Origin of the sequence: Lentzea sp. NBRC 105346, from assembly GCF_030269605.1 — a bacterium.
Lineage (GTDB): Bacteria > Actinomycetota > Actinomycetes > Mycobacteriales > Pseudonocardiaceae > Lentzea.
Map to the genome: position 1 here is coordinate 1112151 of NZ_BSTQ01000001.1, position 57671 is coordinate 1169821.

Here is a 57671-nt window from a genome sequence, read left to right on the forward strand (position 1 = left end):
TGGCGGACCGTGTTCGTCACGACGTGCTCCATGCGTGGTGCGGGGACCGCCCCTCGGCTGCGGAAGTACTCGGCGACCGTCTGGTCGCGCGTGAGCAGCGAGAGGGTGTCACCGTCCCAATGGTAGGCGCGCGCGTCGCCGACCCAGGCGACGTCGTAGCCGTCGTGTCGCGCGGCGGCCACGACCAGCACCGCGTCACCGGCCGCGGAGCCCAGCGCGGCGGACGCGGCCAGCACGCCGGCGACCGGGTCGCCCGCCAGTACGGCGGCGTCCGCGGCGAGGCGGGCGGCGTGGGCCGCGGCCGGGTTGTCGCCGATGCCGTCGGCGAGCGCGAACACGGGATCCCCCGACGCCACGGCGTCGGCGTTGCACTGGCGCAGTCCGAGGGACGACGCCGTGTCCACGGTCCGTTGCATCAGCATGGTGACCTCCTACACCTCCATGAGGCCACGCATAGCGAAGAATTCGCTGTCAAATCCCTGAGAACATCCCTTAAGGCGAGAACGAAATGAGACTCAGCGCAGAGCCACCGACCACCCGTACATCAGCGGAATGAGCGACTCCGGCGTCCCGCCCCGCGCCCCGAGCGCCGCGTGCGACACGATCACCCGCTGCGGGTGCTCCGAGGTGTCATAGCTCAGGTACGCGGGCGAGTCCGGCCACAGCCGCGACACGCGCTCGGCGTCGGTGACGTTCGGTGCGAACTCCCCCTCCTCGATCGCGGTCACGATCAGCCGCGCCCGCGAGTCCGTCAGCAGGAACTCGATGCGCGACTCCTCCTGGTACGGGTCGATCGGCAGGAACGCCGCCCCCGCCTTCAGCACGGCCAGCTGCGCGATGATCATGTCGATCGACCGGGGCAGCACGAGCGCGACCACGTCGTCGGGTCCGATGCCGCGCCGGATCAACGACCGGGCGAACCGGTTCGCTCGATCGTTCAGGTCCACATAGGACAGCTCGGCGAGACCGGCGATGACCGCGATCCCGGACGGGTTGCGCCGCACCTGCGCCTCGAACTGTTCCGCGACGAACCGGCCGGCGTGCGGGTACGGCAGCACGGTCCACTCCGGAGACGGCTGCCGCTGTGCGTAGGCCGAGGCGAGCTCCGCGGCGAACGACTGGAGGGACCAGCCGTCGACCGCGATCTCGTGCACGGCCAGCACCAGCGCGTGCTCGGCCGGGTTGACCGAGAACAGCGTCGCCCGCAGCGGGATCTCGCGGACGAGGTCGAACCCGGTGAGCGCGACGCGCTTCACCTCGTCGTGCAGCTCGTACTCGGACACCTCCACGACGGTGAGTTCGGGGAAGTGGTCGAGCACGACCCGCGCGGGGCCGTCCACGGTGTCCGGGTACACCGTGCGCAGGCTCTCGTGGCGCTCGGCCACCTCGCCGAGCGCGTCCTCGACCGCCTGCCAGTCGAGGGCGCCGTCGAGCCGCAGGGTCAGCGAGATCGTGCACGCCGAGTCGAGCGGATCTCGCTGGTTGGTGTGCCACAGGCATTCCTGGTCGAGGGACAACGGCTCGAAGGGCGGCTCGGGTGGTGGTCCCGCCGCCGGGATTTCCAGGTGCTCCAGCATCAAGAAGCGCATCACGCCCCCACAACGTCGGACCGGAGAGTTGTGATCAGCAAACCGTCGCGCGCGGGGTGTCGACCATCGGGAGAACGTGCGGCGTGACACATCCCGGAGAGCAAATGGCCTGCTCTGACACAACAAGCCGTCCCAGATGGTGCGTCCCAACTGGCGTCAGGCCTGCTGGCGCAGGTACCAGCGCACGATCTGCCCACGTGAGTCGAGGGCGAGCTTGGCGCGGATCCGTCCCAAATGGTGTGCCACGGTCCGGACGGACGCGGGCAGCCTGCGCGCGATCTGCGCACTGGTGTTGCCCTCCGCCAGCAACTCCACGACCCGGTACTCCTGTTCGGTCAGCACCCCGGCCGGCTCCTGCGCCGACTCACCGCGCAGGCACATCAGCAGCTCGGCGTCGGACATCGCGTCCGCCCGCCGCCGGGCCGACAACAGCGCGCGCGGTGACAACGCCGCCTCGGCCGACGCGCGGACATGGCGCATCAGCTCGTGCCACACGCGGGTGAGCCGCGGCTGGCTGTCCTCGCGCAGCGGTTGTGCGGCGGCGAACAGGGTCGCCGCGCGGCCCGCCTCGCCCTCGTGCCATGCCAGCACGGCGAAGCCCTCCAACAGGAACGGCCACAGGTAGCGCTGGTGGCGGCTCGCCAGCCGCAGGCTCTCCGGCAGCGCGGCGCTCAGGTCGCGGTGCGCGGCCTCGACGTCACCGGCGACGAAGCTGACCGCGGCGGAGGTGTGCAACGCCAGCGCCACCTCGTCCGGGGTGCCGTCCCTGCGGAAGACCGGCATGCCGGAGTCCACCAGCTCGCGCGCCCTGATGAAGCCGTCGGGCAGCAGGGACCACGCCAGGAAGTTCTGGCAGATCGCGGCGTCGAGTGGCCGGCCGAACGCGCTGGTCTCGGCGATGGCGCGTTCGTAGTAGTAGTCGAACAGGACGGCGTGATCGAGCTCGTAGAGCACGCCGGCGACGGTCCGCAGCGCCCGTGCGCGGATTCCCGGCGAGGAGTCCGCGCGGGCGACCGCCGCCATCGCCACCCGGAGCGCGGCGAGATGATCCCCGCGCTGGTTGAGCAACGCGGCGTGCAGCACGAGGGCGGCCGGGTGGTGCAACTCCGGCGAGACCTCGTCAAGCATGTTCTCCAGCAGCCGCAACGCCGCCTCGCGCCGGCCGCGCAGCCGCCACGCGCGGGCGAGCGCGACGGTCAGCACCACGCGGTCCGCGGCCCGCCCGCCGTGCCGTTCCAGGTGCGTGACCGCGACCTCCAGCGTGTCGCGGTGCGCGTCGAGCAGCTCGGTCAGCTCGGTGCCGGGCAGCACCTGTTCCGCGAGCGGCGTGGTGATGCCCACGGCCCAGTCGACGACTCGGCTCTTGGTCCACTCCACCTCGAACGCGGCGGTCAGCCGTTCCCACGCGTACCAGCGGACCGGGTGCAGCAGGCGGTACCACCGCGGATCCGGCAGCCGCTGGATCAGTGACTTCGCGGCGAGCGCGCGCACCAGCGCGGGCACGGCCTCCGGGCCGACCTCGCCGCCGCGGCACACGCTGGTCGCGAGGTCGATGTCGAACCTGCCGGGGCAGACCGCGAGGCGCCGCAACGCCTGCTGCTCGGCCGGTGACAGCAGCCGGTAGCTCCACTCGATCGTCGTGCGCAGGTTGAGGTGCCGCAACGGCACGCCGCGCATGTCCTGGGTGAGCAGCCGCAGCCGGTCGCCGAGCAGCTCGTGGATCTCGTGCACGGACAACGCGTGCGCCTGCCGGGCGGCCAGCTCGATGGCCAGCGGGATGCCGTCCAGCCGGTGGCAGATCCGCGCGACGACGCGCAGTTCGTCCTCGCCGGGCGTGAAACCCGGCGCCACCTCACGGGCCCGCACCACGAAGAGCCGCACGGCGTCCAGCGCCTGCAGCTGATCACGCGGCACGTCGGGGATGTCGGACGTGGGCACCTCGAGCGGGTCGAGCCGCACGGCCTGTTCCCCGTCCAGCCCCAGCGGTTCCCGGCTCGTCGCGACCACGCGCAACCGCGGGCAGTGCGCCAGCAAGCGGTCGACAAGCGCGGCGCACCCGGCCAGCAGGTGCTCGCAGTTGTCCACCACCAGTACCAGCGCGCCGGCCGCCCGCACCCGTTCCACCAGGGTATCCACAGTGGACTGTGTGGTTTCCTTCAACGACAACGCGCTCGCGAACACCTCGGCGAGCCGCCGGGCGTCGTGCACCGATGCCAGCTCGACCAGCCGTGCGGACCGGTCGCCGCGGAACAGCACCTCGCCCGCGAGCCGCGTCTTGCCGACTCCCGCGGGCCCGGTCACGGTGACCAGCCGGTGCGCCCGGACCAGCGCGCGCAGCTCCCCGGACTCCTCCTGCCGCCCGACGAACGCGTCGAGCGGCTCCCACACCGGACGGACCGGCTCCGGCGGGACCGCGGTGTCGCGAGCCCGTTTCCGGTAGGCGCGCTGGCGGCACGCCTGGGAACAGTAGGACGCCCGGCTGCTCGCGGTGTCGCCACCGCAGAAGCCGCATTTCGTCATCCGTGTTCCACCAGGTACCACTGCTGCAGGCTCGTCCGGTCGTAGATGCCGAGCTTCTCCTTGACGCGCTCGAGGTGGCTGCTCACCGTGCGCGCGGCCATGCCGAGGTTGCGGGCGATCTCCTGGTTGCCGTCACCGTCGGCGAGGCAGCGCACGACCTCCAGCTCGCGCGTGGTCAGCGTGCGGTCCCCGGTGTCCGCGACGAGGTAGGCGCGCAGCGCGTCCTCGCTCATCCGGCGGCCGCGGCGCTGCGCGGCCAGACAGTCCTTTCTGGACACCTGTGCCTGCGCCCTGGCCGCGCTGTCCTGGATCCGCTTGCCCCAGCCGGTCGCGTGCACGCGCTGCATCCGCGTGCGGAAGGCGTCGGCCGCGGCGAACAGGACGAGCGCCCGCCTCGGGTCGCCCTCGTGCTCGGCGATGTAACCGAGGCCCTCCACGACGTTCGGGAACGCCATCCGGTTGTCCCCCGCCACCCGCAGCGTCTCCAGCAGCCATTCCCGTGCCTCGGCGAACCGGCCGAGGCCCAGGTCGACCGCCGCGGCGGTGTGCAGCGGGTGCGCGAGATCCCGGTCGGGCAGGTGCTCGCGGTACACCGGAAGCGCCAGCTCCAGCAGCTCCGCCGCCCGCTCGTGGTCGCCCGCCGAGGACAGCAGCCACGCGCAGTTGTGCCGCAGCATCGCCACCGCCATGGGCGACAACGGCTTCGCGAGCCGGATGGCCCGGCGGTACACCGCCTCACCGGTGACGAACCGACCCTCGCCGATCAACGCGCACCCGACCTGGTTCAACGCGCGCAGCTGCACGACGAGGTGGCCGTGTTCCCCGGCGAGCCGCACGGCCCGCGCGGCCACCTCGACCGCCGCGGTCCGGCGGCCGGTGTTGCACAGCCCCCAGGAGAGCGGGATCAGCGCCACCGCGAGGTACGGCGAGTCCGGCACCTCGGCGAGGACCTGCTCCAGCATGTGCAGCGACGCGGTGACGCGGCCGAAGAGCTGCAGGCTGCGTGCCAGCGCGGCGCTGAGCAGCACCCGGTCGTCCGGCCGCTCACCGGTCGCGGACATCCACTGCGTCGCCGCGAACAGGTTGTCGCGTTCGGCGTCGAGTGTTCGGTTGAGGCCGCCCGGTGTGTGCACCTCGTTGAGCAACGGCGGTGTCAGGCCGACGAGCCAGTCGAGCGTGCGGTGCCACACGCCCAGTTCCTCACCGGCCGCGCGCAGCTTCTCGCGGGCGAACACCCGGATCGGCTCGGGCATCCGGAACCGGATCGAGTCGTCGGCAGACCCGGTGCGCTCGATCAGCGATTTCGCCGCGAGCCGAAGCAGAATGGGCAGCGTCTCGTCCGGCGACACCGAGCTGATGGCCGTGGCGGCGTTGAGGCTGAACCCGTTGACCAGCAACGACACCCGCCGCAGCACCGTGCGTTCCGCATCGGACAGCAGCTGGTAGCTCCACTCGATGGTGGCCGCCAGGTCGTGGTGCAGCAGATCGGACAGTCCGACCGCGACCTCGCGCACGCACGTCGCGCGCGCCCGGCGCGCCGCCAGCTCGACCGCGAGCGGCAGGCCCTCGACGTTCTCGCAGATCCGGGAGATGACGGCGCGTTCGTGCTCGGTCAGCTCGGTCAGGCCGGCGCGTTCGGTGAACAGCCGCACGGCCACGTCGGTGGGCAGCGGTCCGAGCCGGACGACGACCTCGCCGGGCACGGACAGCGGCTCGCGGCTGGTGACGACCACGTGCAGCTTGCGGCACCGCCGCAGCAGTTCACCCACGAGGACGCTGCACTCCTCGGCGAGATGTTCACAGTTGTCGAGCACCAGGACGAACCGCCGGCGCTCGATCTCGGCCACGATCGCGGAAAGCGCGGTTTCCCCGGCCTTTTCCGGAAGACCCAGTGTGGCGGCCACGAAGTCGGGCAGGACTTTTCCACTCCGGATCGGGTGCAGCTCGACGATGCGAATGTCCTGAGTGGATCGCGCCACCAACTCCCGAGCAATCCTCGTCTTCCCGACTCCACCCGGTCCCACCAGCGACGTCAGCCTGCTGTTCCGCATTGTGGACCGCAACAGGGAGATCTCGTGCTCACGACCGACGAACGTATTCGTCACCGCACGTCCGGAGTTCGCAAACAATGCCGACCCCCACCACACTTCGGATCATCAGATTACGCATCATTACACCGAACGTGGCGATATGGCAACCCTGAGTGACTTTCCGACATAAACTGAATAGCAGAATCATTTGTTTACTATTGAAGTCTTCTCAATTGGCGGGTCAGAAACGCAACACCCCTCCGATGTATGGTCATCGGCGATGTCAGCCGCCGAGTTCAACCTCCTGGGGCCGTTGGAGATCCGCGCGGACGGCAGGGAGGTCCCCATCGCGGGCTTCACCCGCCGCGCCGTTCTCGGGTTTCTGTTGCTCAACACCAATCGCGTCGTCTCGATTGGTGAGCTCACCTCGGCCCTGTGGACCAGCGAGCATCCGCCGACCGCGCGCGGGATCGTGTTGAACGTCGTGTCGGCGTTGCGCAAGGTGCTGCACACCGGACCGGCGGAGCTGCTCACGCAGAAACCCGGCTACGTACTGCGGCTCGACCCAGGACTGGTCGATCTCTACCGCTTCCGCACGCTCGCGGCGTCCCTGCGCTCGGATCCGGCCGACATCGCGGCGAACCTGCGCAGCGCGCTCGGCCTGTGGCGCGGTCCGGCGCTGGCCGACCTGGTGGCCGACGGGGTCGCGTGGCCCGCGCTGGCCGAGATCGAGAACTCGCGCAGCGTCGTCCTCGAGGACTGCCTCGACGCGGAGCTGGCGTGCGGCCGGCACCGCGAGGTGCTGCCCGAGCTGGAGACCCTCGTCCGGGAGCAGCCGCTGCGGGAACGGCTGCGCGGCCAGCTGATGCTCGCCCTCTACCGATCCGGGCGGCAGGCCGACGCGCTGGCCGCCTACCGGGCCGCACGCGAGCACTTCATCGACGAGCTGGGCATCGAACCGGGCCTGGAGCTGCGCGAACTCGAACGCGCGATCCTCGCGCACGACCCGGCGCTGCGGCCGCCGCGCATGTCCGAGCCGCTGCTGACGGTCGAGCGCAAGCGGGTCAGCGTGCTGGCCGTCCGGCTGACCGTGTCGTCTGACGAGGCGTTGGACGCAGCGCTCGACCGCGTACGCAAGGACGTGGCCCGGTTCGGTGGCGTGGTGACGAGCGTTCTCGGTTCGACGGTGTGTGCCGCGTTCGGAGTGCCGCGCAGCCGGGAGGACGACGCCCGGCGAGCCGTCGCCGCGGCCGAGGCGGTGGTTCGGCCACACCAGCACCGGGGCTGCTCCCCCACCGCGAAGCTCGTGGACACCGCCCGTGCCGCGGTGGTCACCGGTCCCGCGCTGGTCGGATCCGGCAACCGTGAGCTGACCGGGCGGTTGCTCGACGAGGCACTGCGGCTGGTCGCGTCGGCGCCGGACGGTGGGGTCGAGCTCTGCGACGTCACCCGTGCCGCGTGCGCGACCGACGACCTGCCGCTCGCCCCATTCGTGGGGCGGACCGCGGAGCTGGGGCGGCTGCGGGACGGGCGGGGACCGCGACTGGTGACCGTGATCGGCACGCCCGGCGTGGGCAAGAGCCGGTTGATCCGGGAGTTCAGCCGCGAAGCGCGGTGCCTGATCGGCCGCACCCCGACGTTCGGCCGCGACGCGCCCTTCCAGCCGCTGGCCGACATCGTCCGCGCGCACGCCGGGGTCCTCGACAGCGACTCCCCCGAGGTGGCCGCGGAGAAACTGCGTACCGTCACGGACGATCCCTGGCTGTACAACCATCTCAGCGCGTTGCTGGGCCTCGGCCAGGCCGGTCCGAACGTGCTCGCCGCGTTCCGCCGGTTCGCCGAGCAGGTGGCGCCTGCGGCGGTGATCATCGAGGACGTGCACTGGGCGGACGACGCGCTGCTCGACTTCGTCCGGTCGCTCGCGGAGTCCGTGCCGGTGATCGCGACGGCCAGGCCGGAGCTGCTGGACCGCAGGCCCGGCTGGGACGCGATCACGTTGGCACCACTGGGTCCCGGCGAGTCGGAGAGCCTGCTGCGGTCGTTGCTCGAACGCCATGGTGTCACCGTGCCCTCGCTGGGGCCGCTGCTGGACCTGACCGCGGGCAACCCGCTGTTCACCGTGGAGTACGTGCGGATGCTGCGCGACGGTTCGCCGGCTTCCACGACGTCACCGGACACCGTGCAGACGGTGATCGCCGCGCGCCTGGATACGTTGCCGCCGGTGGAAAAGGCCGTGCTGCGGGACGCGTCCGTGGTGGGCGGCGTGGTGTGGACGGGTGCCGTCGCGGCCATCTCCGAACGTCCGGTCAGCGAGGTCGCACATGCGTTGGAAGCGTTGCGGCGCAAGGAGTTTCTCCGCCGCTCGGAGTCCAGCACGGTCGCGGGCGAGACCGAGTACGCGTTCACGCACGTGCTGGTCCGCGATGTCGCGTACGGCCAGATTCCGTTGGGCCAGAAGCAGATGATGCACTACCACGCCGCGGTGTGGGTGCGGGCGTTGCCGGTGGAGCATGTCGAACTGCTCGGTCACCACTTCCGTGAGGCGGTGCTGATCGCCGAGGCGACCGGCAACCAGTGCGAGATCCTCGGCGCGAACGCCCGCGCGGCGCTGATGGAGGCAGGGCATCGCGCGACCTCGCTGGCGGCGCGCGAGACGGCCGTGCGGTGCTATCGGTTCGCGCTGGAGGTGTGCCCGGAGGACCACGAGGATCGGCCGAACCTGTTGCTGCGCCTGGGCACCGCGCTGGTCTGGGAGGGGTCCGGCGAGGACGTGCTGACCGAGGCGGCCGAGGCGCTGGTCGTCGCGGGCGACGTGGCCGGTGCCGCCGAGGCGGAGCTGGCGCTGTGGCGGTTGAGCCGCGGCCGCCACGACGAGCCCGCGGCCCGCGGCCACCTCGACCGGGTGCTGGCGCTGGTCACCGAGGCGCCGCCGTCCGATCGGCTGACCGGCGTACAGAGCGACCTCACGAAGACGCTCGCGCTGCTGGGCCGGTGCGAGGAGGTCTTCGCCGTCGCCGCGGCCGTGGAGCGCACCGGCACGCCGGCGCAGCGCGCGCAGGCGGTGGAGGCGCGCGGCATGGCGCGGGTGAAGCTCGGTGACGCCGGTGGTCTCGCCGACATCGAGTCCGCGATCGCCGCGATGCGCCGCAACGGCATGTGTCCCGCACTGGCGCTGTACAACTTCGGCACCGCGCTCGGTCTGGCCGGGGACCTGGGACGGCGGCACACCGTGCGGCTGGAGGCGCGGAGCACGGCCGAGCGGTTCGGTGACAGCTACACGCTGGGCTGGCTGGACCGGACCGCCTACATCGACCACTACTGGTCGGGCGACCTGGTCGCCGCCGAGGCCGCAGTGGACGCGGTGATCGCGGCCGAGCCGTCGATCTCCAACCACCTCGCGATGCGGGCGCGCATCCGGCTGTTCCAGGACGACCTGGCCGGCGCTCATGACGACGCGGTGAATGCGTTCTCATTGGGCGTGGCCATGCTGAACGCCGACGCGATGCAGGACCTGGTCGCGGTCCGCGCGCGGCTCGCGCTGGCGTACGGCGACATCGACCTGGCCCGCTCCCTGGCGCACCGGCTGCTCGGCATGCTCGACGGGCGGTGCGTGCGGGCCGTGGTCGGCGCCGACCTGCCGATCGTGCTGGCCGCGACCGGGTACGGCGTCGACGCGCTGGACCGGGTGGCGCCTTCCCGCTGGCTGGACGCCGCGCGGGCGTACCTGCGCGGGGACCGGGCCGGTGCGGCGAAGATCTACACGGAGATCGGCTCGCGGCCCGACGCGATGAGCGTTCAGTTATCGGACGCTCCTACCGTGCCGCCATGCCCTCCGCCGTCCCCCGCTACTACGAGGCGCGCTCCAGGCTGACGGAACTGGCGAACGGCATCCCGGACGGGGCGCCGTTCCCGTCGGAGCGCGAGCTCGCCGACCTGCTCGGCATGTCCCGCACGACGATCCGCAAGGCGCTGGACGACCTCGTCTTACAGGGCAAGCTGATCCGTGGCGCGGGCCGCCAGGGCACCGTCGTAGCGTCGCGGGCGCAGACGCGGCGGCTGAGCGTGACGGCGCTGGTCAACGACCTGGTGCCGCGGCGGACCGTGTCGTTCAAGCACGTCGGGGACACGCACGACCTGGTGCACGTCGAGTGGGTGCTGCACGCCGACGACGACCAGCCGATCGGGCTGAAGTCGTCCTACCTGCCGGCCGCCCGGTTCCGCGACTTCGTGGAGCGCTACGACCCGGCCACGCCGTTGCGCCGGTTCCTGCGTGATCACTACAGCATTCGGTTCGCCGAGACCCACCCGTGGTGCACGACCGTGCTGGCGACGCCGCGGGTCGCGCGGCTGCTCGACACCCGCCCGACCACGCCGATGATGTCGCTGGCCTGGGTCTCCCGGGACACGGCAGGCGTGCCGGTCGAACGCTCGTGGACGGCGTTGCGTGGTGATCGCACCCATTTGACCATGCACATTCCAGGTGGCGCGGAATGACCGTGGCCATGCGCTCCCTCAACTGGGCCGACTTCTTGTCCTCGATGGACCCGATGTGGCGCGGCCTGCCGGTCCAGGGGCCGTTGCTCGGCAACGGCAGGCGGACGGTCATCGCCTCGGCTTCATCAACTGGCGTCCGAATCGGTGATGTGTTCTTGGAGTCGCTCGGCGCTGTGACCGATGTGGACTGGCGCCTGTCCCTGTGGGACGCGGAGCTGCGCGGCACCGTCACCACCACGCGCGGCGGGTTCTTCCTGCGGGCGTTCATGCACTGGACGCGGTCCGACCTGGTGGTCTCCGTGATCCCGTTCGGCGGCGAGCTGCTGCGACGCGACGTCCCCGACCTGCGGCTGCTGGAACTCACGCACCGTGCGTGGTGGCACCGTTTCTACCGGCGCAGCTTCGTGTCTGCTTCTTCGAGCGACGTGTACTGGCGTGCCCTGTACGAGGCCGCCTCGACGCCGTTCGACTCGTCGTTGATCTTCGCGTCGAACCACCTGGAGCTCGACGTCGTGGACGTGTCGACGCCGTGCGGGCTGTACCGCGCGTGGCAGACGTTCGAGCACACGATGGACCTGGTCCTGTTGCGCCGCACGGTGTTCCCGGCACTGCGCCGCGCGGTCAACGACCATCTCGACTTCCTCGCCCTCGGCGAGGACGGCAGGCTGCACCTCACCTCCGACTCACTACAGCCGGCGTTCGTCCGGTGGGGGTGCGGCGCGCTGCTGTACGCGGCCAGGAGGCTGGGCCGCGACGACCCGCTGTTGTCGCTCTGGCAGACCGTGCTGTGGGATCTCGCCCCCTGTCCGGATCTCGCGGCCCTGCCGGCGGGCGACGAGGCACAGGGACTCCTGGACTCCCTGTGCCGCAGCGGGGACGGCGTGATCACCGCGTTTCCCGGCGGTGGTGACGGTGTGTTCGACAAGCTTTTGATGCCGGGGGCGTTCGCGGTCAGCGGCGTGCGGCGTTCCTCGGTCACGCACTGGGTGTCGGTCCGCAGTCTCGCCGGGACGCCGCTGCGGGTACGGCACGGCATCCCGGGGTTCGCGGTGTCCACACCGGAGGGCAAGCCACTGCCGTGGCGGGGCGACTCCATCGTGGAGGTCGATCTCGGGGTCGGCGAGACCGCGGTGATCCACCCGGCCGGACCAGTGCCGGAGCGGGTGATCGAGCCGCTCTAGCGCCCTTCGGCCTCGGCGAGCCGTGCGTGCAACCGCTCCCGGATCTGGTCCGGTGTGTACGCCGCGCGCTTGCGCTGAGCCCGCGCGACCATCACCCCACTGGCGGCAACACCGACGAACGCGGCCACGCCAAGCACCTTCCACCACCGCATGTGCCTAGGCTACGGGTCCATGGCGATCACACTGGACGAGGCCGTCGACCTGACCCGGACGGGCGACGTGTGGATCTTCCGAGGCCGCAGTGCGGCGGACCGCGCCATCCAGGCCATGACCAACAGTCCGGTCAACCACGTGGGCATGGCGGTGGTCCTCGACGACCTGCCCCCGTTGATGTGGCACGCCGAGCTGGGCCGGTCCCTCACGGACATGTGGACCGGCACACGTCAGCGCGGCGTGCAGCTGCACGACCTGCGTTCGGCCGTCGTCACGTGGTCACAGAAGTACGGCCAGCGGGCGTGGCTGCGCCAGCTCGACCACCCCGTCACGCGCGAGATGGAGGACGCCGTCCTGCGCACCATCGCCCGCCTCGACGGCACACCGTTCCCGACCACCGCGCGCCTCGCCTCCCGGTGGCTGCGCGGCCGCCTTCCCATCAAGCACCGCGAGGGCGCACCGCTGGAAACCGCGTTCTGCGCCGAGGTAGTAGCAGTCACCTACGAGGCCATGGGCCTGCTCCCGAAGCGCCGCCCCAACTGGTACGACCCAGGCCGCTTCTGGAGCGGCGACGACCTGGACCTCCTGAACAACGCCAAACTAGGCGGCGAGATCGCGGTCGACGTCCCAAACGAACGTAAAACTCAGGGGTCGTGAGCGTAAGACTCAGGGGGCCGGAGCGTAAGACTCGCGCGTGTCTTACGCTCCCGCCCCGCGTGTCTTACGTTCCGGACCCCTGAGTTTTACGTTCAGGCCACTGCGGTTCCGTAGGTTCGGTCTCGTTCTTCTTCGATCAGGCGGGCCACTGAGAGCAGTGCGCCTTCTGCGGATGGGACCGCGACGAGGGTTACCGGTAGCGGGAAGCCGTCCGGGTCCCAGCCCGCCAGCACGGACACTGCCGGGTAGCCGCTGACTCGCCACAGGGGTGAGAACGGCGTGGTGGCGCCGTTGCGCACGAGGACCGCGCCCGGCAGGGACGTCGACTCCGCCGGCCCGGTGTAGCCGGGCGTCACCAGCACGTCGATCCCGCCGAACATCGAGTCGAGCATCGTGCGCTCGGCCGACACCAGGGCACGGCACAGGCCGCGCAACGGTGACGGCACGAGCTTGCCGAGCAGCTCCAGTTCCCGCGGGCTCGCGGTGAGGTGCGGCGCGAGCAGCAACCGGGCGTGTTCGGCCAGCACCGGGTCGTGATCGACAACCTCGTTGGCGTGCAACGAGAGCAGCGCCGCGACGTCCTCGACGACGCGCCGCATCGACGGACGCGTACGCGCGGTCATTGATACGCCACGCAGCGAAATGCCGATCCGGAGTGGACGGTCGGGCCCGGAAACACCCCAACCCAGTCCGGAAAGGACATGCGCGACATCGGAGACATCGCGCGCCAGCACGCCGGATCTGCCGGACGTCTGGTAGCCAACAACCCCGACGGCGCCCGCCGGAACCTGGCCCGCGCCAGGGGCTTTCCGAGCGAGGACCGCAGGCACGACCCCTGATGCCACCGCGACCGCGGTGCCGCTGACCAGCGGATCCAGTGCCGTGGCGGGGAGATCGGGTGCCGGGTTGCGGTGCCGTTCCAGGGCCGAGGTCCGGCCCACGACGACGGCGCCGGCCGCTTGCAGGACGCTGATCGCGTTGCGCGGCAAAGAATCTTCGACGGCCATGGGCACGCCGAGCAACGGGCCGCGGTCGCCCGACCGCAGCCTCCGATCGGCGTCCTCAGCGCTACGACGAGCGCCGGAGGCGTCCACCTCCGAGAAGCCGTACCGGTGCGGGTCGAGCTTCTTCAGAACCGCCGCAAGGAGTTCTGCTGCGGTGGTCGCACCGTTTGTGAGCAACCGGGCTTGGGCGGCTGCTCCGGGATAGCACATCGGTGTTTCGTCCACGTGTCTCGTTCCTGCCGGGATGCTCCTGGTTGGTCCCTTCGGCCGCCACCCGAGTCACAGCGGGCATGCCGCCGAACGGCGGGCTGTACCTACCGCCGAGTAGGGCCTTTCTCCACGCGGACCGATCAAGATGACTTGCGTCACCCCGATGGGAGGGTTGCGCAGAGGTTACTGTCCGGTAGTTTGCTCGCCACTGTGACGTCCATCTCACGCCTAGAAGGAGGAAGGTTGCGACGTGTCGCGAGCCTGGTGCTGGTCGGCCTGGGCATCTTCACGCTGACGCTCGGAGCAGTGCTCCGGTTCTACGTCTACCCCGAGCTCGCCGTCGTGCCGCTCGACCAGAAGACGGAATCGGTTGCTCAGGGTGCCGCGCGGGTCTTCTACCCGAAGGACCTCGTGGTGAAGGATGCTCAGCTCACCGCCACGCGCAAGGTCGAGAGCAACCGCGCTCGCCCCGAGGTCGAACGCAACGGTTCCGTGATGGTGTGGGATCAAGGCCTGCTCGTCACCGATTCCAACAACACGATCGTGTCCGCGGTCAAGCATCAGGTCTGCCTCGACCGGCACACGAACATGGCTGTGCCGAAGTGCAGTGAGCAGTACGTGACGGACAACAAGGACGGCCCCACCGACGACGACCGCGCGGTCAAACAGGAGGGCCTGAACTACAAGTTCCCGTTCGGCACCGAACAGACGGACTACCCGTACTTCGACCTCACGGTGCGCAAGGCGACCACGGCGCGTTTCCAGGGCACGGAGACGCTCGGCGGTCTCGAGGTCTACAAGTTCGTGCAGGAGATCCCGCGCACGAAGCTGCGCGAACAGGAGGTGCCCGGCTCGCTGGTCAACAGCACCGAGGCCTCCGTGACGGCGAGCCGGTACTACCAGAACACCCGTACGTTCTGGGTCGAACCGCTCAGCGGGATCATCGTCAAGGGCTCGGAAAAACAGAAGCAATTGCTCGTCGGACCGGACGGCAAGGACGGCACCGTCCTGCTCGACGGAACGCTGACGTTTACCGACCAAACCGTCAACGAATCGGTTCAGCGCGCCACCGAGGCGCACGACAAACTGAAACTGATCAGTTCGACCGGACCGTTGGTTCTCGGCGGTCTAGGTTTGGTCATGTTGCTCGGCGGAATTCTTCTCGGCGTTACCGGAAAGCGGTCGGCTAGGCACGTCGCCTGAGCACGACCACGAAGTTCCACGAGGCGAACTCCCGGACCACCGGTACGTGGGCGATCCATTTCGCCCACCACGGGTGGTACCGGGGGAACGTCTCGACCACGTCGGCGTCGGCACATCGGTACGCCCATTTCCGCACCGACCCGACGCTCACCGCGAAGAGGCTCGTGCCGAACTTGTTCTTCGGCGGCTTGCCCATCTTCTTCTCGTAACGACGTCGCGCAAAGTGACCGCCAAGGAAGTGCCACGGCGCGGTCTCGTGGCCGCCCCACGGCGAGAACCACGGCGTGTAGGACATGAAGACGATGCCTCCGGGCCTGGTCACACGGACCATCTCGGACAGCATCAGCCACGGGTCGTCGACGTGCTCCAGCACGTTGGACGAGTAGCAGACGTTGACACTGCGTGACCGGACCGGCAGCGCAGTACCGCTCGCCCTGATCATTCCGGGGTCGGGTTCACCGCGTGCTGACAGTTCGCCGACGTCCGGGTCGAGCCCGAGATAGACGGCGCCCGCGGCACGGAACGCCTCCGCGAAGTAGCCCGGCCCGCCACCCACGTCGAGCACGGTCGCGCCTTTCAACGGCGCATATGCGCCAAGTTGACTGACTGAGTCGTCAGCCAGAATCCGATAAAAATAGTTTGGGTCCGTTTGCTCTTTCAAGAAAGCCCGGAAAAGGCGCACGGAACGACTGAAGGTTGGCCTGTGGTAACTTTCCCGGCCACCAACTGAATCGATCTCGACCATTGCCACTTCCCGCATTCCGTCTAATATGGCTACCTAGCAGTAACCTAGCATCCAGGAGACACTGATGTCGCGATGCCCGGATAACCGTCCGAGCGTTCTGCTGGTGAATTGGCGCGACACCAGACACCCCGAGGGCGGCGGCTCCGAACGGTACGTGGAGCGCATCGCGGAGGGGCTGGCTCAGCTCGGCTACCGGGTCGCCATTCAGTGTGCGGACCACGGGCGCGCGCCGCTGGGCAACTGGGTCGCGGGCGTCCGCTTCCGCAGACGCGGCAACAAGTTCACCGTCTACCTGCACGCGCTGCTGGCCATCCTGCGGTCGGACGCGGATGTGATCGTCGACGTGCAGAACGGCATGCCCTTCTTCAGCCGGCTCGTGGCGCGCTGCCCGGTCCTCGTCCTGGTGCACCACGTGCACCGCGAGCAGTGGCACAGCGCGCTCGGCCCGTTCTTCGGGCGGATCGGCTGGTGGATCGAGTCGTGGCTCGCGCCGCGGCTGTACCGCAAGTGCCGGTACATCACCGTGTCCAACGTGACGCGCAACGAACTGGCGGCGCTCGGGATCGAGCTGCGCCGCACGGTCGTCGTGCCGAACGGCCTGGACGCCCCGCCCGCGGTCGTCGCGCGCCCGGCCCAGGAGCCGGTGCTCGTCGCGGTCAGCAGGCTGGTGCCGCACAAGCGGCTGGAGCACGCGATCGACCTCGTCGCGCGACTGGCCCCGGTGTGGCCGAAGCTGCGGCTGGAGCTGGTCGGCGAGGGCCCGTGGAAGGAAGTGCTGCGGCAGCACGCGATCGACCGCGGCGTCGCTGACCGCGTGGTGATCCACGGGTGGGTCGACGAACACCGCAAGCACGAGATCCTGGCCGGCTCCTGGGTACACCTGTGCCCGTCGGTGAAGGAGGGCTGGGGCATCGTGATCATGGAGGCGGCGGCGCACGGCGTGCCGACCGTCGCATACCGGTCCGCGGGCGGCGTCGCCGAGGCGATCGTCGAAGGCGAGACCGGCTTGCTGGCAGGAGACTTCGACGACTTCACCAAGCACGTCGACGCCCTGCTGCGCGACCACCCGCGCCGCAAGGCCATGGGTGCGGCGGGCCGGGAGCGGGCGCAGAAGTTCAGCTGGGAAGAGAGCCTGGACGCGTTCGAAAGCGTCCTGCACAGTGTTTTTGCCGACCCCCTGTCGGGGGCCCGCCCCCTCCGACCATCAGGTCAGTCTGGGCGGCCCATCCTCGACAACAGCCGCGTCGCACAACAGGTCGAGTAGCTCACCGGCCGAGCCGGCACTGAAGTCGCGCCTGCGGGCGCGCACGGTCACCGTGGTGACCTCCCCTGCCGTCACCACGCCGAACGCGACACCCGAGCGCCCGCTGGCGCTCGGGTAGAAGCGCAGCGCGCGCACGCCGGCGTCGGCCACGCCGAGGTTCGACACGAGGAACGTCGAGCCGAGTCTGGATGACAGCAGCCGCATCCCGAGCTGTGCCAACGGGTTCGTCGCCTTCGGAAAACCCGCCTCCGGCGTCGCTGCGGCCAGCAGACCGCGCACGGTGTCCTCGTCCGCGCCGGACGGCAGACGGAGCCTCAGCAGCGCGCTGGCGGCCTCAGCCTTCAGATCCTCGCCACCACGCCACGACGCGCCGATCGCGGCCACCACGCGGTCGCTGCGGGCGTTCCAGCGCCGCACGGCGTGCAGTGCCGCCCAGGTGAGCCTGGTGCTGCCCAGCTTGGTGCGGTGCAGCTCCCTGCTGACGAGATGGTCGCCGGCCTCAGAGGCTCGCTGAGTCGGCTGAATGCGCGTCGGCGGCGCGAAAACGGCCTCGCGCAGGCGATCGGCCGTGTTGAGGAGAAAAGACCGCGTGGGAACCCGTTGCGCCACACCGGTCGCGGAGCTGCGCACACGTTCGTCCAACGCCGTACCGAGGAGCGCGAGCAGGCCGAGCCCGTCGACGGCACCGTGGTGCGCGGCGATCATCAGCCGCTTGTCGTCCACGGCGACCCGGATCAACGGTTCGCCCTCGCGGTAATGGGAATCGGCGAACTCTGCGCGCGTTTCGTCCCAGTTGGACGGTTCGCTGACGGCGAGCCCCAAGCGCCGGGACACGGCGCCGGGGTCGAGCGCGTCGGAGAGGTCCGCCTCCAGCAGGATGCTCCAGGAGGCCTCCGGGTCACCGGAGAACCTCACCGTCACCTCGAGCCGTAGTCGATGACCTCCGGCTCCGCCGCCTGCTGCTGGAGCTCGACGACCTTGTCGGGGTGCTGCGTGTTCACCACGATCGCCCCGACACCACCCGCGATGCCCGCGCCCGCGAGCACCACGAGCAGGGTTACCACCACGCCCACGACTACTCCTCACTTTGGGGTGGCAGGAATCTACCGACCAGTAACCATCTCCACAACAGGCTGGCGCAGATCAGTGACCCAGCTGCGATCCAGGCGAGCACAACGGGCGCAACGGGTGGTCCGTCCGGAGCATTCGGCGCTCCTCCGGGAACCCGGTACAGCGCGAGCTCCGGTCCGTCGTGGACCTTCTCCAACCGGGCCAGCAGGTTCGGATCGACGCGACCGGGCGTGCCGTACTCGACGAGCACCCAGCCGAATCCGTCGAGCGTGGCGAGGTCGCGCGCCCGCGGATCCTCACCGCTGATTCGTTTCCCGCCGACCTGCAGGGAGTCCTCGACAACCGTCGTGCCGGGCAGGAACCGCGGCGCGGGGTCGAGCTGCGTGCGCCGGTCGTTCCAGTCGAACCTGCGGAACGCCTGCGCCGGCAGCACGGCCACGTCGCCCGGCTGATCGACGAGGAGATCCCGCACCTCGGACCATTCGGCCGGATAGTCGACCGGTTCGAGGCGCCCGAACCCGCCCCACGCCAGGTCCGGCAGCAGCGCGATGAGCAGGACCGGAACGACCAGCTTGGCCTTCAGTCGCTCCGCCGCCATCGCGAGACCGAGCGCGAACGGCAGCGCCCACCACGCCACCCACTTCTGCGAGTCCCGCAGCAGACCCGCGCCCGGCACGTGGTCGATCAGATAGCCCAGCAGTGCCGTGCCGCCGGGCAGGTTCGCCGCCACCGCGATGACGAACCCGAAGGCGCCCAAGGCGATCAACGGTTTGGCGAACGGCACCCGGCGCAGCCCGATGAGCGCGATCGCGGTGAGCACGACCGTGATGACGGGCAGCACCGGGTTGGCGCGGCTGTCCGGCACCACCTCGGCGTTCCACACGCCGCCGAGCCCGAGCACGCTGAGCAGCGGCCCGCCCCAGTTCTCCCCCCGCGCGCTGAACGCCGCGACGCCGGCCGGGTCGCTGAGTCCGTTGTGGAGCAACGATGGCACCCACCAGGGCGCGTTGAGCACGATGCCGATCGCCAGCACATGCGGAATCTTCTTGCGGCCCGCAGTGGCCAGTGCCGTGCCGAGCGCCAGGATCCCGCCGGGCGCGGACAGCACCGCGGGGAGGCTGGCGAGCACCAACCCGGTCCAGTCGCCGGTCTTCTTGAGCTTGAGGCCCGCTTTCGCGACCCACGGCAGGGCCGCGTAGCCGAGCAGCAACGTCCAGTGGCCCAGGAAGAGGCGTTCGGCGACGTAGGCGTTCCACACGTACGCGACGGCCGCGACGATCTTCACGGTCGTACTCTCGGACGGCACGAGCTTCGCCGCGCCCAGGGCACCGCCGAACAGGATGGCCATCAACGCCAGTTTCTGGACGATCTGACCGGGCACGACCGTGGTCGTCATCGCCACCAGCGCGTCGACCGGAACCGCTCGGGGGATCGCGCTGCCCAGGCCGAACGCCTCGGCGTTGAGCGGCTGGCGGGGCGTGAACACCATGTCGTAGACGAGGACGTAGCCGGGCAGCAGCACGGGCGCGAGCACCGCGAGGGTGATCGCGGCGCACGTGGCGTAGAGCTTGAGTCCGTTCGGACGCACTTCCGCCCTCTCCGGTCGTCCTGCCGTTACAGTCGCCGAAACTACCGGCCAGTAATAGCGGAAGGACATGGCGTGGCCGCTCCGGCTTCGACCACCGCTCGCCTGGACGCTCTACTCATCACCGGTGCCCTCCTGGGTGCCAACGCGGCGAGCTACGTGCTGACCATCGCCGCCGCGCGCGCTCTGGCGCCCGCGGTGTTCGGCGAGCTCAGCGCGCTGCTGGCGCTCGTCGTGATCGGTGTGGTTCCCGCGATGAGTCTGCAGACCGTGGCGGCTCTTCGCGTGACGACACTCGGACCACGTCCCCTGTTCGGGCTGGGTTTGAGCGTCAGCGCGGGCATGACGGTCCTGACCTTGCTGCTGACCCCGCTTCTGACGAGCCTGCTGCACCTCAACGGCCCGTGGCCCGGCGTGTGGCTGGCGTTGTCGCTCGCCCCCATGACCGTGCTCGGCGTGTGTCACGGCCTGTTGCAGGGCAACCGCCGGTTCGGCGCACTGGCCCTGCTGGTCGCCCTGGAGGGCCTCGGCAAGGTCGGCGGCGGTCTGGTCGGGTTGTTTGTTTCCCCAACGTCGACGTCCGTGCTGGCGGGCACGGCGGTCGGCTCCCTGCTCGTCGTCTTCACGGGCTGGACGCTGTGCGGCCGGCCGTTGCCGCTGCGCCCTCTTGGTGGCGCGGAGGTGTTGCACACGGTCCAGGCGATGCTCGCGCTGGTGTTGCTCGTGAACCTCGATCTCGTGCTGGCCCGGCACCAGCTCGCCCCGAACGAGGCCGGCGAGTACGCGGTCGGCGCGGTCGTCACGAAGATCGCGTACTGGCTGCCCCAGGCCGTCGGCGTGCTCCTGTTGCCCCGCATGGCGGACGCCGACGAACGCCGCCGCACGCTCCCCCGCGCCCTCGCGGTGTGCGCCGGGCTCGACGCCCTCGTGGTCGCCGGGACCGCGCTTTTCGCACCGCTGGGCGTCTCGCTGATCGGTGGCGCGTCGTACCGGGCGCACGCCGTGCCGCTGTGGGAGTTCGCTTTGGTGGGCTCGTGTCTGGCTCTCGTACAGCTGTTGCTGTTCGCGCGTATCGCCAGTGGTGACCGGCGGTCGACCGGTGCGGTGTGGATCGCCGTGGCGGTCGAGGTCGCGCTGATCACCCTGTGGCTGCACGGTTCCACGGGTCAGGTGGTGACGGGGGCGTTGATCGCCACCGGGTCCCTGGTCGTCGCCGGCTTCGTGATCGAACGCCGGAACACGCTTGAACCGGTTGCGGCGCAGACCCGTTGAGACTCCTGTGCGCCGTACGAACGCGGCGCCGGGGGAACCAAGGGGAGAACAGAAATGCGCAAGTACATCGGGGTCTTCGCTGCCATCGCCGGCTGCACGCTCGCACTGACGAGCCCGGCCAGCGCTGCGACGAACTTCTTTCGTATCAACCAGTTCGACAGCAAGCTGCCGCTCACGGCCGAGTCGGCTTCCGAAGGCGCGCGCGTCGTGCTGTCGGGGATCAACCAGTTCAACTTCCGCCAGCAGTGGAGCATCAAGACAAATGCGGGCACAGCGGCGCTGACCTACGTGTTACGGCAGAAGATCTCGTCGAACGGCCAGCTGGTCGACGGCTGCCTCGACCTGCCCAGAGACGTGAACCGCGACCAGCAGCAGCCGGGTGAGGTGCTCGTCGTGCGCAAGTGCGACGGCTCGAACTCGCAGAAGTGGTTGGACGTCAACACGAACTCGTCCACCGGCACTGTCAACCTGGAAAACTCGCTGAGCCTCATGAAGCTCGACGTCGTGAACAACGTGGCGGTACAGAAGTTCGTGTCGTCACCCAGCCAGCGGGTCTTCAAGGTGTTCGTCACGTCGGCCTGAGCCGGGCGGCGCGCTCGTACACGATCTCCAGACCGTCCTCGTCGTCCCACTGCTCACCGACCTCGGCGAACCCGTACTGCGCGGCCAGCCGGTACGACGCGACGTTGTCGGGGCTGATGGTCACCCGGACGGTACGTACGTCGGGCTCTTCGCTCGCGCGGTGCAGCAACGCTTCCAGCGCCGCGCGGGCGTAGCCGCGCCGCCGGTGCGCGGGGTCGACGGCGTAACCGATCTCCACCATGCCTGCCGCGTCGGGCGGCCCGTGGTAACCGGCCCTTCCGACGGCGAGCCGCCGCTCGGCGTCCCAGATGACACCGGTGACCCACGCGGCGCTCGCAGGGTCCTCGTCGGCCTGCGCCGCGCGCATCCGCCACACCCCACGTGCCTCGGGCCGGGCGAGGTAGCTGGACAGCAGCACGGGACTCGCCGCGTTGGCCGCCTCCAGATCGCCGACGGCGAGCGCGTGGAAGACCGGGCCGGTCAGGTGAACGATGGTGATCACAGCAGCCACCATATGCAGCGCCGCAACCGGCTTTCCCGGGCATATTCGGATGCGACGTGGACATCCGGCTGCCACTCTCGGCACCATGTTCGACGACCTGGTAGCCGAAGCCGAGTCCGTGCCCACCGAAGGCTGGGACTTCTCGTGGTTCGACGGACGGGCCACTGAGGACCGTCCGTCCTGGGGCTACCAGAAGATCCTCGCCGACCGCATGGCGAAGGCCGAGTCCGCATTGGACCTCCAGACCGGCGGCGGCGAGGTGCTCGCGGGCATCCCGGTGAAACCCCGCACGCTCAAGGCGACGGAGTCGTGGCCGCCCAACCTGGAGATCGCCAAAGCCAACCTCCCGACCGCCGAGATCGTCCTGCTGGAGAACGACGCCGACCTGCCGTTCCCGGACGAGCAGTTCGACCTGGTGAGCAGCAGGCACCCGGTGCACGTCCGCTGGGACGAGGTCCATCGGGTCCTGAAAAGGAACGGCACCTACCTCAGCCAAGACGTCGGCGCGGGCTCCGTCCGCGAGCTCACGGACTTCATGATGGGACCGCAACCCGTGCATCCGGCCCGCAGCCCGATGACGGCGGTCAGGAACGCCGAGGCCAGCAACCTCGAAGTCGTCACCATCAAGCAGGAGGCGACCAGGATGGAGTTCCACGACATCGCGGCCGTCATCGTCTTCCTGCGCAAGGTGATCTGGATCGTCCCCGGCTTCACGGTCGAGGCCTATCGCGACAAGCTCAGGGAGCTGCACGACTTCATCGAACGGCACGGCCCGTTCGTCGCGTACAGCCAGCGGTTCCTCATCGAGGCGCGGAAGCGGTGAGCATCAACTCGATCTCGTCGGCGATTCGCCTGCCCGTGTGGCACAAGACCAGCACTTGGCGGTCCGACACGGTCTGTGGTTCCACCAGGTAACTGCACAACAGCCCGCATGCCTCGAGCCGGGCGAGCAACTTCAGGGCGTAGTCGCCGTCGGGGTAGAGGACCCGAGTCGCCTCAGCGACCAGGGTCCGCCGGATCTTGCTACGCGCCTTGACCGGCACCAGCCACGTCGTAACCAGCAACAGGACCGCGGCCATGACGAACGCCGAGGCGGCGATACCGTGCTTCAGCCAGCCCGACCGGTCGACCTGCGACGAGAACTCCAGCCGCGCGACGAAGATGCCGATCGCCAGATACACACCTCCGTAGACCGCGGCCCAACCGGCGACCGCCGCGGCGGGGTGTTCAGCCCGGCTCAGGATCCACGTGTCTTCCTTGGCGGACCACAACTTCAGGGTTCTCCCCTGCCACCGGGCGACGAACAACGCGGGCACGACCACGATCAGCAGCCACCACGGGTTGAACGAGATCGTCCGCAATCCGTCGTAGACGTCCGGGAGCATCCCGCCGGAAACCGCGGCCACGCCGAAGACCCCGACAACGACGATCCACACCGTCGTCAGCGGCCGGCGTCCGATCGCTTTGCCGAGACGTCCGGACGCGTCGAAAAGCAACGCCAACGGTGTCTTGCGAACCGCGGGGATGCTGCCGAGCACGACGAGTACGATCGCCATTACGAGGATGCCGGCCAGGCTGACCGTCGCGGTGGACGCCTTCTGCGCCGTTTCGGGGTCGTCGTAGTGGTGCCGCCAACGGTCGGCGGCATAGATCCCGAGGGGGATCATCGGGCTCAGGAGCACGAGCCCGTGCAACATCGTGCCGGACCGCAGCGCCTCGTAACCGAACATCCCCAGCAGCAGCGCCGCACCTGCCGTCGCGGCCGGAGCGATGGCCCACACCGGCAGCAGCGTGAACATTGCGAGCACGAGCATCGCAACGCCGAGCGTCCCGGCCAGCACGGCGAGACCGTTCGCGACCCGGCTGCCCTTCGTCAGGCCGATGACCATCCAGTACGGCAGCAACGCACCACCCCGGATCGCCCTGGTCACGGGCTTCACGACGGCCAACCCGGACCGGTCGCTGTCCAGGACCGTCACGGCCGTGGCGGCCGCAGTGGCCGCCGTGCGGATCATCTGGTCGCTGCCCGCCTCGGCCTTGAGCGGCTCCCGGCCGATGCCCGCCCGGTCGAACGCCTGGAGGGCGTCGAGTCCCTTTTGGACGTTGGTGGCAAGGTCGTTGTCGAACGTGCGTGGCGTCGGCAGGTCGTCCAGCAGTTTCGCGTACTGAGTCACGAACAGCTCACCACGCGACCGTGAATTCGCACCATCGTTGGCGTCCGCGAGGATCGCGGCCCTCAGCGCCGGGAGCTCCTCGACGATGATGCGGACGTGCAGGCCCCACGCGGCCAGCTCGGCCAACGCGAGTGCGGAGGGTTCCAGGTCCTGGGCCGAGCTCGCCGCGTAGATCCTCGTCACCTCCGCCGTGGCCTTGTCGATCAACACGCGCAGTTCGGGGTCGTTGGGCGTTCCGCCGAACATCGTGCGGACCAAGCCGTCCACCAGATCCGCGGCACTGCCCTGCGGGTTGAGCTCGTGCCGCCGCCACAACCGTTCCGGGTCGAACACGATCTTGCACAGCATCGTGGCGGCGTCCAGCCTGCCCCAGATCCAGTCGTTCACCCGCCACGATCGCTTGAGGAACCCCGAGAACCGAGCCAGTGAGGCACCGCCGGCCTTGTCGTCCGGGGTCACCGACAGCTTGGCGAACGCGTTCTTCGTCTGCAGGCTCACCTGGGCGAGCTCGACGGGCTGGTCGAGCCCCTTCGGTGCCTCGTCGCCGAGACACGTCGCGGCGATCTCCAGCGCCAGCAGCCGCGACACCCACCCGAGCTTGCCATCGAGTTTCTTCTCGGCGTCGGTCAGATCCTGAAGAAGCAGCTTGTGCCACGGCTGCAGGTCGGCCATCTTCAGCTTCGGCTCGTCCAGTCTGATCAGCACGGATCTGGCCCGCTCGACGACGTCGCCGATCCGGTTGATGTCGACATGCAGCTTGTTTCCCTCGTCAGCGTCCGGTCCCACCATTCGCTGGGCGAAGTACGTCAGCCGGTCGGTCCAGTACACCGAGTCGAGCCTCGTCGACGTGGATCCGGTGAAGCCCGCATCCACCTGCTCGCGCAGGTTCCGGATGTTGCAGCGAGACATGTGGAGGTCCCTGCGCGCCTCCTTGATCTCCAAGTAGTCAGCATCCGACGTCACCCAGACGAGCCGCTTGAGCAGATCCAGCGCGGCGGACGCCAACCGTTCGGCCATGGTGAACCCCCACGGCCAGCCCTGGTCGTAGACGCATGTCGGCGGCACATCAGCAGGTACGTACGGCAACACCTTGGGGGACTTGAGGTAGGCGCGTTGTGCCTTCTCTGCGGTGAGGCGGACGCGCTCGAACGACCATCCCTCCTTGTTCGCCCCCGGAGTGTCGATCTGCTGCGTTGTGACCTCACGCGCCACGTACCGGATCATCAAGTCCTCGTAGTGGCTGCGCAGCCCCTTCGCGAGGTCGTAGATCTCCTTGACGAAGTCCGGCCCCTGCAGGCGTTCGAGCAGGTCGTTGCGTCCGCCACGCCGCGAGGCCGCCGCCCGGTTGTGGTCCTCCACCTTGTCGACGTACGTCCGGCCGCTCTGGCTGTAGAGGGCGGTCAGCAGGCGTCCGCCCGCGCCGACGATGGTGGGTGGTTTCTCAGTCGTGTCAGCGCGCGGCTCGTCGTTGGACACGGGTGCATGCGGGAACACGAGCAGCATGACGCGCCGCACGAGACCGTTCGCGGGCATCCGGTCGATCGCCTCGAGCGCCTCCTTCGTGGGCGTGTTCACCAGCACGCCGCCGTCGACGGCGAACCGCGACCGGTCGGTGCCGGCGGCGAACCAACTGGCCGCTTCGCCCATGTCGTCGTCGTCGCGCACCTGGACGAAGGAGGGCTCGAACGCGAACGGGAACGACGCCGTCGACCGCGCGGCGAGCGCGAGCCGATCGATGGTCTTCTCCAGGTCGCCGGTGAAGTCGGTGTTCTCGCCGTCTGTCCTCTTGTAGAAGTCGTCGGTCCAGCGACCGTTCGGTGGCTTGGCCCACTTGGCCGGGTCTCGCCGGAAGTTGAACACGCCCTGGTGCACGGTCTGGACGAGCGGTTGACCGAGGTCGTCGAAGGTCACCTTCGGCACACCGTTGAGCAGGGTGGTCGTGATGCGCAGGTCGATGGGCCGCTCGGAAGCGGGGCGCGGGACGAAGTCCTTGGTCAGCGCGGTGAACGCGGTGCGCAGCTTCGGCAGGAAGAACTCGTCGCCCTGCAGCAACGACATCGGTTGGCCGCTGAACGGTGGCCGCAGCAACTGTTCGAACGCACCCTGCTCCACCCACAGGTCACGCAGGCTGCTCAGGTCGGCCTTTTCGTTGACCTGGGACAGCGCGAGTGCCGCGCCGTTGATCCCACCGGCCGACGTGCCGGTGATGACATCGACCCGCGCGACGCTGCCGACTTCGTTCAGGAAGTGCTCGTACAGCCCGGCCCGGTTCGTCAGGCGGTCGAGTTCCAGGGCCACGCCGCCCATCCAGACCGCCAGGCTCACGCCGCCGTTCAGCACGACCGCGAACCGGATCTCCTCTGGCGCGACTTCCATGCCCCTAGATCGCCGATCAGCGGACCAGGGTTACCGCATTCAGCCCAATGGCGCAACCGTCCGGATAGGCTCCGTCAATGCGTCCTGCTGGCGCTTTCGTGAGCCGAACGGACGGAACGCCGCCGCCACAACGGCCGACACGGCGAACAGCAACGCGGCCTGCACGACCGGCGAGTACGCCCACTCCTGGCCGTGCCCGAACAGCCGGCCCAAAACAGCGACACCGCCACCGACCGCCACACCGGAGAGAGCGATCACCTTGGGAGCCGGAGCCCACAGCTCGCGCGCCAACAGGCATGCGATCAGCGCAACGATCGGCAGCATCCCGCCGAGCACCCCGAGCAGCACGATCATCACCACGACGGGCCAGCGTCCGCGAGACGGTTCCACGAACGTCACGAGACGCCGAGACCGTCGCACCGCGAGGAACACCACCAGAAGCACCGACAGGACACCGATCAGCAGGCCGAACCGGTACTGCGTGTCCGGCGTGAACGACAGCTCGACCTCACCGCCCGCGCCCTCGGGCAGGATCCACGCCTGCTGCCACCCGTCGACCCGCGTGCGCTCCAGCACGGCACCATTCAACGTGGCACGCCAGCCCTCGTTCACGTTCTCCGGCACGACGAGCAACGCCGCAGCACCAGCACCGACCTGCACCGAACGCGAAGTGCTGTCCCACGACGACACGGAGACGGTGCGATGCGTCGCGGCCGGCGCCTTGGCGTCGAGATGCTTCAGCGACACGTCCTGCACGACGAACGAGTCGGACCGGCTGGTCACCAGCACGTGATCACCGGCGGGCAACTCCAATGCCGAAGCCAGGTCGTCGTCACACAACGTCAGCTTCAGCGGCCGGTGACCGACGACGTCACCGACGGTTCCGCTCACGGAACTGTTGATGCGCTTGCCGTCCACGTCGATCGGGGGGCCCTGGCCGCACGGCACGGTGAACTGCGTCGTCGGCGCGGTGCCGCGCAGCACGTCGTCCAGCGCGGGCACGTGCAGCTCGCCGATCTCCGCCGGGCCGCCGCCAGACCCGCTGGTCTCGCGGATGACCAGCTCCAGCTTGTCCGTCTTGACGGGGTTGAACTTGGCCACTCCAGACGGATCGACGCGCACGACCTCGCTGCCCGCGGCCGTCCGCACCTCCAACTCGGCCGGGCGTCGTGCGCCCTTGGGCCACTCGATGCGGAACTCGGACACCTCACGGGCGCCGCTCCACGACAGCGCCAACGACGGCCGCAGGTCCGTCACGTCCGGCACCCACGACGTGCCCGGATCACCGTCCACAGCGGACAGTGGACCGGCCGCGACGTCACCCGCCAGCGAGGTCGACGACAGTACCGAGAAACCGTTGGGTGCCAGCGGGTTGCGGCCACCTGCCGCGGGGACTGCCGTGGCGTTCACGACGAACTTACCGTCAGCTGATGTCCGGAAGAGGCGCGTCAGGCCGTTCGTCTCCTCGCCCAGCCGCGCCAGTCCGGCGTCGCAGCGGACGAAGTCACCGGCCTTGTAGCAGGCCGAACGCGCCTGGCTGCCCCTGGTGAACGAGAACGAGGCCTTCGGCGACGACACGTCGTGCGGCACCCGCAGCGCGCGCTGCGCGGACGTGCCCGGCACGGTCAGCTCCTTGATGCCGACGTTGCCGTCCTGCCGGTCCGCGGCCACGCCGAGGATCGTCACGCGCACTGTCGACGTCAGGCCGGACTTCACCTGGAACTTCTTCACCCCGGCGCCCGGCGGCACCTCGGTCTCGATCGACCCCGCGTCGGTCGTCAGCCGGATCCGGTTGACCGTCCACCCGACGCGCAGGTCGTCCAGCAGGTCGAGGCTGACCTCCGACACCTGCCGCGGCGTGTCCAGCTCGATCTCCAGCCACTGCCCGACCGGCCCGGTGAACGACGACGAGTGCCACGCCGATCCCGGATTCCCGTCCACGGCGGCAAAAGGCGAGTCCGCCGGGTCGATCGCGCCGGCCGCGTCCGCGTAGGCGGTGGACGTCGAGGCCCGCACCTCGCGGATGCCGCGGTACTCGGCGACGGTCTGGTGCGACACGTCCTGGAACGGCGACACGTCCAGCGCCACCCGGCCCTGCCGCGACGGTTCGTCCGCGGACATGGTCTGACTGAGGTTGTCCGCGACCCGCCCCACGTTGCGTTCCCGCCGCCGCAGACCGTCCGTGACGAGCAACTGATCGGGTTCGGAACGCGCGTCACCGGCCAGGACGGTCGGCTCGTCGGCCTTCAGAAGTCCTTGGGACAACAGGGGAAGCAGCGACTCCGGCCCGCCACTGACCGTCGGCACATCGGCGAGGTTCACCGCGGTCACGGTCGGCACCGGCGTCTTGACCTCGTAGACCTCCAGCGACTTTCCGGTCAGCTGCGCGTCGACCGAGCTCGTCAGCTTCTGGTCGCGCATCCGGACCTCGGGCCCGAACTCCGCCACCTTCTGCACACCGGGCGTCGCGAGAAGTCCCTGCCGCAGCACGGCGAGCGGCGGTGCCTCGGTCGCCGCGCGGTCGATGTCGTTGCGCAGCAACAGATAGCGATAACCGCCGCGCGCCAGGAAGTCTGCCAGCCCTGCGTTGCCGCGACCGTCGGCCAGCGCGTCCATCACGGCGTCCATGAACCGCGTGTTGCCCTCGGACCCCAGCGGCACCTGGTTGCGCACCGCCCACGGCGCCTCGGCCAGCGACTGCATCGGCTCGTCGACCGTGCGGCCCCACGTGTACTGGCCGAACCCGGTGGCGGGCAACATCAACGTGCGCGCGCGTTCGTCCTGTTTGGCCAGCCACGCGGTCGCCTCGCGCCAGTGGTCCGGAACGTCGCTCCACCCCAGCCCCGGCCGCAGCGTCAGCAGCCACGCGGGTGCCGCGATGACCGCGATGAGAATGAACGCGAACCCGATCCGAATCCGCCGCCGCCAGTACTCGGGCGCCGCGCGCAGCCCCGTCGGCCGCGACAGGTGCAGGCCGTGGATGAACCCGAGGATCAGGCACAGTCGAAGCACGGGCTCGAACTTGTGCACGTTGCGCAACGGCGCCAGCGGCCCGTCCAGCAGTCCGCGCACGGTCTCCGCGAGCGGGCTGTCCAGCGACCCGACGTACCCGACGGTCAGCAGTGTCAGCCCGACCAACGTCCCGAGCACCAGGAAACGACGCTCCGGCAACCCGAGCCGCGCCAGACCAACCACACCGATCAGCGCCACGAGAGCGGTTCCCGCCATGAGCACGGGGTTGTCGACCAGCACGAACCCGTTCGGCCACCACGGTTCACCGGACAGGACGTACGCGACCCACTGGTTCGTCCCGCGCAGTACCTGGAAGAGCGACATCGGCGCGGTCGTGTTCGCCGCGGACTCGATGTAGTCGAGGAACGGCAGGCTGTAGCGGCCGAGAAGAAGCAGAGGAAGGATCCACCACAGCGCGCAGAGGATCACGCACCCGCACCACCACACGAACAGCCGCACGTGCTGCCGGTTCCACTTGCGCGTCAGCAGCCAGATCCCAGGCAGGACGAGCGCCATCACGACCATCGCGCCGTTGACGCCGCCCATCCCCAGCACAGCCAACGCCGATAGCGCGGCCGCCCGGCGCGGCGACCCGATCTTGTCGGCCAGGACGAGCGGCAGCAGCACCCACGGCAACATCACCGCGGGCAGCATTTCCGCTGATAGCGGCCCGATTTCGGTGAGGACACGCGGCGCCAGCGCGTACGCGAGCGCCCCGACGTTGCGCGTCGGCTCGGTGCCGATTTTCAGGGCTCGCGCCAGCCGGAGCGTCCCGTAGTAGGCCAAACAGAGCAGCAGCGCACACCAGAGCCGTTGGGTAATCCACGGCGGCAGGTGCAGGATCTGGCCGATCGCGAAGAACGGCCCCATCGGGAAGAAGTAGCCGTACGCCTGGTTCTGCAGCTCGCCGGCGGTCGCTTCGGGGTTCCACAGATGCAGGGCACGCCCAAGGAACCCCAGCGGGTTGACCGCGAGGTCCAGCTTCGTGTCGAACGTCGTACGCCCAGGGCGCTGCACGAACGACAGCACGATGAGCGCGATCAGCACCCACGTCGTCGGGTTCCGGTGCCAGGTCTTGATGAGGCGGGAAGTTACCACTGGGTAGTGCTGGAGCGGAACCATCGCTATGGTGATGCTTCCGCGATCACTGGGGCGCAGAGACACGTGGAGCATCTGTGACAACACCCCGATTCACCGAGGCGTGGGAGTTAGGCGATCAGGTTCCAGGCTGGCTGACCAGCGACCAGGCGCGCATGCTCTGGGACGCGGCGCTGCGCCTCGGGCCGGGTGCCCGCGTCGTCGAGATCGGCAGCCACCAGGGCCGATCCACCACCGTGCTGGGTATCGCAGCGCGTTCCGTCGGCGCGACAGTCGTCGCCGTCGACCCCTTCGTCGAGGGCAAGCTCTTCGGCGGAACCCCCACGCGCCAACGGTTCGAGAAGAACGTCGCGGCCGCCGGGTTGAGTGACGTCGTCGAGCTCGAGGCCGAGTACAGCACCCGGTTGCGGCGCCGTTGGGACAAGCGCATCGACTTGCTGTACATCGACGGCAAGCACGACTACTGGACCTACACCGACGACATGCGCTGGTCGGCGTTTCTGGTGCCGAACGGCGAGATTCTGGTGCACGACGCGTTCTCGTCCATCGGGGTGACGCTTGGCGTCATTGCGAAGGTGTTGTGTGGCAACCGGTACGTCTACGTCGACCGGGCGGGCTCCTTGGCGCGCTTCCGTTTGGCGCAGCCTTCGTGGGCCGACCGGCGGCGCGTGTTGGCGGAGATGCCCTGGTTCCTGCGGAATGTCGGGATCAAGGTGTTGCTGCGGTTGCGGCTGCGGTCAGTCGCGCGGATGTTCGGGCACGACAGCCCCTACGACCCGTACTGACGCGAGGAAGCGTGACCACGCCGACGCGCTGACGGGAAGGTGGACGGCGGGCGCCTTGGTGTCCCGGATGCCGATGCCCCGCCCCACTTCCACGCAGCTGTCGCCGGTCGCGCTGTAGCTGCTCTTGCGCCAAGTGGCCATGCGGGGGCGCCTCCTCAGGTCACGATGCTGATGATCACCTCCCTCGATTCTTCCACGCTCAATGCGATCTGATCGAGCGCCTCCAACACCTTCTCGTACAGGTCGATCGATGCCTTGTCGTCGAGGAACAGCTCGGAGTTCAGACTTTCCAGGTAGACCACCGGCGTGAACTTCTCGAAGGTCATCATCCGGAAATCTCCGCTGGTCGCGGGGTGTGCGCCAATGACTGTCGGCACGATCCGTACGTTGATGTACGGGCGGACCAACATCTGCAGCAAGTCGTGCAGCTGCTCGGAAAGAACGTCGTACCCGCCTACCGGGAGATGCAGCGCCTGCTCGTGGATGTAGAAGGTGAAGTGGCACTGCCCCCGCAGAATTTCGCGCCGAGCGATCCGCGCAGCGATGAGTTCGTCGACGTTCGCCGATGGCACCGCCACCGACGAGCGCACTATCGCGTCGACATACCGCGGAACCTGTAGAAGTCCGGGGATGATGTTCATGTTCCAGGCTGCACTCGCGGTCGCGAGCTTCTCGTGCTTGATCAGCGTTTGCACCTGCTCGGGAACCACGGATTCGTAGAGCTGCAGCAGCCCTACCTCGCGACTCTCCTGGAAGAGCCCCAGCAGGCGATCGCGGGTGTCAGGCGCGGTGCGGCACAGGCCCAGCACCATCGCGACCTCGACCTCGGACACGCCGCCCTTGCCGTTGCACATGTCCGAAAGCTTGGCGTGGTCCCAGTCGAGCAGCTCGCACGCCTGGCGATAGCTGAATCCGGCGTTCTGAAGCTCGGTGCGGACACCGTCGCCGAACTCGCGCCCGCAGACAGTAGACATTCTCCGTGGCATGCACGAAAAGTAGGGGCAGCTTTCGGTTCCGCTCCACCGTTTCCGGCCAAATCAACCTAAAAGAATGAGCCGTGGAGCAGCTCCACCACCCTCTACTGAGGACGGCAGGCCGGCGGCTGGCACAGCATCGTGCTCAACGCCTGCGCGAAGATGTCGCTGATCCCAGCCGGATCCGCAGTGGTGAACGCGCGCCCGCCCGTCGCCTCAGCCATCTTGGTGAGTTCGTCGACGTCAACGTCCGGTCCCATGCCGATCGCGATGATCGGCAACGGCCGGCGCTTGTCCTGCAGCTTGGCCAACTCTTCGAGCAACTGCTTCTGGCTGATGGTCTTAGGGTCGTCGTTGCGGCCGTCGGTCATGACCGCGACGATGTTGATGCGGCCGAGCTCCCAGTTGGCGCGCGCCTCCTGGTACGCGGCGAGCACGCTGTCGTACATGCCGGTGCCACCATTGGCCGTGGCGCGAATGCTCTTCAACACGGCCGCGTCACCTCTTTCAAGGTGCTCCTTGATGGACGCGGTGGGCAGGAGTTCCTTGTAGTCCTTGTCGCCGTCTAGGAACGTCGAGAACTTCCACAAAGAGAGCTTCGTCCCGGGCTTGAACAACCCGAGCCCACGTTCGGCGGCGGCGACCGCCAGCTGCATACGGCTTTGGCCGGTGCGCGGCACGACCTGGTTCATCGAACCGGAGACGTCCATCAGCGCGATGATGCGCGCCGTGAGCGTCACGCCGGCCCAGATCTGCAGCGTCTTGTCGACGGTGTCCTGGTCGGGCAGGGCGTTCTCGGTAGGCTTGTGGAGTCCGAACTTCTGGAAGTTCTCGAATCCCCTTGCCTTGGCGAGGAACTTCTCGGCGCCCTTGCGCTGCTCCTCCCCCGCGTCCGGCAGCACGACGTACGGGAAGTCCAAGCCGGGCATGGGGGTTTCGGCGGCGACGGGCGTGAGTTTGGCGGCGCCGGGTTCCGCGTTGTGGCGTTCGACGTCCTGCTCGCTCGCGGGGAAGACGTCCACGGGCTTGTTGAACAGCTCCTCGGGCTGTTCGGCGTAACTTCCGGCGGGTCCGCGCAGCAGTGCGACCGTGGCGGCCGCCGGGTCCTTTTCCTTCTCCGTAAAGGAACGCACGGCGAGCAACGCCGTCAGTGAGGCGGGATCCTTTGCGGGGTCGGCGAGTCCGCTGACGGCCTTGGCGCCGGGACCGATGAGCTCGGCCCAGTTCTTGCCCTTGGCCGGATCCTTCACCGCCAGCACAACCGGCGAGCTGGCGATCGACGTACCCGCCTCGGGAACGCGCCAGGCGCCGGAGTCGCGGGCCTGGCGCAGCCACAACGTCGAGTCCGGCACCCACACCGTGGGGCGGTTCTTGTTCTTGTCGTCGGCGAGGCGCGTGAGCGTGTCGCGCGCGGGTTCCGCGCGTACCTCGACCTGGTAGCAGTCGGCCTTGGTGTCCTGCTGCGCGAGTTCGCCCAGCACCTGCGCGATTCCGGGCGCGGCCACGATCGACACCGACGCCGGGGACGTGCAGCGGGGTGCGCGGAGCCGATCAATGACGACGTCGAAGACGATCCAGCCGATGATCGACAGCACGAGCAGCACGCTGAGCCCGACGACGGGCGGGGTCAAGCGCCGCGGTCGCACCATGGCCGACACCTTAGGCGACTACCAGCGGCGCAACCAGAACTCGTCGGTTCCGGGATTCAATTGATCCAATCGCCCGCTCAGTACGTACACACCGCACGGGCTCTTCGCCATCGTGGTTGGGGCCTTGTCGGTCCACGGAACGCTCTTGGTGACCTTCGCGGTGGTCCAGTTGTCGGTGGACTTCAGCGAGATGACCCGGTTGGCGGCGGTGTTGTCGATCGCGAGCAACTGGCCGTTGTCGATCAGCAGACCGTCCGGTGCCCCGATCGGCGCATCGGTCGTGACCTGCGTCAACACGTTGTTCGACAGCTTGTAGAGGGCGCGGCCGGACGAGTGCGCGATGAGCAGGTCGCCGTTGGGCAGCCGGACGATGCCGTTCGCGCCGTTGCCCCGGCCCGCCGGCAGCAGCCGGTCGTCGCGGAAGAAGACCTCGGCCTTGTTCTTGACCTTGTAGATCGCGCCGCTGTAGGAGTCGGTGACGTACGCCGTGCCGTCCGGGGCGACCGCGACGTCGTTGCCGAAGTGCTCGCGGGACGGGTCGAGCGCGCCCAGGTCGTAGTAAGCGATCTTCTTGCCTGTCCAGGCGTTGTAGATGCCCAGGCCCGCGGTCTTCTTCAACGTCGCCGGCGACGACTTCTTGCTGATGCCGACGTCGCCGTTGATCACGTACAGCCTGCCCGCCCGGACCGCGAGGCCCATCGTGGTGATCAACGCCGGGTCGTCGACGAGGGTCTTGGCCTGGCCGTCACGTTCGACCGTCGACACCGTGCCGTGGACGACGGAGCCGACGACGAACCTGCCGTGCGCCCGGTCGTATGCCACCCCCTCGGGGTGCAGCTTCGAGCCGTTGCCCTTGATCACCGCCGGGCAGGCCTGTGCCGGCGTGGTGCCGACGAGGACGAGCGCGAGTGCCACGATCAAGCTCCGCATACCTCGATCTTCGCCGTGCACCACCACCGCGCCTAGCCGCCGATCGTCGCGTGCATTTCCCACACCAGGATCTCCGCGGGCCCGGTTGCCGTGACCTTCTGCCCGCCGGTCGCCGTGAACCGCACCGCGTCGCCCTGCCTGAGCTCGCCGGCACCTTCGAGCGTCACGTCGCCCTGCGCGACGAACAGGTGCAGGAACGGCGCCTCGGGGAGTTCGACGTGTTGCCCCGGCTGAAGGCGCGCCGCGTGGAGGGCGGCGTACTTGTTCTTGATGCGGATCGCGGCGTCGTGGTTCATCCCCGAGGCCACCGGCACGAGACCGCCCTTGAGCAGCTCGTCGTCGATCTCCAGCTGCTCGTAGCCGGGCGTGATGCCGGGCTCGTCGGGGACGACCCACATCTGGACGAAGTGCACGGGGTCGGTGTGCGAGTCACCCTGCAGCCGCCACGAGTCGTTCTTCTCCGAGTGCAGGATGCCGGTGCCCGCACTCATGCGTTGCGCGAGTCCGGGATAGATGACGCCGGAGTGGCCCGTGGAGTCCTGGTGCACCAAGGATCCCCGCAGCACCCAGGTCACGATCTCCATGTCCTGGTGCGGGTGTGTCTCGAAGCCCATGCCCGGCTTGACGATGTCGTCGTTGTTGACCAGGAGCACGCCGTGATGGGTGTTCCGGTCGTCCCAGTGGCCGCCGAACGAGAACGAGTGCTTCGAGTCGAGCCAGCTGATCCGGGTCTTGAACCGGTCGTCCGCCCGCCTGACGTCGACAGTCATGACAGCTCCCTCAAGTAGTTGAACTATCATCCATCAACCTAGTTGATGCGTCAACTATTCCGCTGCTCCACACCGGTCAGGAATCAAGAAGCACCGGTCACCGGCCCGCGCCTAGCGTTGCTGCCATGACGACGATCAACACCATCACCCTCGAGGTGGCCGACCCCGCGGCCGCCGAGCGCTTCTACACCGCCGCCTTCGGCCTGGGCGACCTGCTGCGGGTGCGTGCCTCGCAGGAACCGACCACCGGCTTCCGCGGCTTCACCCTGTCACTCGTGGTGTCCCAGCCTGCCGATGTCGACGCACTGGTCGGCGCAGCCCTCGACGCCGGCGCGACGGCGCTCAAGCCGGTCGCGAAGTCGATGTGGGGCTACGGCGGCAGCGTCCAGGCCCCGGACGGGACGATCTGGAAGATCGCGACCTCGGCGAAGAAGAACACCGGCCCGGCCACCAGGCAGGTCGACAGCGTCGTGCTCCTGCTCGGCGTCGCCAACGTGGCCGTGAGCAAGCAGTTCTACCTCGACCGGGGCCTCACCGTGGCGCGCAGCTTCGGCCGCATGTACGTCGAGTTCGCCGAAGGTCCGGTCAAGGTGGCGCTGTACCGGCGGCGGGCGCTCGCCAAGGACGCGGGTGTGTCGCCCGAGGGCACCGGGTCGCACCGGATCGCGGTCGGCGGCGCGGAGCCGTTCACCGACCCGGACGGGTTCGCCTGGGAGTCAGTGGTCGCCGCCGCTCGTTAGCACCAGGTCGAACTCGACGCTCGCCCACGGCCCGGTCAGCTCGCGGCCGTCCGGCGCGACTCCGGCCTGGTGTTCCTCGAACGTCGTGACCAGCCCCTCGCGCACACCGAACACGGCATCGGTCTCGAGATAGGGATCGCCGGCCGCGAACACATGGGTGATGAGCGGGCGGTACCCCGGCGCCTCGACCTTGAAGTGGATGTGCGCGGGCCGCATCGGCCCGCGTCCCGTCTTCGCCAGCAGCTCCCCCACCGGGCCGTCCATCGGGATCGGGTACGGCGACGGCCGCACGGACCAGAACCGGTACCCGCCGTCGGGTCCCGAACGCAGCCGACCGCGCCCGGCCACGCCGCCGTCCCGCTGCACGTCGTACAGTCCGTTGTCGTCGGCCTCCCACACGTCGATCCGCGCGTCCGGGATCGGTGTGCCGTCCTTCGAGCGGACCGTGCCGCTCACCCAGCACGGCACTCCGTGCGCATCACCCGTGATGTCGCCGCCGAGCGGCACCTCGGGCGCACCTTCGACGAAGAACGGGCCGAAGACCGTCGCGTTGTCCGAGCCGTTGAGGGCGACGGTGAGCATCGAAAGGCCCAGCACGTCCGACAACAGGATGAACTCCTGGCGCCGGTCGTCGGTGATGTGGCCGGTGCGGGTGAGGAAGTCGATCGCCTTCGCCCACTCCGCTTCGGTGAGTCGCACGTCCTCGGCGAACGCGTGCAGGTGCCGGACGAGCGACCGCATCACGTGGGAGAGCCGGTCGTCCCCGCCGAAGCTGTCAACGACCTGGTCGGTCAGTGTCATACCTCTGCACTCTGCCGCAAGATCCCCGTTGACACGGCTGACACAGTGGATCTTTGTGGGAGACTTGGAAACGCTGCGCCGGATGGCAGGCCTGGCCACCCCGATGTCGCTGCGCGTGGCGGTGACGCTGCGCCTGCCGGACCGTCTGCTCGACAGTGACGCGACCGCCGACGAACTCGCGGCGGAGCTGGACCTGAACCCTGGTGCGCTGGACCTGCTGCTGGCCCACCTCGCCACCCTCGGCATCGTCGAACGCACCGGCGTCGGCTACCGGACGACGGCGTTGGGCGCGAACCTCACGGCCGACGCCGACAACGGACTGGCCGGCCTGCTGGACGTGAACACCGCGGCCGGCCGCGCCGACCTGGCGTTCGTCGAGCTCGCCCACAGCGTCCGGACCGGAGAAGCGGCCTACCCGCAACGCTACGGGCAGGGCTTCTGGGAGGACCTGGCCGAGCATCCGCACCTGCGTGAGTCGTTCGACCGGCAGATGACGCACCGGTTCCGCGCGGAGATCCCGCGGTTCGTCGCGGGGTTCGACTGGTCGCGGTTCGAGTCCATTGTGGACGTGGGCGGTGGACAGGGTGACCTGCTCGCCGCGATTCTGGCCGCGCATCCGCACGTGAGAGGCCATCTGCTGGATCTCGAACCGCCCGCGGAGTTCGGTGAGCACGAACGCGCCCAGGTGACCGCGGGGAGCTTCTTCGACCCGCTCCCGGCCAATGCGGACGCCTACCTGCTGGTGGACATCCTGCACAACTGGGACGACGAGCACGCCCACCGGATCCTCGCCCGGTGCGCCGAGACGGGCGGGCGCGTGCTGGTGATCGAGTCGGTCCGGCCCTACACCGGGTTCAGCCTGGTCATGCTGATCATGTTCGGCGGCCGCGACCGCACGGTCGACGAGTACCGGGCGCTCGCCGAACAGCACGGACTCGTCCTCGACGGCGTGACCGAGCTGACCGAACAGCGCAGCCTGCTGGAGTTCCGGAAGGGTTAGCCGCGCATCGTCAGCACGACGCGGAGCACGTGCTCGACGGCCGACGGGAACGCCGCGCCGCGCAGTTCGCCGCGGACCGCGAGGGTGCGGGAGGCGAACTCGAGCATGCGGTCCTCGCCCATGCGCCGCACGACCAGGGCGGCGACCTCCTCCAGGTCGAGGTCCGGGTTGTCCAGCCTGGTCAGGGCGAACTCGACGACGAGCTCCTCGTCGGTCATGGCATCACCCGCGATCAGCCGAACAGGTCCTCCAGCGCCTTGATCGTAACCGCAGGCGAGGTCGCGAGGACCGTGGTCATTCCGAAAGCGGCGGCAGGGTCGAGGAACTTTGCCGAGTCGTCGACGTACACGCACTCGGCCGGTGGGATGCCCAGGCGGTCGGCGGTCAGCCGGTAGATCTCCGGATCCGGCTTGCGCATCCGCACCTGGTCCGACGCCACGATGACGTCGACCTTGAGGCGGAACCGGTCGAACAGGTTGTACGGCTCGGATCCGAGCGAGTTCGACAGCACGGCCACCTGGACGCCGCGCTGACGCACCCGCGCCACCGCGGCCATCACGTCCTGCTGCAGCTCCAGGCCGGCGGTGATCCGTTGCACCAGGTCGTCGGGGAAGATCCGCAACGCCAGGCCGATGGTCGCGGCGAACTCGGCCTGGGTCGCCTTGCCGCGTTCCAGGTCGGCCACCAGGGCCGCGTGCGCGGTCAGCGCCGTCCGCAACGCGTTCGGTTCGATGCCCTCTGTCAGGCAGAACGCCCGCATGGACTCGTCGAACGGGTTGGTGAGCACGCCTCCGAAGTCGATGATCAAGCCGCGGTTCATGGCCCGCACCATCGCACGATTAGTCCATGCGAGGTCAACTCGTGTATCGAATGGCCCGGCCCCGCAGGGCCGGGCCATCAGGTGATCAGCTCACCAGCTGGTCGAACATGCCGGGCTGGTACGAACCCGCCGGGGTGCGCAGGATGACGTTCATCCGGTTCGCCGCGTTGATCAGGCCGATCAGGCAGACCAGCGTCGCGATCTCGTCGTCGTCATAGTGCTTGCGCACCTGGGCCCACGTCTCGTCCGACACACCGCGGTGGTGGTCGGCGATCCGGGTGGCCTCCTCGGTGAGCGCCAGCGCGGCCCGCTCGGCCTCGGTGAACACGGTGGCCTCGCGCCAGGCGGCGACCAGGTGCAGCCGGACCGGGTCCTCCCCCGCGGCCGTCGCGTCCTTGGTGTGCATGTCGGTGCAGAAACCACAGCCGTTGATCTGGCTGGCCCGCAACGACACCAGCTCCTGCGTCGACTTCGGCAGCGGCGACTGGGTGAGCAGCGTGTTCATGTTCGCGAACCGCTTGGCGAACTTGCCACCGATCTCGCTCTCGAACATGTTGAATCGGGTTTCCATGATCGGGTCCTCCCTCGTGGTGTGGAACGAACACCAGATGCCGGCCACCCGATCCCTGTGACAGTGATCCACGTCACTGTCACAAAGGCGCGATGACCGGTGTCTTTTGGGGAGTCACCGTCGAGAGGGGAGGCACGAGTGAGTGCCACAGAGGCGTTCGTCGCCCACCGCAACCTGCTGTTCACGGTCGCCTACGAGATGCTCGGCTCGGCCGCCGACGCCGAGGACGTGCTGCAGGAGACCTGGCTGCGCTGGTCCGGCGTCGACCTCGGCACCGTGCACGACCAGCGCGCGTACCTCGTGCGCATCACCACCCGTCAAGCCCTCACCAGACTGCGCACGCTCGGCCGGCGCAAGGAGTCCTACGTCGGTTCGTGGCTGCCCGAACCGCTGCTGACCTCGCCCGATGTGGCCGAAGACGTCGAGCTGGCCGACAGCGTGTCGATGGCGATGATGCTCGTGCTGGAGACGCTCACGCCGACCGAGCGGGCGGTGTTCGTGCTGCGTGACGTGTTCGACTTCGACTACGACGAGATCGCCGAAGCCGTCGAGAAGACCCCGGCCGCGGTCCGGCAGATCGCCCACCGGGCGCGGGGCCACGTCGCCGCGCGCCGCCCGCGCGGGCCGGTGTCCGCGGCCGACGCGAAAGGCGCGCTCGACGCGTTCCAGCGCGCGGTCGAGACCGGTGACCTGCAGGGACTGCTGGACGTCCTCGCGCCGGACGTCGTCCTCGTCGGCGACGGCGGTGGGATCAAGCAGGCCGTGCTGCGCCCGGTCATGGGAGCCGACCGCGTGGCTCGCGTGCTGGCCTCCGGCCTCGGCCGGGTCGCCGACGTGATCACGGTGGAACCGGTGCACGTCAACGGGTTCCCGGCGTTGCTGCTGCGGCTCAACGGCGAGGTCGACAGCATCGTGGCGGTGCGCATCGACGACGGTCTCGTCACCGGGCTCTACGCCGTGCGCAACCCGGAGAAGCTGTCGCACATCGACCGGGAGACGACACTGGTCAATCGGTGAACACGGGAAGCGCCGCCGTTGTTCCGTTGTTGATCTGAGAATGAGCCTGCGCTTCTCACTGATGGGTCCGGTCCGCGCCTGGCGAGATGACCGCGAAGTTCCACTCGGCCCGCGTCAGCAACGCGCCGTGCTCGCGGCACTTCTGCTGAACAACGGCACCTGGCTGCCGAACGAGCAGCTCGTGTCGATGGTGTGGGACGACCCCACGCCGAGCGCGGTCACGGCGTTGCGCACGTACGTCTACAAGCTGCGGCGCACGTTCCCGGAACTGGACCTGCGGTCGGTCGACGGCGGCTACTCGCTTCATGCCGAACTCGTCCTCGGCGAGGACGAACCGTTGGAGGGACTGCGCGGCCGCTACTTCGACGCGCAGCGCGCACGGTTGCGGGAGCAGCAGGTCCGGGCACGGGAGGACCGGCTGCGCCGGTCGCTGGATGTGCACGAGCTGCGGCGGTTCGTCGCGGATCACCCGTTGCGCGAACGGCCGCGCGGCCTGCTGATGTACGCGCTGTTCCGTGACGGCAGGCAGGCCGAGGCGCTGGAGGAGTTCCACGTCGCGCGCAGGGTGCTGCGTGACGAGCTCGGCGTCGAGCCCGGTCCCGAGCTCAGGGAGATGCACCAGGCGATCCTGCTCGGAAACCCAAGGCTGCTGGGCAAACCCGAACAGCTGCCACCGGATCTCGCCGATTTCACCGGCCGGGCAAGGGAGATCGACGAGATCGTCGCGGCACTGCCCGGCGTGGTCGGACTCGCCGGCCTGCACGGCAGCGGCAAGACCGCGCTGGCCGTGCACGTCGCGCACCGGATCAAGGAGCGCTACCCGGACGGCCAGATCTTCGTGCGCGGCGACGACGTGGCCGGTCAGCTGCTGCGGGCGATCGGCGCCGACGGTGGTGACGCGGCCACGTGGCGGGAGAAGGCCAGGCACAAGCGGCTGCTGGTGATCATCGACGACGTTACTTCTGGGGTGCAGGACTTCGTCACGCCCGGCAGCGCGTACCTGCTGACGAGCGTGCCGCGGCTGAACGCGCTGCCCGGTGTGCACTGGGTCAAGGTCGGCGGGTTCACGCCGGACGAGTCGCTGCGGTTCCTGCGCACCGGTCTCGGTGCACGGGTCGACGCGGAGATCGCGAACGCCCAGGAACTCGCGGACGCGTTGTCGCACATGCCATCGGCGTTGCGGGTGCTGCGCGGCAAGATCGCCGCGCGTCCGATGTGGACGTTCGAGATGGTGCTGCAGCAGATGGCCAGGGAACGCGCACTCGGTGGCGCCATCCCGTCGGACTGCGCGGCCGTGCTGTCGCCGCTCGTCCGCGCGCGGGCGGCGCTCACACCGGTCGAGGAACTGGCGATCATCGGCATCGCGCAGCGCGACGCCGATCGGGTCACGGTGGCCGAGGCGGCGGAGGTCCTCGACGCCGAGCCGGGTGCGGCGGAGCTCGTGCTGGAGGCGCTCGCGGACGTGCACCTGATCGAACCGGTCGTGCTCGGCGTCTACGCCGTGCCGCGGTTCGTGCGGCTCTACTTCGGTGTGCGGGCGACGGCCCTGGCCTGCTGATTCATGCGGAATTGATGGCCGGATGACGTCGCGTCGGCACGGTCGTGGCATGGAACTCCAGGGACAGAAAGCACTCGTGACGGGGGCGACGTCCGGCATCGGCCGGGCGATCGCGGTGAAGCTCGCGTCGGCGGGCGCGACCGTTTATGTGACGGGCCGCCGGGCCGAGCTCGGCAAGGAGACCGTTCAGTTGATCGAGCAGGCGGGCGGCGTCGGCCACTACATCGTGGCGGACGTCGGCGACATCGAGGACGTGCGCAGGCTCGCCGAGGAGGTGGGCGAGGTCGACGTGCTCGTCAACAACGCGGGCATCTACCCGTTCTCGCCGACGGCCGAGCAGTCGCTCGAGACCTACGAGCAGGTCTTCGACGTCAACGTGCGCGCCACGTACTTCCTCACCGCCGCGCTCGCGCCGGCGATGGTCGCGAAGGGCGCCGGCACCATCGTCAACGTCTCGTCGATCGCCGCGGTGATCGGCACGCCGGTCGGCTCGGTCTACAACGCCACCAAGGCCGCGATGGACGCACTCACCCGCTCGTGGGCCATCGAGTTCGGCGCGAGCGGGGTACGGGTGAACTCCGTGGCGCCCGGCCCGATCCGCACCGACCAGGTCGTCGAGCAGGCCGGTGAGATGTTCGAGGTGATCTCGTCCGGCACGCCGCTGGGGCGTGCCGGTGAACCCGAGGAGATCGCCGACGTCGTGCTCTTCCTCGCTTCGGCGCGGTCGAGCTACGTGACGGGTGCCGTGGTCAACGCCGACGGCGGCTACGTGGCGACCTGAGCCGGGGTGCCGGACCCGCCGCGGCGGGTCCGGCACGATCCGATCAGTACATCGGGTAGAAGTCGGTGTAGTGGTTGGGCGAGAAATAGACCTGACCGGTCGTCCGGTCGACCACGATCCGCTTCGCGTCACGAGGCGCGCCACACGCGCGCGGGTAGACGTCGAACTCCTGGTAGGTGTGGCCGCTCGGCAGCTGCCCGTCGCGGTTGTAGTACGTGCCGCCCGCGAAGTTGCACTGGCCGTTCGGCCAGCTGTACCAGTTGCGCGCGCTCGGGTAGCCCTTCGACTCCCAGATCGAGTCGGCCGAGCGAGCCGCGGAACAGCCCGAGATGCCGCAGTAGCTGTAGACCCGCGCTTCGGCTGCGGGAGCGACGGCCAGCGACACGCTGAGCAGGGACGCCACGGCCGCGAGCGCGACCAGGAGTCGGCGGGTCCAGTGCGGTTGCAGGGTGTGCACTTGAAACCTCCTTGGCAGGGATGGAAGCTCCATGATCATGGCTTGGAATCCCTGACGAAACCCCGCAAAAGTCGGTGAACTTTCGGCAACCAGTTGTTGGTCGTGATTGGATCGTCCTCAACGACATCGTCCTCGACGACGAGGAGCGTGCGGCCATGCTGATCTACTCGATGAGCGTCTCTGTGGACGGTTTCATCAACGATCGCGAGGGCGGGTTCGCATGGGGCGTCCCCAGCGACGAGCTGTTCGCGTTCCACCTCGAGCGGGTCCGCGGGCTCAGCGCCTATTTCTGCGGCCGCGGGCTTTACGAGATCATGCTGCCGTGGGAGACGGATCCCTCGATGCGCGCCGACGAGCTCAGGACCCAGTTCGCCGACGTCTGGTCCGCTCTCCCGAAAATCGTCTTCAGCCGGACGCTCGACCGCGTCGAGGGCAACGCCCGGCTCGCCAAGGCGCCGCTGGCCGAGGAGATCGCCGCGACGCTCGCGCCCGGCGAGGACGCCGAGATCGGTGGCCCCGGCCTCGCCGGGACGGCGATCGAGCTCGGTCTCGTCGACGAGCTGCGCATCTTCCGCTGTCCGATCATCGTCGGTGGCGGCACGCCGTACCTACCGCCGGTCACCAAGGACGTCCCGCTGGACTTGGTCGAGACCAGGGCGTTCGACTCACGGGTGATCTACGAACGCTACCGGCGCGTTCACTGACACCCGAACAGAACTCTTACATTCCAAGGGCTTCTCGCTCAGTACGGTGATGTCGGGACTCCGCCGCCGCCCAGCATCAACGGAGGAGCCGTATGTCTCGAACCCGTCTGATGGCGGCCGCGCTGATCGTGGCCGCAGCCGTGGCGCCGGCATCCGCAGGTCCCCCTGCCGGCGCGGCACCGGCCAAACCGAACGTCGTCGTGATCATGGTCGACGACATGAACCTGTCGGCCCTGGAGTACCTGCCCAACGTGCGGTCGTTGCTCGCCGACCAGGGCACCAGCTTCGACAACAACGTGGTGTCCTACTCCCTGTGCTGCCCGTCGCGCAGCACGTTCCTCACCGGGCAGTACGCGCACAACCACGGTGTCCTGGGCAACGCGCCGCCGGACGGCGGGTTCGCGAAGCTGCGCGGCGAGCAGACCCTGCCGGTGTGGTTGCGGCAGGCCGGATACCAGACCGCGCACGTCGGCAAGTACCTCAACGGCTACGGCACCGCGAACCCCACGCAGGTCCCGCCCGGCTGGGGCGAGTGGTACGGCTCGGTGGATCCGAGCACGTACAGCATGTGGGGCTACACCGTGAACGAGAACGGCAGGCTGCACACCTACGGCTCGCCGGCCGTCGAGGACCCGGCGCTGTACCAGACGGATGTCTACGCGGGTAAGGCCATCGACTACATCAACCGCAAGGCCCCCGCAGCGCAGCCGTTCTTCCTGTCGTTCGCACCCCTCGCACCGCACGGCGAACGAGCCCTCGACGGGGTGGACCTCTCGAAGCGCAACCCGCGCCCGGCGCCCCGCCACCGCGGGGACCTCGACTCGGTGACCGTGCCGAAGCCGCCGAGCTACGACGAGGCCGACGTCTCCGACAAGCCGCCCGCCGTCCGCAACCGGCCGCGGATCACCCCCGCCGCCGAGCAGCAGATCGAGGCACGGCTCAAGGGGCGGCTCGAGTCCCTGCTCGCCGTCGACGACGCCGTCGCACGGATCGTGTCCACGCTGCGCACCGCGGGTGAACTGGAGAACACCGCCATCGTGTTCACCTCCGACAACGGCTGGATGCAGGGCGAACACCGCATCGTGGCCGGCAAGATCGTGCCCTACGAGGAGTCCCTCCGCGTGCCGTTGATCATCCGTGGCCCCGGTTTCCCCGCGGGCAAACGGGTCACGACGCTCGCCGCCAACGTCGACCTCGCGCCCACGATCCTGGACGTGACGGACACACCCGCCGGGCTGACCGTCGACGGACGTTCACTGCTGCCGATCGCCAACGATCCCGGATCGTTCGCCCGCGGCATCGTGATCGAGACCGGCCCCAAGGAGAGCGGCACCTGGTACGCGGGGCTGCGGACACCGCGGTGGACCTACGTCGAACACTCGGGTGGCGCACGCGAGCTCTACGACCTGCAGCTGGATCCCTACCAGCTGAACAGCGTGCACAACGACCCGCGCTACGCGGCCACGCGGCGGGCGCTGGCGGACCGGCTCGCCACCCTGCGCACCTGCTCCGGCGACGTGTGCCGCCAATGGACTCCGGTGCCTGGACCCCAGTGATCAGGTCCCGGCTCGCCGCCACCGCGCGGGGCTCATCCCGTGGACCTTGCCGAACGTCCGGGCGAAGTAGCCGGCGTCCGGGAAACCCACCTGCCTGCCGATCTCACTGATCGGCAGCTCGGTGGCGGCGAGCAGCCGCCGCGCCTGCACCATGCGCCGCTCGGTGATCCACTCCTGGACGGTGCGGCCGGTCCGCCTGCGCACGGTCGAGGTCAGGTGGCCCGGCGAGATGCTGACCGCGGCGGCCACGTCGCGCAACGACAACGGTTCCGGGTAACGCCGTTCGATGACGTCGAACACCTCGGCGAGCAGCGGTTCGCTGTTCTCGCGCAGGTCCCCCACCACGTCGGCGGCGAGCCTGGAGACCGCGACCAGCAGCAACACGAGGTGGGCCGGCACGGCGTCGCGATAGCCGTCGCGGCGCTGGGCCAGTTCGTCGTGCAGCGCCTGGATCCGGTTCGTCCACTCCGGACGGTCGGCCTCGGGCACCCGTAGCCGTAGCGCGCCGATGGCTCCGCCGCGGACGAACGGGAACAGCAGCGGATGCGTGCGCCAGGCCAGGTGGGCGCCGGGCACGTCGGGGCCGAGCGCGTCGGCGGTGAAGAACACGCCCCAGCCCTCGGCGTGGGGCAGGTCGGTGGCCTCGATGCGGCCCATCACGTCGCCCGGCGCGATCACGAACAGGTCGCCCGCCTCGACCGGCCACTCCCGCCGGCCGGTGCGCAGCACGCCGCCGCCGGACTCGAAGTAGGCCAGGCCGGGGAAGTCGTGCGTGTGCTCCTCGAACGAACCGTTGATCCCCATCTCGTGCTCGAGGCGCAGGGCCGCCACGGGCAGCTCGCCGGGAGCGGGCAGCATCGAGTAGGTCGGGGGGCGGCCCCCGCGGGGCGCCGTTCGTACCGCCTTCACCGTCAAATCATCCCATCGAAGCAGCGGATCGGCACAGATTCCCAGCTACAGAAGCGATCAGAATGGTGCCATGAGCGAAAGAATGTCCGAGCGCGACTACGTCCCGGCAATGGGCAAGCACCACCTGACACCGCTCTACGACCTGGTGCACCACCTGTCCGGGCTGCGCCGGGTCCACCTGGAGATGATCAAGCTCGCCGAGCTGCGCGGCGGGCATCGGGTGCTGGATGTGGGTTGCGGTACCGGGAACCTGCTGCGGTCGATCGAGAAGCGGCACCCGGACGTCGATCTCACCGGACTCGACCCCGATCCGAAGGCGCTCGCTGTGGCCGCACGCAAGGTTCGCCGCGCGACGCTGGACCGCGGGTTCGCTCAAGAGCTGCCTTACCCCGACGGATCGTTCGACCGCGTGTTCTCCAGCCTCATGCTGCACCACCTCGACAGCCCCGTTAAGGACACGCTGCTCGCCGAGGTACGCCGGGTGCTCAAGCCGGGCGGGCTGCTGGTCCTGGCCGACGCGGTCGCCGGACACCACCACAACCACGGGCCCGGCCGGATGCGGAAGATGTTGCACGACAACGTGGGCGACGCCGTGTCCCGGCGGATCGCCGCCGCCGGCTACACCGTCGAGCCGACGCGGACGATCAAGCTGCGGATCGGCCCCCAGATCGGCATCGAGCTCGCCAAACCGACGAGTTAGGGCTTCGGCTGCTCCTGGCCCGACGCGAGGCGCCGCAGCCGGTCGTCCAGGTCGCTCGACGTGGGCGCGCCGATGATCACGTCGACCTTGCCGGTCGCCGAAATGAACGCCCACGCGGGCTGGGCGGTCACGCCGAACCGCTTCCACACCGCGCCATCCACATCGGCGAGGTGCGAGAACCCGTCAACGCCCTTCTCGGAGACGAACTTCTTCATCGGGTCGAGCTTGTCGCGGGACGCGACGCCGACAAACTGGACGTCGGGGTGTGTCTTGGCAGCCGACGCCACGCCCGCGGCTTCCTCGTTGCAGCTCGGGCACCAGGGCGCCCAGAACCAGAGTGCGACCGGTTTGCCCGCCAGGTCCGCACCGTCGAAGGCATCGCCCGAAAGGGTCTTGGCGGTGAACTTCAGCTGGTCGGCGGCCGGAGCAGGAGAACCACACCCGACCAGCAGCAGCGCGGACAGCAGCACGAGAAGGCGCACACCAGGGAGTACGCGCAGGTCACGCGGCCGGTTCACGTAGGCTTGATCGGTGCTGAACCGGAGCGACCTCACCGCGGACTGCAGCCGGTGCGCCGGGCTGTGCTGCGTGGCGCCCGCGTTCGCCAAGTCGTCCGACTTCGCGATCAACAAACCCGCGGGCAAGCCGTGCCCGAACCTGCGGCAGGACTTCCGCTGCGGGATCCACACCCAGTTGCGGCAGAAGGGTTTCCCGGGCTGCACGGTGTTCGACTGCTTCGGCGCCGGCCAGCAGGTCGTCCAGATCACGTACGACGGGGCCGACTGGCACGACCAGCCGCGCATGCTCGACACGTTCCCGATCATGCGGAACCTGCACGAGCTGCTCTACTACCTCGCCGAGGCCCGCACGTTCGACCAGAACCCGAACCTGGGGAACACCCAGGCAGAGATCGAACACCTCACGAACCAGAGCCCGGACGTCCTCGACCGGGTCGACGTCGACCAGCTCCGGAAGGCGGTCAACGTCCTGCTGACCGAAGCGAGCAACCGCAGGCGAAAGGGCCTCGGGCAACGGGACCTTCGCGGCCGCGACCTGATCGGCAAGAGCCTGCGCGACAAGGACCTTCGCGGCGCGAACCTGCGTGGGGCGTTGCTCATCGGCGCGGACCTCAGCGGTGCGGACCTGCGGCTGGCCGACGTCATCGGGGCCGATTTCCGGGGCGCCAACCTCGCCGGCGCCGACCTGAGCGAGACGATCTTCCTGACGCAGGCGCAGCTCAACGCCGCGCGGGGTGACCGGTCGACCAAGCTGCCCGCGTCACTCGAACACCCCGCGCACTGGCGCTGAACCTCGGTTATCGCCCGAGATCAGTTGTGCATCGTCAGTAGCTGCCGCCGCACGCGCTCGTGCAGCAGGTCGATCACTTCGGTGACGGTGCCGGCCTCCGCGTACGCCTGAACCTCGTCCCACTTCAAGTCGAGCCGGGCGTGGGCCAAGATCACGTCGGTGGTGGTCGTGAGGCCGATCCAGGCGAAGTCCACCGGCGCCGGCGCGTACCGGTCCAGCTCTCCGATCCTGGCGGACACGTATTCCCTGGCCTGCTCCGGAATCTTGTCCGCGAGCGTGACCTGGATGTAGTCCATTTTCGTCGCCGCCTCCTCGATGGGGTCCCCAAGGAAGACCGTACGAACCAATAGCGTCCAATGGACCTGGCATAGGTCCCTATCTGCTAGGCCCGTTTGGCCAGGTACATCCGGCGGCATGCCTGGCGCTGGACCTTGCCACTCGCGGTGAGCGGAAGGGAACCCTGAGCGAGCAGAACGACTTCGTGCACGCGCACGCCGTGCCCGGAGTGCACCGCGTGCCGCACGGCCATCTCGACCTCCTCCCCCGGCGCGTTCGGCGACGCCTCGACGAGAGCGACCACGCGTTCCTCGCGGCCGTCGTCGACCGCGAACACGCAGCAGCCGAGCTGGCGGATCGCCGGGTGTGCGGCCTCGATCGTCGCCTCGAGGTCGTGCGGGTGGTGGTTGGCGCCCGCGACGATGATCACCTCCTTGGCGCGTCCGGTGACGAACAGCTCGCCGTCGTAGACGAACCCGAGGTCGCCAGTGCGTAGTTCCTTGAACCGGTCCGAACCCCAGTAGCCGAGGCCGACCGAAGGCCCGGTCACCACGATCTCGCCGACCTCGGCCTCCGCGCACCCGTCGATCACGACGTTCGGCGGCATCGGGCCGCTGCTCACCAGGCGCCGCCCGCCGGGCGGATCAACGGGCACGGCCCGGCCGCGCGCGAGCTCGTCGGCGTCCACGCGCAGGGTCACCGGACCCTCACCGATCTGCGCGCACGTGACCATCACGGTCGACTCGGCCAGCCCGTACCCCGGCACGAGCGACTCGCGCCGGAACCCGGCGGGCCCGAACACCTCGCAGAACCGGTCGAGCGTCGCTGCCCGCACCGGCTCGCCGCCGATCAGCGCCATCTCCCAGCCGCTCAGGTCGAGCGCGCCGAGCTGCATCTCCTGCACGCGGCGCACGCACAGATCCAGCGCGAAGTTCGGTGCGAAGCTGTCCACCCGGCCGATCTCCGAGATGATCCGCAGCCAGCTGATCGGGCTGCGGACGAACACCTTGGCGGGGAACAGGTGTGCTGGGCAGCCCGCATAGAGGGGTTCGAGCACGCCGCCGATCAGTCCCATGTTGTAGTGCGACGGCAGCCACGACACGACCGGCGGTCGTTCAAGACCGTCCTCATCGGACGGACGGCGCAGGTTGTCGTGGATCAGTTCGAGGTTCGCCAGCACGTTGCCGTGGGTCAGCACGACGCCTTTGGGATCACCGGTCGAGCCCGACGAGTACTGCAGGTACGCGACCGAGCCCGCGTCGATGTCCGGGTGGCGCCACCTGCTCGCGTGTCCCGGATCGACCTCGTCGACGGACATCCGGACCAGCGTGGCGAGCAGCGGCGTTTCCTCGATCACGGGCAACGACTTGGCGATCGTCAGTCCGGTCGACAGGAACAGCTCCGGCTGGGCGTTCTCGATGATCGACTCGAGGCGCCCCACCTTGAGACTCGTGCGGGTGCCGTCGAGTGGCGCGACGGGCACCGCGATCACGCCGGCGTAGAGGCAGCCCAGGAGCGCGATGTGGAAGTCCAGTCCCGGCTCGAAGCACAGCACCGCCCGCGCGCCCGGTGACGTGACGTCCTGCAGGACCGCTGCCAGCGCCCGCGCCCGAGTGTCCACTTCGGACGCGGTCAGCGTGTCCCACTCGGTCCGTCCGTCGGCGAGGAATGTGAACGCCCTGCGGTCGGGATCGGCGGCGGCGCGCGACTCGCACAGGTCCACGAGGGTCCTGAGCTTGCGGCGGGTCTTGGTGAACATCAGCTTCCTCCTGCTTGCTCGTGAAGGCGACCTTCATCAACCTCAGCCTCGCGAGGGCCACCCCCACCAACGTGAACCTCAGGGTTCGGTGCTGGCGAACGTGACGTTTGGGGACATAGATGTCCGCGAACGTCACGTTCGCCAGCACCGGATCTGAGGGTGGCCTTCACGAATCAGCTGCCTCCTAGTTCACGAACCGCCGCGCGGCACAGCTTGCCGCTGGTCGTGTAGGGCAACGCGCCCGGCATGAGCACCACGACGGCGGACACCTCGTAGCCGTGCTCCGCCTGCACGGCGGCCCGCACGGCTTCCCTGATCTCGTCATGCGGCGTGGAGCGATACCGCCGGTCGAGCTCCGCGAACACGCGCCGGTCGACGGCACAGGCCGCGCGCACGGCCGGATGCGCGGCCTCCGCGGTCGCCTCGACGTCGTACGGGTAGAGCTGCCGGTCGTCGATCACCAGCAGGTCCGGCACGCGGCAGGTGATGAAAAGCTGTCCCTGGTAACGGAAACCGAGGTTGCCGGTGCGCAGGAACCGCTGGTCGCCGCGCCCGAGCACCGTCGCACCGAAGGTGTCGCGGGTGGCCTCGGGGTCGCCCCAGTAGCCCTCGCCGATGCTCGGCCCGGACACGAGGATCTCCCCCACCTCGTCCACGTCGCACGGCACGTCGGTGCCCGGCCGGACGATCACGATGGTCAGCGAAGGATCGGGATCACCACAGCCCACCAGGCGTTGCACGCGTTCGCACGCCAGCGCTTCGCGCACCCGGCCGTGTTCGAGTGCGTCGGCGTCGAAGTCGACGACGATCGGCTCCTCCTCCACCGGGCCACCGCTGACGAGCACGGTCGACTCGGCCATCCCGTAGCTCGGGAAGAACGCGGCCTTGCGGAAGCCGCAGGGGGCGAACCGTTGCGCGAACTCCTCGATCGTGCGGGCGCGCAACGGTTCGTCGCTGATCGCGGCGATGCGCCAGCGGCTCAGGTCGAACGTGCCCAGCTGCTCGTCGGTCACGCGGCGCAGGCACAGGTCGTACCCGAGGCTCGGCGCGGCGGCGACCTCGGCGCGGTAGCGGTCGATCGCACGCAGCCAGTTCGCCGGTGTGCGATAGAACGCCTGCGCGGACATCAGGACCGACTCGTGGCCCAGGAACAACGGTTGCAGAATCCCGCCGATCAGGCCCATGTCGTGGAACGGCGGCAGCCAGCACACCGTGGTGCCGCGCTCGAACCGTTCGTCCGGGCGGGAGCCGTTGCGGACGATCAGCGACAGGTTGCGCAGCACGTTGTGGTGCGTCAGCACGACGCCGCGCGGCCGGCCGGTCGTACCGGACGTGTACTGCAGGTAGGCCACGCCGGTGGGACTGTCCTCACGCCACTCGGTTGACCGATCAGTCAGCACATCGGTTGCCAGCTCAGGGATCCCCATCGAGAACCCCGTGTCCTCTGTGGACAGCAGTAGGTCGGGGTCGCAGTCCTCGGCGATCGACAACAGCCGGACGTGCCGCGCGTCCCCGCTGGCCCGGCGCACCGGCGGCGCGGGCACCGCCACCACGTCGGCATAGAGGCAGCCTAGGAACGCCGACACGAAGTCCAGTCCGGGTGGATGGCACAGGAGCGCTCTCGCGCCCGGCCGCACCATCGAGCGCAGCCACACGGCGATGCTGCGCGCCCGGCGGTCCAGTTCGGAGTACGTCAAAACTTCCTGCTCCACGACACCGCTGTCGAGGAAGACGAACGCCCGCTCGTCCGGCATGATCTCGGCCTGCCTCCGGCAGAGGTCCACCAGGCTTGCCACGTCCACTCCCAGCATGAGCTCCCCTTTCGCGGATGCGGTTTCCGACCGTACGGAGTCCTCGTCGTTGGGGAATCGGCCGCGCGACTGATACCGGCGTCAGCCGCGCGACGAATGTTCTTCGTTGCACACCAATGCTTTCCTCGGTGTATGCCTGTGGACTTCTCGCTGCTGCACCCCGCACTGCCGCCGCTGCCCGGCGTCGACGACTCCGACGTCGTCGTCACCGGACTCGGTATGTCGACTCCCCAAGGCGGTGACGTCGATTCCACGTGGACCGCGCTGCTGGCCGGCACATCCGGCGTGCGCGTCCTCGACGAACCGTGGGCCGACCAGCTCCCGGTCCGCATCGGCGCACCACTCAAGGAGGAACCCGAACTCGACCGCGTGTCGCGTCGCCGCATGGACCGCTGCCAGCAGCTCGCGGTCGTCGTCGCGCGCCAGGCGTGGGCGGACGCCGGGAAACCCGACGTCGACCCGACGCGGCTCGCGGTCGTCTTCGGCACCGGCCTGGGCGGCGGCGCCACCCTTGTCGACCAGTACGAGCGGTGCCGCGAGCTGGGCCCGGACCGCGTTTCGCCGTTCACCGTAACGATGTTGATGCCCAACGGCCCGGCGGCCGTGGTGAGCATGGACCTCGGCGCCCGCGGTGGCGCCCACGCCCCGACCAGCGCCTGCGCGTCGGGCGCCGAGGCCATCGCGCTGGGCTCGGCCCTGATCCGCCGCAACGTCGCCGACGTCGTCGTCGCCGGCGGCACCGAGGCCTGCCTGGGCCGACTGTCCATCGCCGCGTTCGCCCGCATGGGTGCCTTGTCCCGCAAGCATTCGTCGCCTGATTCGGCCTCGCGTCCATTCGACGCGAACCGCGACGGCTTCGTCATGGCCGAGGGCGCCGGCGCTGTCGTCCTGGAACGCGGCTCGTACGCCAGGTCGCGTGGCGTTCGCGGCTACGCGCGCCTGGCGGGAACCGGCATGAGCTCCGACGCCCACGACATGACGGCACCGTCACCGGTCGGCCAGATCCAGGCGATCCACCAGGCCGTGCGCTCCGCCGGCCTCAGCGGCTACGACGTGTCACACATCAACGCCCACGCCCCCGGCACCCCGGTCGGCGACCGCGTCGAGGCGTCCGCGATCCTCGACGCGATCGGCCCGCATCCCCTTGTCACGGCGACGAAATCGGTGACCGGCCACCTCATCGGCGGGGCGGGCGCGGTCGAGGCGATCTTCACCGTGCTGGCGCTGCACCACGGCGTCGTCCCGGCCACGCGGAACCTGGACGAACTGGACCCCGAGGTGAAGCTCGACATCGTGACCGGCACACCCCGCAAGGCCCGGATAGTGTCCGCACTGTCCAACTCGTTCGGCTTCGGCGGCCACAACGTGGTTCTCGCCTTCACCCGTGCTACCTGAGCGAGTAGTCGGCTCCCAGGCAAATGAGCTGGCGCCGCAACGGGTCTTCCGGCATGGCGCGGGCCAATGCCTCGGTGGCGGTGAGTCCGTCGGCCAGACCGCGGTGATAGGCGGGCATCGTGTGGTAGGCGGCCTCGTCGCTGAGGCTGCCGACGGAGGCGATCACACTGCTCACCCCGTGGCTCAGCAGCACCCCGGCGAAGCCGAGTACGTCGTCATCCTGTGTCCTGGCGTTCGGCGTGATCCCTCCAGCGGCGAGGACGACCTGCCGCGGAGGACGCCGCAGCCTGCCGAGGTCGTGGGCGTACAGCGGCGCGTCGGTGAGCACGAGCGAGGAGTACATCGCATTGTCCCGAGCACTCTGGCCGTGCGCGGAGACATGCACCAGGTCGCACCCATCCATGGCGTTCAGTACCGCGTCGACCGTGGCCGCCGCACCCGTCAGGACCGTTGCACTTCGGTGGATCGCGGCGGCCTCACGGACTTCCCGGTCGGCCCACCACAGGTCCGGCCCGCCGACAAGCAGCACCCGGCGGGAGCGCGAACGCCGTCGCTTCGCCGCGGCGACCCACGCGGTGGCGGAAGGCGCCATGGTCACCGAACGCCCGCGGAGAGCGGCGAACGCGTTCCACGGCATGGCGAACAGCGCACCCACCGGCACGATCACCAGGCCATAGTCTCCGATCAGGTGCCCCACCGGTTCGATCAGCTGCCGCTCGAGGCCTGTCATCCGCCGGGCCGCCGACACTCCGATCGCCTCCAATACCGACGGCGCCTCAAGTTCTCCCCCTCCGGCGGTCAGATCGAGATGGAGTTGCCGGATGCTTTCGAACACAGGCTGTGCCGGGCCGATCGGGACCAGCGTGCTGCGCTCACCCGCTACAACCACCGCGAACAGGTTGCCGCCGGAAATTCCGTATTCGATGAGGGCTCTGCCTCGCAGCGCCTTGGCGATGGCGCCGGGCGACGCCACCGCTGCGGGCTTCGAAGTGCTGATGCGCGGCCCCAACTGCTGAACGTGCCGCAGCACCGCGTCGCGCTCGGCCTCCAGGGCGGGATCGACCGCGCCGCGAACCCGCTGCAGCAACACCATGTGTGTCAGGCGAGTCAAGTCGTTCAGTACACCGGGGTGCGCCGGATCGTCGTACCGCGGCGGAGGATTCCGGTACAGCTGCGCACGGGTGCGCTCCAGCCAGCGCAGGACGTGTTCCGCGCCTTGCCCGACCTCGAACACCACCCGGACGATGAGCCTGCCGAGCTCACCGCCGTACAACGCCGCCCCACGGTCGACGTCGACCCCACCGGACCGGTCACGGGCATCCGAGAGTTCCGCCAGACCGGTCTCGGCCTCCGCGAGTGCCGCCGAGAGCGCCCCTCGGGCCGCCCAGAGTTCCGCCCTGACCAGTCGACGGAACACCTTCAGCTCCAAGGGCGTGCCGGGCCTCGGCAGCCGCGCCTGGCCGAACAACTCCATCGCGACGTCGATCGCGCCGCCTGCCGTGTTGAGTCGGGCCGCCCACAACAAGGCGTGGTCCGCTTCGTTGGGCATCGCAAGCTCCAGGAGATCGACCGCGATCTCACGGGCGATGTCCGCGTATCTGTCGATCCCGGCTCCCACCGCCATGGCGACGGGAGCCTCCCCACGCACTTGCGTCAGCCACGCGATGGCAGACCACCGCTTGTCACCTGCCTCGATGAACCGCTGCCGCGCGGAGATGTAGAGCCGTCGCACCGTGCCGGCGTCGGACTGCAGTACCCCGCAGCGCGCTCGGGCGAGCTCGGCGTGGGCGATCATCTGCTCCGACGCGGACGAATGGCGCAGCGAACGCAGGACGTCGTCCAGGTACTCGGCGGCCTCGGTGATCAGCCCTGCGGCCACCAGCGTGTCGGCCTGATCGAGCAAGATGCTCGCCACGTGATCGGGATCGTCCGCGTTGCGTTCGGCCGCCCGGTCGAAATGCGCGACAGCAGCCGGAAGATCACCACTCTGCTGCGCGACGATCCCAAGCAGGCGTTCCGCAACAGACAGCACTGGCAGCGGCACCACATCCGCGCCCACGACCACACCGACGAGCGCGCTCAGGCTCGAAGTCTCCGCGCGCAGCCAGCGGGATGCGGATTCGTCATCGCCGAAGGGAGGAGCACATGCCGGGATGATGATCTCCGCGGGCCAGTCGCCCCGCCTGCCCGGCGCGACCGTGTCGACCGCGCGGCACGCGGTGTGCACGTAGTAGTGGACGAGACGGCCCAACGCCTCGTCGTACTCGGCGGGATCTTCCTCGCCGAACAAGTCGGTCGCGTAGGACCGGAGCAGGTCGTGCCAGCGGACGCGGCCGTTCCCAGCGTCCTCGAGCAGGTGCGCGCGACGAAGTTCGGCGACGGCCTTCCGTGCGCCGGCGAGATCGACGCCGGCGGCCGCGGCGACGACGTACTCGTCGAAGTCGCGGCCGGGTACGACCGAGAGGAAGCGGAACACCCGCGCCGTGTCCGGGGACAGCTGCCGGTAGGACCAGGAGAACACCACTCGGACGGCCGTCCGATCGTCGCCGCCCAGATCCAGAAGGTCGAGCCGGTTCTGCACGTCGGCGAGCTCGATCGCGAGGTCGGTGAGCGAGCAGCCGGGGCGGGAATTGGCGATTTCCGCCGTGATGCGGATTGCGAGCGGCAACCGGGCACTCCACTCGCACAACGACCGCACGGCGTCCGGCTCGTCCAGAGCCCGCCGGACCACCAACGAACGGAACAGCTCGAAGGCTTCATCGGGTGGCAGCAGGTCGAGGTCGACGCGCTTGGCTCCGTGCCGCACGACTAGGCCGACCAGGTTGTCGCGGCTGGTGATCAGCACGAAGTTCGACCCGGCGCCCGGCAGCAGGGGCCGGACCTGGTCGACGCTGCGCGCGTTGTCCAGCACGATCAGCATCCGCCGGTCCGCGAGCAGTGTGCGGAACCGAGCCGACCGCTCCGCCAGGGTCGGCGGCACGGGTTCGGACGACAGGCTGCGCAGCAGGCCGCCGAGCGCTTCCTCCGCCGGAATGGGCTGGTTGGGGTCGTAGCCCTGCAGGTCGACGTACAGGTCACCGTCGGGGAAGCGGTCGCGAACCCGGTGTGCCCAGCGGATCGCCAGGGCGGTCTTGCCGACCCCCGCGGTCCCCGAGACCGCGGAGATCACCACCGTCCCGCCCTGGCCGAGCAGGGCGTCGAGCCGGTCGAGCTCGGCCTCCCGGCCGGAGAAGTCCACGACGTCCAGCGGAAGCTCGCGCGGCGTGCGGACGCGCGACTGCGAGACGGTGATGTTGACGTTGTCGATGTGGCCCGACTGAATCACCGGGCCGGCGACATCACCGGTCTCGTTGCTGACGTCGTCGGGCACGGCGACCACCGTAGCCCGATCACCCCGTCCGGCTCACCAAACCCATCCGTTGGGCGTACAAGGCCGCATGCATGCGGTTCGGCTGACGCAGCTTCGCGAGGATGTGCGACACGTGGGACTTCACGGTGGCGCGGGTGAGGTAGAGCTCGCGGGCGATGTCGTCGTTGCTGCGCCCGCGCGCCACGCACGCCAGCACCTGCAGCTCGCGCGAGCTGAGCCGCCCGAGCGAGAGCTGGTCGGCGGGCGGGACGAGCTCGAAGCGGTCGACCAGATGGGCGGTCATCTCCGAGCAGATGAACGCGTGGCCG

The 57671-nt window shown here is 69.2% G+C and carries 50 protein-coding genes (2 of these 50 cut by a window edge); 20 read left to right on the plus strand and 30 right to left on the minus strand.

Annotated elements, in window-relative coordinates; translation table 11 throughout:
* From QSK35_RS03980 to QSK35_RS03995, 4 genes are all read right to left on the minus strand, one after another.
* Positions 1-422, minus strand: partial view of a serine/threonine protein phosphatase gene (locus tag QSK35_RS03980; protein ID WP_285742304.1) — the 5' portion only. The gene continues 205 nt to the left of window position 1, outside the view; the window shows 422 of its 627 coding nt (coding positions 1-422); the start codon lies at positions 420-422; the stop codon falls past the left edge of the window.
* Positions 423-515: 93 nt separating this feature from the next.
* Positions 516-1589: an AMP-binding protein gene (locus QSK35_RS03985; protein ID WP_285742306.1), complete on the minus strand. Its 1074-nt coding sequence runs from the start codon at positions 1587-1589 to the stop codon at positions 516-518.
* Positions 1590-1745: 156 nt separating this feature from the next.
* A complete protein-coding gene (locus QSK35_RS03990) occupies positions 1746-4109 on the minus strand; it encodes an ATP-binding protein (RefSeq protein ID WP_285742308.1) in 2364 nt (787 codons plus the stop codon).
* A complete protein-coding gene (locus QSK35_RS03995) occupies positions 4106-6214 on the minus strand; it encodes an ATP-binding protein (protein ID WP_285742311.1) in 2109 nt (702 codons plus the stop codon). Before QSK35_RS03995 ends, QSK35_RS03990 begins: the two co-directional genes overlap by 4 nt.
* A gap of 205 nt (positions 6215-6419) precedes the next feature.
* Here QSK35_RS03995 and QSK35_RS04000 point away from each other — a divergent pair, with 205 nt between their 5' ends.
* The 3 genes from QSK35_RS04000 to QSK35_RS04010 are packed head-to-tail and all read left to right on the plus strand — an operon-like array spanning position 6420 to position 11814.
* Positions 6420-10010 (plus strand): ATP-binding protein, encoded by a 3591-nt coding sequence (locus tag QSK35_RS04000; RefSeq protein ID WP_285742313.1) that lies wholly within the window; start codon positions 6420-6422, stop codon positions 10008-10010.
* Entirely contained in the window at positions 9965-10633 is a 669-nt protein-coding gene (locus tag QSK35_RS04005) for a GntR family transcriptional regulator (protein WP_285742315.1), read from the plus strand. Before QSK35_RS04000 ends, QSK35_RS04005 begins: the two co-directional genes overlap by 46 nt.
* The gene (locus tag QSK35_RS04010; protein WP_285742317.1) at positions 10630-11814 is read left to right on the plus strand and encodes a hypothetical protein; all 1185 of its coding nucleotides are present in this window, start codon (positions 10630-10632) and stop codon (positions 11812-11814) included. The genes QSK35_RS04005 and QSK35_RS04010 overlap by 4 nt, the downstream gene beginning before the upstream one ends.
* On the opposite strand, the gene QSK35_RS04015 is transcribed toward QSK35_RS04010, so the two are convergent.
* The gene (locus QSK35_RS04015; protein ID WP_285742319.1) at positions 11811-11966 is read right to left on the minus strand and encodes a hypothetical protein; all 156 of its coding nucleotides are present in this window, start codon (positions 11964-11966) and stop codon (positions 11811-11813) included. The two genes, QSK35_RS04010 and QSK35_RS04015, sit on opposite strands and share 4 nt — an antisense overlap.
* 19 nt (positions 11967-11985) lie before the next feature.
* Between QSK35_RS04015 and QSK35_RS04020 the strand changes: the two genes are divergently transcribed.
* Positions 11986-12624 (plus strand): hypothetical protein, encoded by a 639-nt coding sequence (locus QSK35_RS04020; protein WP_285742323.1) that lies wholly within the window; start codon positions 11986-11988, stop codon positions 12622-12624.
* Positions 12625-12716: 92 nt separating this feature from the next.
* Here the strand turns inward: QSK35_RS04020 and QSK35_RS04025 are convergent, their stop codons facing one another.
* Positions 12717-13853 (minus strand): amidase, encoded by a 1137-nt coding sequence (locus QSK35_RS04025; RefSeq protein WP_285742325.1) that lies wholly within the window; start codon positions 13851-13853, stop codon positions 12717-12719.
* Between the two features lie 228 nt (positions 13854-14081).
* Between QSK35_RS04025 and pgfA the strand changes: the two genes are divergently transcribed.
* Entirely contained in the window at positions 14082-15041 is a 960-nt protein-coding gene (gene pgfA, locus QSK35_RS04030; protein ID WP_285742327.1) for a cell envelope lipid trafficking protein PgfA, read from the plus strand.
* Here the strand turns inward: pgfA and QSK35_RS04035 are convergent.
* A complete protein-coding gene (locus QSK35_RS04035; RefSeq protein ID WP_285742513.1) occupies positions 15025-15723 on the minus strand; it encodes a class I SAM-dependent methyltransferase in 699 nt (232 codons plus the stop codon). The two genes, pgfA and QSK35_RS04035, sit on opposite strands and share 17 nt — an antisense overlap.
* Before the next feature lie 166 nt (positions 15724-15889).
* Here QSK35_RS04035 and QSK35_RS04040 point away from each other — a divergent pair, with 166 nt between their 5' ends.
* Positions 15890-17050, plus strand: coding sequence for a glycosyltransferase family 4 protein (locus tag QSK35_RS04040; RefSeq protein WP_285742329.1), 1161 nt, complete (start codon positions 15890-15892; stop codon positions 17048-17050).
* On the opposite strand, the gene QSK35_RS04045 is transcribed toward QSK35_RS04040, so the two are convergent.
* From QSK35_RS04045 to QSK35_RS04055, 3 genes are read right to left on the minus strand one after another with little or no spacing between them, the layout of a single operon-like run.
* Positions 16991-17965 carry a hypothetical protein gene (locus tag QSK35_RS04045; protein ID WP_285742331.1) on the minus strand — a complete coding sequence of 325 codons (975 nt, stop codon included), beginning with the start codon at positions 17963-17965 and terminating at the stop codon, positions 16991-16993. The two genes, QSK35_RS04040 and QSK35_RS04045, sit on opposite strands and share 60 nt — an antisense overlap.
* 2 nt (positions 17966-17967) lie before the next feature.
* Complete coding sequence (locus QSK35_RS04050) at positions 17968-18123, minus strand: hypothetical protein (RefSeq protein ID WP_285742333.1); 156 nt, start codon at positions 18121-18123, stop codon at positions 17968-17970.
* A gap of 2 nt (positions 18124-18125) precedes the next feature.
* The gene (locus QSK35_RS04055; RefSeq protein WP_285742334.1) at positions 18126-19709 is read right to left on the minus strand and encodes an MmpA family trehalose lipid delivery protein; all 1584 of its coding nucleotides are present in this window, start codon (positions 19707-19709) and stop codon (positions 18126-18128) included.
* A 72-nt stretch (positions 19710-19781) separates the two neighbouring features.
* Between QSK35_RS04055 and QSK35_RS04060 the strand changes: the two genes are divergently transcribed.
* Together QSK35_RS04060 and QSK35_RS04065 are read left to right on the plus strand one after the other, a co-directional pair.
* Positions 19782-20978 (plus strand): polysaccharide biosynthesis protein, encoded by a 1197-nt coding sequence (locus tag QSK35_RS04060; protein ID WP_285742336.1) that lies wholly within the window; start codon positions 19782-19784, stop codon positions 20976-20978.
* Positions 20979-21032: 54 nt separating this feature from the next.
* On the plus strand, positions 21033-21560 hold the full coding sequence (locus QSK35_RS04065; protein ID WP_285742338.1) for a ricin-type beta-trefoil lectin domain protein: 528 nt from the start codon (positions 21033-21035) through the stop codon (positions 21558-21560).
* Here QSK35_RS04065 and QSK35_RS04070 read toward each other — a convergent pair.
* Positions 21547-22062 (minus strand): GNAT family N-acetyltransferase, encoded by a 516-nt coding sequence (locus QSK35_RS04070; protein WP_285742339.1) that lies wholly within the window; start codon positions 22060-22062, stop codon positions 21547-21549. The genes QSK35_RS04065 and QSK35_RS04070 overlap by 14 nt on opposite strands.
* Before the next feature lie 85 nt (positions 22063-22147).
* Here QSK35_RS04070 and QSK35_RS04075 point away from each other — a divergent pair, with 85 nt between their 5' ends.
* Complete coding sequence (locus QSK35_RS04075) at positions 22148-22885, plus strand: class I SAM-dependent methyltransferase (RefSeq protein ID WP_285742341.1); 738 nt, start codon at positions 22148-22150, stop codon at positions 22883-22885.
* Here QSK35_RS04075 and QSK35_RS04080 read toward each other — a convergent pair.
* Together QSK35_RS04080 and QSK35_RS04085 are read right to left on the minus strand one after the other, a co-directional pair.
* Entirely contained in the window at positions 22863-26612 is a 3750-nt protein-coding gene (locus QSK35_RS04080) for a patatin-like protein (protein WP_285742343.1), read from the minus strand. The two genes, QSK35_RS04075 and QSK35_RS04080, sit on opposite strands and share 23 nt — an antisense overlap.
* Positions 26613-26651: 39 nt before the next feature.
* Positions 26652-30722: an alpha-(1->3)-arabinofuranosyltransferase gene (locus tag QSK35_RS04085; RefSeq protein ID WP_285742345.1), complete on the minus strand. Its 4071-nt coding sequence runs from the start codon at positions 30720-30722 to the stop codon at positions 26652-26654.
* A gap of 77 nt (positions 30723-30799) precedes the next feature.
* Here QSK35_RS04085 and QSK35_RS04090 point away from each other — a divergent pair, with 77 nt between their 5' ends.
* Positions 30800-31507 carry a class I SAM-dependent methyltransferase gene (locus QSK35_RS04090; RefSeq protein ID WP_285742347.1) on the plus strand — a complete coding sequence of 236 codons (708 nt, stop codon included), beginning with the start codon at positions 30800-30802 and terminating at the stop codon, positions 31505-31507.
* On the opposite strand, the gene QSK35_RS04095 is transcribed toward QSK35_RS04090, so the two are convergent.
* From QSK35_RS04095 to QSK35_RS04115, 5 genes are all read right to left on the minus strand, one after another.
* Positions 31460-31648 (minus strand): DUF397 domain-containing protein, encoded by a 189-nt coding sequence (locus QSK35_RS04095; protein ID WP_285742349.1) that lies wholly within the window; start codon positions 31646-31648, stop codon positions 31460-31462. The two genes, QSK35_RS04090 and QSK35_RS04095, sit on opposite strands and share 48 nt — an antisense overlap.
* A gap of 14 nt (positions 31649-31662) precedes the next feature.
* Entirely contained in the window at positions 31663-32481 is an 819-nt protein-coding gene (locus QSK35_RS04100; RefSeq protein ID WP_285742351.1) for a DUF5753 domain-containing protein, read from the minus strand.
* A 104-nt stretch (positions 32482-32585) separates the two neighbouring features.
* Positions 32586-34130 (minus strand): substrate-binding and VWA domain-containing protein, encoded by a 1545-nt coding sequence (locus QSK35_RS04105; RefSeq protein WP_285742352.1) that lies wholly within the window; start codon positions 34128-34130, stop codon positions 32586-32588.
* Between the two features lie 18 nt (positions 34131-34148).
* Positions 34149-35060, minus strand: a complete 912-nt coding sequence (locus QSK35_RS04110; RefSeq protein WP_285742354.1) for a hypothetical protein — start codon at positions 35058-35060, stop codon at positions 34149-34151.
* Between the two features lie 32 nt (positions 35061-35092).
* Positions 35093-35830, minus strand: a complete 738-nt coding sequence (locus QSK35_RS04115) for a pirin family protein (protein WP_285742355.1) — start codon at positions 35828-35830, stop codon at positions 35093-35095.
* A 125-nt stretch (positions 35831-35955) separates the two neighbouring features.
* Between QSK35_RS04115 and QSK35_RS04120 the strand changes: the two genes are divergently transcribed.
* The gene (locus tag QSK35_RS04120) at positions 35956-36570 is read left to right on the plus strand and encodes a VOC family protein (protein ID WP_285742357.1); all 615 of its coding nucleotides are present in this window, start codon (positions 35956-35958) and stop codon (positions 36568-36570) included.
* Here the strand turns inward: QSK35_RS04120 and QSK35_RS04125 are convergent.
* Complete coding sequence (locus tag QSK35_RS04125; protein ID WP_285742359.1) at positions 36547-37371, minus strand: dioxygenase family protein; 825 nt, start codon at positions 37369-37371, stop codon at positions 36547-36549. The genes QSK35_RS04120 and QSK35_RS04125 overlap by 24 nt on opposite strands.
* A gap of 55 nt (positions 37372-37426) precedes the next feature.
* Here QSK35_RS04125 and QSK35_RS04130 point away from each other — a divergent pair, with 55 nt between their 5' ends.
* A complete protein-coding gene (locus QSK35_RS04130) occupies positions 37427-38371 on the plus strand; it encodes a methyltransferase (protein ID WP_502881618.1) in 945 nt (314 codons plus the stop codon).
* Here QSK35_RS04130 and QSK35_RS04135 read toward each other — a convergent pair.
* The 3 genes from QSK35_RS04135 to QSK35_RS04145 all read right to left on the minus strand — a co-directional run bounded on the left by QSK35_RS04135 (position 38368) and on the right by QSK35_RS04145 (position 39762).
* A complete protein-coding gene (locus QSK35_RS04135; protein ID WP_285742362.1) occupies positions 38368-38589 on the minus strand; it encodes a hypothetical protein in 222 nt (73 codons plus the stop codon). The genes QSK35_RS04130 and QSK35_RS04135 overlap by 4 nt on opposite strands.
* 14 nt (positions 38590-38603) lie before the next feature.
* Entirely contained in the window at positions 38604-39191 is a 588-nt protein-coding gene (locus QSK35_RS04140; RefSeq protein ID WP_285742363.1) for an HAD family hydrolase, read from the minus strand.
* Positions 39192-39276: 85 nt separating this feature from the next.
* The gene (locus tag QSK35_RS04145) at positions 39277-39762 is read right to left on the minus strand and encodes a carboxymuconolactone decarboxylase family protein (RefSeq protein ID WP_285742365.1); all 486 of its coding nucleotides are present in this window, start codon (positions 39760-39762) and stop codon (positions 39277-39279) included.
* Positions 39763-39900: 138 nt separating this feature from the next.
* Between QSK35_RS04145 and QSK35_RS04150 the strand changes: the two genes are divergently transcribed.
* Genes QSK35_RS04150 through QSK35_RS04160 form a run of 3 tightly spaced genes read left to right on the plus strand, consistent with a single transcriptional unit; the run spans position 39901 to position 43118 of the window.
* Complete coding sequence (locus QSK35_RS04150) at positions 39901-40779, plus strand: RNA polymerase sigma-70 factor (protein ID WP_285742367.1); 879 nt, start codon at positions 39901-39903, stop codon at positions 40777-40779.
* A 40-nt stretch (positions 40780-40819) separates the two neighbouring features.
* Complete coding sequence (locus QSK35_RS04155; RefSeq protein WP_285742369.1) at positions 40820-42337, plus strand: AfsR/SARP family transcriptional regulator; 1518 nt, start codon at positions 40820-40822, stop codon at positions 42335-42337.
* A gap of 49 nt (positions 42338-42386) precedes the next feature.
* Complete coding sequence (locus QSK35_RS04160) at positions 42387-43118, plus strand: SDR family NAD(P)-dependent oxidoreductase (RefSeq protein ID WP_285742371.1); 732 nt, start codon at positions 42387-42389, stop codon at positions 43116-43118.
* Between the two features lie 43 nt (positions 43119-43161).
* Here QSK35_RS04160 and QSK35_RS04165 read toward each other — a convergent pair whose 3' ends face one another.
* Positions 43162-43575, minus strand: a complete 414-nt coding sequence (locus tag QSK35_RS04165) for a ribonuclease domain-containing protein (protein ID WP_285742373.1) — start codon at positions 43573-43575, stop codon at positions 43162-43164.
* 155 nt (positions 43576-43730) lie between these two features.
* Between QSK35_RS04165 and QSK35_RS04170 the strand changes: the two genes are divergently transcribed.
* The gene (locus QSK35_RS04170) at positions 43731-44279 is read left to right on the plus strand and encodes a dihydrofolate reductase family protein (RefSeq protein ID WP_285742374.1); all 549 of its coding nucleotides are present in this window, start codon (positions 43731-43733) and stop codon (positions 44277-44279) included.
* A gap of 92 nt (positions 44280-44371) precedes the next feature.
* Positions 44372-45835, plus strand: coding sequence for a sulfatase family protein (locus tag QSK35_RS04175; protein ID WP_285742375.1), 1464 nt, complete (start codon positions 44372-44374; stop codon positions 45833-45835).
* On the opposite strand, the gene QSK35_RS04180 is transcribed toward QSK35_RS04175, so the two are convergent.
* Positions 45836-46744 (minus strand): AraC family transcriptional regulator, encoded by a 909-nt coding sequence (locus QSK35_RS04180; RefSeq protein ID WP_285742377.1) that lies wholly within the window; start codon positions 46742-46744, stop codon positions 45836-45838.
* Positions 46745-46814: 70 nt separating this feature from the next.
* On the opposite strand from QSK35_RS04180, the gene QSK35_RS04185 reads away from it, so the two are divergent.
* Positions 46815-47444, plus strand: a complete 630-nt coding sequence (locus tag QSK35_RS04185; RefSeq protein WP_285742379.1) for a class I SAM-dependent methyltransferase — start codon at positions 46815-46817, stop codon at positions 47442-47444.
* Here QSK35_RS04185 and QSK35_RS04190 read toward each other — a convergent pair.
* Positions 47441-47962: a TlpA family protein disulfide reductase gene (locus QSK35_RS04190; protein WP_285742380.1), complete on the minus strand. Its 522-nt coding sequence runs from the start codon at positions 47960-47962 to the stop codon at positions 47441-47443. The two genes, QSK35_RS04185 and QSK35_RS04190, sit on opposite strands and share 4 nt — an antisense overlap.
* Before the next feature lie 16 nt (positions 47963-47978).
* Here QSK35_RS04190 and QSK35_RS04195 point away from each other — a divergent pair, with 16 nt between their 5' ends.
* Positions 47979-48752, plus strand: a complete 774-nt coding sequence (locus tag QSK35_RS04195) for a pentapeptide repeat-containing protein (RefSeq protein ID WP_502881622.1) — start codon at positions 47979-47981, stop codon at positions 48750-48752.
* A gap of 20 nt (positions 48753-48772) precedes the next feature.
* Here the strand turns inward: QSK35_RS04195 and QSK35_RS04200 are convergent, their stop codons facing one another.
* From QSK35_RS04200 to QSK35_RS04210, 3 genes are all read right to left on the minus strand, one after another.
* Positions 48773-49048, minus strand: coding sequence for an HPF/RaiA family ribosome-associated protein (locus tag QSK35_RS04200; protein WP_285742384.1), 276 nt, complete (start codon positions 49046-49048; stop codon positions 48773-48775).
* Positions 49049-49134: 86 nt separating this feature from the next.
* Positions 49135-50787: a fatty acyl-AMP ligase gene (locus tag QSK35_RS04205; RefSeq protein WP_285742386.1), complete on the minus strand. Its 1653-nt coding sequence runs from the start codon at positions 50785-50787 to the stop codon at positions 49135-49137.
* Between the two features lie 173 nt (positions 50788-50960).
* Complete coding sequence (locus QSK35_RS04210) at positions 50961-52598, minus strand: fatty acyl-AMP ligase (RefSeq protein ID WP_285742387.1); 1638 nt, start codon at positions 52596-52598, stop codon at positions 50961-50963.
* A gap of 132 nt (positions 52599-52730) precedes the next feature.
* Here QSK35_RS04210 and QSK35_RS04215 point away from each other — a divergent pair, with 132 nt between their 5' ends.
* Positions 52731-53993 (plus strand): beta-ketoacyl-[acyl-carrier-protein] synthase family protein, encoded by a 1263-nt coding sequence (locus QSK35_RS04215; protein ID WP_285742389.1) that lies wholly within the window; start codon positions 52731-52733, stop codon positions 53991-53993.
* Here QSK35_RS04215 and QSK35_RS04220 read toward each other — a convergent pair.
* Both QSK35_RS04220 and QSK35_RS04225 read right to left on the minus strand, forming a co-directional pair.
* Entirely contained in the window at positions 53986-57363 is a 3378-nt protein-coding gene (locus QSK35_RS04220; RefSeq protein WP_285742391.1) for a CHAT domain-containing protein, read from the minus strand. The genes QSK35_RS04215 and QSK35_RS04220 overlap by 8 nt on opposite strands.
* Positions 57364-57382: 19 nt before the next feature.
* Positions 57383-57671: the 3' end of a LuxR C-terminal-related transcriptional regulator gene (locus QSK35_RS04225; protein ID WP_285742393.1), read on the minus strand. It continues 329 nt past the right edge of the window; 289 of the gene's 618 nt are visible here — the last part of the coding sequence; the start codon falls outside the window, past its right edge; its stop codon occupies positions 57383-57385.

What these genes read in the sequence shown, in the direction of transcription:
- QSK35_RS04075 (WP_285742341.1), top strand. Translation starts at nt 22,148, where the DNA reads ATGTTCGACGACCTGGTAGCCGAAGCCGAGTCCGTGCCCACCGAAGGC.
- QSK35_RS04100 (WP_285742351.1), bottom strand. Translation starts at nt 32,481, where the DNA reads ATGTCTACTGTCTGCGGGCGCGAGTTCGGCGACGGTGTCCGCACCGAG.
- QSK35_RS04110 (WP_285742354.1), bottom strand. Translation starts at nt 35,060, where the DNA reads ATGCGGAGCTTGATCGTGGCACTCGCGCTCGTCCTCGTCGGCACCACG.
- QSK35_RS04160 (WP_285742371.1), top strand. Translation starts at nt 42,387, where the DNA reads ATGGAACTCCAGGGACAGAAAGCACTCGTGACGGGGGCGACGTCCGGC.
- QSK35_RS04155 (WP_285742369.1), top strand. Translation starts at nt 40,820, where the DNA reads ATGAGCCTGCGCTTCTCACTGATGGGTCCGGTCCGCGCCTGGCGAGAT.
- QSK35_RS04200 (WP_285742384.1), bottom strand. Translation starts at nt 49,048, where the DNA reads ATGGACTACATCCAGGTCACGCTCGCGGACAAGATTCCGGAGCAGGCC.
- QSK35_RS04005 (WP_285742315.1), top strand. Translation starts at nt 9,965, where the DNA reads ATGCCCTCCGCCGTCCCCCGCTACTACGAGGCGCGCTCCAGGCTGACG.
- QSK35_RS03990 (WP_285742308.1), bottom strand. Translation starts at nt 4,109, where the DNA reads ATGACGAAATGCGGCTTCTGCGGTGGCGACACCGCGAGCAGCCGGGCG.
- QSK35_RS04095 (WP_285742349.1), bottom strand. Translation starts at nt 31,648, where the DNA reads ATGGCCACTTGGCGCAAGAGCAGCTACAGCGCGACCGGCGACAGCTGC.
- QSK35_RS03985 (WP_285742306.1), bottom strand. Translation starts at nt 1,589, where the DNA reads ATGCGCTTCTTGATGCTGGAGCACCTGGAAATCCCGGCGGCGGGACCA.
- QSK35_RS04115 (WP_285742355.1), bottom strand. Translation starts at nt 35,830, where the DNA reads ATGACTGTCGACGTCAGGCGGGCGGACGACCGGTTCAAGACCCGGATC.
- QSK35_RS04140 (WP_285742363.1), bottom strand. Translation starts at nt 39,191, where the DNA reads ATGAACCGCGGCTTGATCATCGACTTCGGAGGCGTGCTCACCAACCCG.
- QSK35_RS04170 (WP_285742374.1), top strand. Translation starts at nt 43,731, where the DNA reads ATGCTGATCTACTCGATGAGCGTCTCTGTGGACGGTTTCATCAACGAT.
- QSK35_RS04215 (WP_285742389.1), top strand. Translation starts at nt 52,731, where the DNA reads ATGCCTGTGGACTTCTCGCTGCTGCACCCCGCACTGCCGCCGCTGCCC.
- QSK35_RS04120 (WP_285742357.1), top strand. Translation starts at nt 35,956, where the DNA reads ATGACGACGATCAACACCATCACCCTCGAGGTGGCCGACCCCGCGGCC.
- QSK35_RS04080 (WP_285742343.1), bottom strand. Translation starts at nt 26,612, where the DNA reads ATGGAAGTCGCGCCAGAGGAGATCCGGTTCGCGGTCGTGCTGAACGGC.
- QSK35_RS04175 (WP_285742375.1), top strand. Translation starts at nt 44,372, where the DNA reads ATGTCTCGAACCCGTCTGATGGCGGCCGCGCTGATCGTGGCCGCAGCC.
- QSK35_RS04065 (WP_285742338.1), top strand. Translation starts at nt 21,033, where the DNA reads ATGCGCAAGTACATCGGGGTCTTCGCTGCCATCGCCGGCTGCACGCTC.
- QSK35_RS04210 (WP_285742387.1), bottom strand. Translation starts at nt 52,598, where the DNA reads ATGCTGGGAGTGGACGTGGCAAGCCTGGTGGACCTCTGCCGGAGGCAG.
- QSK35_RS04105 (WP_285742352.1), bottom strand. Translation starts at nt 34,130, where the DNA reads ATGGTGCGACCGCGGCGCTTGACCCCGCCCGTCGTCGGGCTCAGCGTG.
- QSK35_RS04000 (WP_285742313.1), top strand. Translation starts at nt 6,420, where the DNA reads ATGTCAGCCGCCGAGTTCAACCTCCTGGGGCCGTTGGAGATCCGCGCG.
- QSK35_RS04015 (WP_285742319.1), bottom strand. Translation starts at nt 11,966, where the DNA reads ATGCGGTGGTGGAAGGTGCTTGGCGTGGCCGCGTTCGTCGGTGTTGCC.
- QSK35_RS04145 (WP_285742365.1), bottom strand. Translation starts at nt 39,762, where the DNA reads ATGGAAACCCGATTCAACATGTTCGAGAGCGAGATCGGTGGCAAGTTC.
- QSK35_RS04205 (WP_285742386.1), bottom strand. Translation starts at nt 50,787, where the DNA reads ATGTTCACCAAGACCCGCCGCAAGCTCAGGACCCTCGTGGACCTGTGC.
- QSK35_RS04135 (WP_285742362.1), bottom strand. Translation starts at nt 38,589, where the DNA reads ATGACCGACGAGGAGCTCGTCGTCGAGTTCGCCCTGACCAGGCTGGAC.
- QSK35_RS04125 (WP_285742359.1), bottom strand. Translation starts at nt 37,371, where the DNA reads ATGACACTGACCGACCAGGTCGTTGACAGCTTCGGCGGGGACGACCGG.
- QSK35_RS04010 (WP_285742317.1), top strand. Translation starts at nt 10,630, where the DNA reads ATGACCGTGGCCATGCGCTCCCTCAACTGGGCCGACTTCTTGTCCTCG.
- QSK35_RS04020 (WP_285742323.1), top strand. Translation starts at nt 11,986, where the DNA reads ATGGCGATCACACTGGACGAGGCCGTCGACCTGACCCGGACGGGCGAC.
- QSK35_RS04185 (WP_285742379.1), top strand. Translation starts at nt 46,815, where the DNA reads ATGAGCGAAAGAATGTCCGAGCGCGACTACGTCCCGGCAATGGGCAAG.